This is a genomic window from Desulfovibrio sp. An276, assembly GCF_002159665.1.
GTDB classification, from domain to species: Bacteria; Desulfobacterota; Desulfovibrionia; order Desulfovibrionales; family Desulfovibrionaceae; genus Desulfovibrio; species Desulfovibrio faecigallinarum.
This window is the reverse complement of record NZ_NFJC01000001.1, coordinates 399,763-449,445: the sequence shown is the minus strand read 5'-3', so window position 1 is coordinate 449,445 and position 49,683 is coordinate 399,763. Positions and strand designations below refer to the sequence as shown.

Below are 49,683 nucleotides of genomic sequence, written 5' to 3'. Positions count from 1 at the left end.
GTGCCTCAGAGCCAAGAAAGCCTTGTTTAGTTGAACCGCCGTGATACGTGACCCGTACGTCCGGTGGTGTGGGAGGTTGGGGCGAGCGATCGCCCCCGCCTACCCGATTTCAAAGTTTGTTCAAAAGAGCTACTTTTCAGGAGTTGCCTGAGCAGATGGAGCAGAGGTTTCTGCCGGCTTTGCCGCCGCAGTCTCCTGTTTTTCCGTTTCCGCTGCCTTGACCTGAGGGACTGGTTTGGCTGCCACAGGCTTTTTCTGAGGCTTCTCGGGGAAGAGCGTTGTTCCATCTTCCTTCATAAGGCCAATGCATTGAGCCGGGCAGGCTTCCATACACGGAGTCATGGATTTTCCATTGAGCTTGCGCCAGTCTCGGCACAGATCGCAGCGCACCGCGACCTTGCGTGGTTGCAAAAGTTCATCGTCATCAGGATTGTCTTCCATCTTGACGACAGGCAGCGAAGTCACATCCATCTGGATGGCTCCGTAGGGACAGGCATCGGCGCACATTTCACAGGCTATGCACAGTTCCTCGTGCATGCGCACCTCGCCACTTTCAAGCTGTTCCAGAGCCCCTGTGGGGCAGATGTGGCAGCAGGGCGCGTTACGGCACTCATGACACCTTGTGGTCGTCTTGAAGCCTTCGCCCTTGATGACGCGTACGCGAGAGATGAACTCGGCCCTGCGTTTTGTGGCTTCCTTGATGTCCAGTCCGTGGTGAGCTGCGATGCAGGCGACTTCGCAGCGCCGGCAGGCTCTGCAGCGCTCGGAGATTAAGACAATACGTTCCAGCATGGCTCTGTCCTGTTATTTGCGTATATGGTGTCAGGTGTTCGAAGAGTTTGTGTTGTTTTCCACTTCCAGGCCGAGCAGGGTGAGACCGTGTCCACCGGTGAAGGATATGTTTTGGCTACCGCAATGAGGGCAGACAAATTTCCTATGCACAAGCTCGAAGTGGGTGTTGCATGAGCTGCACATGCAGGGTAATGGTTCCCGTTCTATGTCAAGACGGGCACCTTCGGCTGGCGTTCCTTCGGCAAGCAGTTCAAAACAGCCTGTGAAGGTGGTTATTTCCACGCAGGAAAGGAGTCCAAGCCCCAGTCTGAGGGAAGTGATGCGGCCAGCTCGTGTTTCAGGGTGCTCCTGATTGTATGCGGACACACTTTCAAGAGTCACCCTCAACAGTCCCTGGGCCAGGGATGCTTCGTGCATGTCCCTAGCGCTCCGTGCAGGAAACGCATGGATCAATTGTATTGGTTATGAGTGCCGCGTCGGCAACCTTGGCATCGCGCAGCATGACGCCGAGGGCTTCCCAGTTCATGTAGGAAGGAACTCTCCACTTGAGGCGTTCGGGAATTTCCGTGTGGTTGGTACGGATGTAGTAGATCACCTCACCGCGCGGAGCCTCGGATCTTGCAATCGCCTGAGAAGGGAAGATTCTGTTCATATGTGTGCGGACTTCCCCCTGGGGAATGTCGCGCATGACCTGGCGGATAATCTTGATGGATTCAATAACTTCATGCAGGCGCACGCAGGTGCGGGCATAAAGATCACAGCCATCACGCACGATAATGTCAAAATCGATTTTACCGTACGCTGCGTAGGGCGTTTCCTTGCGGACATCGATGGCAAGGCCCGAACCTCTTGCCACAGGTCCCACAACGCCAAGACGCAGGGCATCTTCCTTGGGCAGCAGTCCGATACCCTTTATGCGGGCACAGATGAGAGGATCCGTTTCGAAGATGTCCATGAGTTCCTTGTAGGCAGGCATGAACTTGTTGATGCTTTCATCCAAAAAATCAAAACATTCCTCGTCAAGATCGAACTTGGTACCACCAATGCAATTGAAAGCCAGATTCATGCGATTGCCGTAGAGACTTTCCTTCACATCCTGGAAAATTTCACGCAATTCCATGGTGTGCATGAAGAGGGATTCAAAACCGCACAGATGGGCCTGAATGGCCAGGTTGAACAAGTGAGAGGCAACACGCTTGATTTCTTCCGTAAGCGTTCTCAGATAGTGGGCACGCTCGGGTACCTCTATGCCAAGGGCATTTTCCACAACCATGGCGTAGGTAAAGGCATGGCTGTTGGAACACAGGGAACAGACACGCTCGGTGAGCGTCTGGTTCATGATGAGGTTGCGGTGCTGGGCAAGATTTTCCATACCTCTGTGCACATGACCGCTGTGCAGCGTTGCTCCGCGGATGATCTCACCATCCACCTGCAGGTCAAAGTAAACAGGTTCTTCCAGCGCTACATGAACAGGTCCCAGAGGGATGTTGAAGGTGGCAGGCGAATTTTTGGGTGCAGGCATTTAGTGACTCCCTTCCTTGCTGGACAGGATGCGCTCCCAGAGGTCCTTGGTGCAGGCGCCATTCATCATGACAGACAGAGGAACAAGCCTGCTCAGCATGCCCTGGTCAAGAGAAGCGTCAAGAAAGAGGCGGTTGGGGTTGGGCTGGTGCGCTACCGTGATGCCCACAAGTTCCATCATCTCGCGCTCATGCCAGTCAGCGTTGGCGAACCATGGAGTAATTGTGGGAACCTGAGGCTCCTTTTTGGTGATAATAGCCGTAATATTGTAGATCACGCTGTCGAGCACAAAGTTATAGCAGGCAGCAAAAGGCGCCTCTTCTGCGTCTGGCTGCGACGCTCTCGAATAGCCGGAAATCAGGCTGAGCCTTGCAGACATGTCTTTCAACGCGGCTGCGGCAGCAGTGAGGTGAGACGGAGAGCTGAGCTCAAACCAGTGCTGGGCATTGCCGTAATTGTCTGCCCCAAGCGTCACGCCGTCCTTTGTGCTCAAGGACGTGAGTGTATTGATGAGGGCTGTATTGCCCTTGATGACATCGAACATGTGTAATCCTTGGGTCTTATCCCTGATGATACATCAGCGGGAAACAGGGCATCTTTCTAGTCGCGCCCTTCCTGCAGGGCAGTATTGATGTCCGAGCGCAGGACACAGACGGTGCTGTTCTCTGCGTCGCGCATCTGTCGACAACTGCGGCACAGATGCCGAATTTCCTCCGGATCCACGTCCGCATCATCTGCATAGAGCTGTTTTGCCTTGTCCAGGGCCATGACACGCATGGGGGTCCCACAACGGGCACACGGCTCATAGCTGATGGTATGCTGCTCAATGCGCTTGAACTTGTCCTCTTCTGCATGGGCGCTGTGCCAATCCGGATCAATGGACATGGCACTCATGGGACAGTAGGTCACGCAGGAGCGACAAAGACAGCAGCTGTCCTGCCAGATGGTAATTGTCCAGCCCTTGCTGTCCTTTTGCAGGTGAATGGCGCCTGCCGCGCACACGTGACGGCACATGCCACACCCAAGGCAACGCTCGGGATCGACAAGGATGCGGCCACGAATGCGTTTTGGCGTGAATGTCTCCCCAAAGGGAAACGGATCCGTGGCTGGACCGGAGATGAGGTTTTGCAGAAGAACATTGAGGAACGATGGCATACGCTAACCCTCCAGTCCCAGCTTTTTGAGCCAGATGCTGCGCGCAAGCACAACTGCTTCCATAATGGCCTGGGGTCTGGGAGGACACCCGGGGACATTGACGTCCACGGGAACAAGCCTGCTCAGTGGGCCTGCAATGGAATAGCTGTCGCGGAAGACGCCCCCGGAAATGGGACAGATGCCAACGGCCACAGTCACCTTGGGTTCGGGGATTTCATTCCAGACGCGCAGCACATAATCGCGCATATGCACTGTCACAGGTCCAGTGACGAGGACAATATCTGCCTGGCGGGGAGATCCGGTATAATGGCAACCGAGACGTTCCACGTCGTAGCGCGGAATGAGCGCGGTCGTGGCCAGTTCGACGTCACAGCCGTTGCAGGAACCTGCATTGATGCGAAAAAGCCACGGAGAGCGGACAGACGTCTTTTTCAAAAGTGTGTCGAGCACGGCAAACTCCTTACACCACAATGACCAGCACGAGGCTGATAAAGGCCAGGACTGCGGGAATCTTGAAATAGAACATCATGGCCTGGTCGATGCGCAAGCGCCCTGTGACGGAACGCAGCAGCGAGATGGCAAAGAACATGAGGATAAAGCACTTGACCATGAACCACACAAGATTCACGAGCCAGAAATCACCGAGCTGGCCGGGGAAGAAGAGAACGACCCCGAGACTCAGGACAACAAAGATCTTCAGGGCATTGCCTATCTGGAACAGGGCAAGCAGAGGACCGCCATATTCGAGCATGGGGCCTTCCAGAATTTCCGTCTCGGATTCGGCAATGTCGAAGGGCGGAACACCCATGGTTCCCGGCAGGAACATGAGATAGGCAATGAAGGCCGGGATCATGATGGGGTTGAGGCCAAACTGCCCGTAGGTCGTCTGATACTGGACAATATTGAGCAGCGAGAAGTCTGCAGTTCCTATGCCGGTTGCCTTGCCTGTTATCATGGCCACTGTGAGCAGGATCATGAGCAGGGGAAGCTCGTAGCTCAACATGATGAGCATTTCGCGCGAAAAGCCTATGGCGCCAAAGGGCGAGCTTGATGCGGAACCACCGAGCATGATGGCAATCGCCGGAATGGGCAAGAGGTAGAAGAGAACGAGAAGGTCGCCCATCATGTACATGCCGTCAAAGACACCAGGCACAGGGATAAAGGCCGCGCAGGCAGCCATACCCGTCATGCCAATGACAGGGGCCATCAAAAACATGGATTTGCAGGCAGTCTTCGGGATAAGCGTCTCCTTGGTCAGGAGCTTGGCTATATCGAAGATGGGCTGGGCAAGTGGAGGTCCTACACGACGCTGCATGCGTGCAACAAGGCGTCTATCAAGTCCTTTCAGGAAGAGGGCGAATCCCAGGGCAAAAAGCCCTCCGGGGAAGATGCAAACGTGGAACAGGGCCCAAAGAACATCATTCATGGCTATTCCTCCTTGCCTGACGCGGAAGCGCTTGAGCGCAGGAAGGCAGGCAGGCCGCCGTAGATGCTCGAGGGACGCATGCGGTTTGTGGCGTCTTCAGGCTCGCGGCCGCAGTTGTGAACGTCAATTTCGCGCACATGGACAAAACGGTGGATAATCCAGCAGCCGAAGGCAAAGGGAACCAGCATGATGATGAACATCACACCCGGATTCCAGCCAGTTGCGCCGCTGCCTATGCTTGTCAGGGTGAAGGGGATGGCCTGCAGGTTGAAGTCCGCGACAATGCCACTGATGGGGGTGAGCATGATTCCCGGGAAGAGACCGGTAGCCACACAGCCAACGGCAAGCAGGAACATGGGAACCTTCATGATGAGCGGCGGATCATGCACATCCTGCAGGGACGGATTGGGCTGGCCAAGGAAGGCTGCGTGCATGAACTTGGCAATGTAGGCAAGGGTCAGCACCGAACCAAAGAGCGAGAGCAGGGCCAGAATGGGCTGATCCGACTGCATGAGAGCGTGGTAGATGATCCACTTGGAACTGAAGCCCGAGGTCGGGGGAATGCCAACAACAGAAAGGCCGGCAATGAAGAACATGGTCATGGTGAAGGGCATCTTGCGCCCAAGGCCACCCATGTCGCTGAGGTATTCTCTGTGTGTCATGTACATGAGTGCACCGCACACGAGGAAGAGCAGGTCCTTGAAGAAGACATGGTTTGCCAGATGCAGCAGGCTTCCCGAAAGGCCCAGCGCAGCGTTGCTCTGGGTAGCGAGGGCGTAGCCTGCCACTGCAATGGCAAGAACCATGTAGCCAATCTGGCTCACAGTTGAGTAGATGAAGACCAGCTTGACCTGGTTGGCTCTGATGGCCTGCAGGGCAGCTAGAACGATGGTGATACCGCCAATCCACATGATGAAGCTGGATTGCAGGACATTGTAGAGCGCCGGAGCTCCGGCACCAAGGAGAAAGAAGAGCTTGCAAAAACCGATGATGGAGCTCTTCAGCAGCATGGAGGAGATGTAGCCTGATACGGGAGTGGGAGCCACTGCAGGGTGCATCTGCCAGTCAATGCGTATGGGCAGCTGTGCAGCCTTCATGACAAAGCCGATGGCCAGCAGGGCAAGTCCCAGAGGCAAGTGCGCTTCATTGGTTGCAATCCAGGGAGTGTCCACGCCAAAGGCAATCATGGAGGCTCCTCCGCCAATGATGCAGACACCCACAAAGATGAAGCTTGCGCCAATCACATTGAAGAGGAAGTACTTTCCTGCCTCTCTGAGACTGATACGATCTCCCTCGTGAGCCAAGGCCATATACAGTGTCCAGGAACTCATGATTTCCCAGAACACGAAGAAGCTGAAGAGGTTCGAGCTTGAGGCCATGCCGATGAGGCCACCGCACATGGCTGTGAAGATGCAGTAGAAGCGCCACTGAGTGTGGCTGTGTTCCATGTAGCCTATGGCGTAGGCCATGTTCAGGGCGCCGAGAGCGGGAACTATGACGGCAAAGGCCTGGGACAGGGTATCGAGGTTGTCACCCTGGAAGATGGCAAGCAGGCTGGTGATACCAAGAACGAACACGCTGGCCCAGCCGCTCATGCGCCTGTTGTACCTGAAGAAGGCAGGAATGATGGCGCCAATGATGGGCAGAATCACGTACGACGGCCAGGAAACAAGCAGGGCTTCAGCAGGCAGGCTTTCACCTGCGCTGGCGCACATGGCAGCCGCAGAGGCAGCGAGATTGTAGGGGATGGTGGGGCAGAAGCCAAAGAGCAGGGTGGCAAAGGCCAGAGCCATGAGAGCATACTGCATGGACTTTGGCGCTTCATGCAACACAGGGGCGTCTGCCGGGCGCTTCTCGAAAATGATGGTGTTGAGAATGCGCGTATAGTAGAGAACACCAATAAGGGAACCAATGAGAATGGCAGCAGCGACTACGATGTGACCGGAAGCCACCGCAGCATTGATCATGGCAAACTTGCTGTAGAAGGCTGCAAAGGGCGGCAGGCCCATAATGGAAAGCAGGCCCATGAGCATGCAGGTACAGGTTATGGGCATCTGGCTGCAGGCTCCCTTGAAGTCAGAGAGCTTGCGCGAGCCTGCACGCAGGATGAGGGCACCTGCACAGAGGAAGAGCAGGTCCTTCATGACTGCATGGTTGAGGATGTGGTAGAAGGCTGCTGTTGTCCCCATGACAGTGGTGAGTCCGAGGACAATGGTTATTTCACCAATCTGGCCTATGGTTGAATAGGCCAGCATGCGCTTGATGTCTTCCTGGCGCAAAGCCCAGATTTCACCGACAAAGAGGGTAACCATGCCGATGAGCACCATGCCTGTGCTGTACCAGGAAAGTCCGAAGTAGCCGGGAATGCTGGAAAGGAAGGGCCCTGCCTGGCCGGCGACAATTGCCGCAATGCCGAAGAAGCCCATCTTGGTGATGACACCGGACAGAGGGGCCGAAACAGAGCTCGGCGCTGCCGGGTGGGCGTCAGGAAGCCAGAAGTGCAGGGGCACGACACCGGCCTTGGTGCCAAAGCCGGCGACGCAGAGAATGAGGGCAACCTGTCCCCAGGATGAGGTCAGGTTCTGCATGCCTGTCCAGGCCACTGGTGCAGCGTTGGACAGAGCGCGCAGCTGGCCTGCGTCCGAGGACAGCAGGATGATTCCAGGCAGCATGAAAAGCGCGCCGCCTATGCACATGACAAAATATTTGATGGCTGCGTTTCTGGCCGTTCTGTTGGCCTCGTGCGCCACCAGGATAAAGCTTGTGAACGTCATCATTTCCCAGAAGCCGTAGCCGTAGATATCGGCTACATTGTCCGAGGAAACGACGCCGGCAAGAGAGGAGAAGGTCAGGAGCAGGAAGAACCAGTACCAGGCCTTGCGCTTGTCATGTGAAACGTAGTCAACGGAGTAGACAGCTATAACAACGCCTGCGATGCCCACAAGCAAAAGGAACATCTGCGCAAGGGGCGTGGAAGGAAGCAGGATAATGGAGAGTAGACCCAGAACAGTGGCAGCAACAGCAATTCGGATTGCTGTGCGCTCCGCATAGAGCCAGAAGCAGATGGCCACGACAAAGGCGGCAATATAGAGGATGGAACTGGAAATGTGCGGTGCGCTGTGATGCATGCTGAAGCCGCACAGGGCACACATGAACGAGAGCAGGGATGACTTGAAGATGCCCATGAGTGCGGCAATCACGGCCAGCACAAGGGATGCCTTGCTCGGTGTGTCGTCTATGATGTAGGCATGCTGCGGCTTGTCGAAGAGAACACAACAGGCCACTCTAGCCATCAGCCAGACCTGGACGGTACTTGTGGCTGCCGTGAACAGCATGATGTAGAAAAATTGCGGGACTTCCGGAACCTGGGACACAGAGGCAGCTGCAATGAGAAAGCGCCCTTCAGGAACAAAGAAGATGGATCCGCCTACTGTGGCCAGCATGGCAAACGCGAAGAATTTGCCCATGATGGGAGCGCGCTGACCCACGCCACGCAGAGCCCAAAGGTCGCTTCCACTCGGTTCTGCGTCCTGGGCAGGTTTGAGTACGTCGAGCGAGGTCCATGCCAACGCCCTGACCACAAACTGGAAAGCCAGATACAGGAAAAAGCCTGCAGTACCCATGGTACCAGGACAGGCTAGTCCCAGACAGGCCACACCCAGGTCGTGGAGTCCGCCTCGCCAGATAAGGGGTCTGAACTTGTCATGACTCATGAAGCTCAGCACAGTACCTGCAATCAGCAGACAGAGGCTGAAGAAGAGCATGACTGAGGTGAAAGTATCCATGGACTTCCCCCGAAATGTCTCATTTGGATGTGAAGAAAAAGCCGCGACGTGCGGTATGAATGGCAGTAAAAAACGAGCGGCAGCTTCGCCGGTCTATTCCTGGCCGAGGCTGCGGCTCATGAGCTGTATGCTGGCTTCCCTGGCGGTCAGGGTGCCGTCAAGGATTGCGCAGACAGCACTGGTGATGGGAACAGAGACGCCAAGGCGCCTGGCAAGCTTGCTGACAGCAAAAGCCGTCTTGACTCCCTCGGTGACCATGCCAATCTCCCTTGTTGCCTCTTCCAGGGACTTGCCCTGACCGAGAGCCAGACCAAGGGTACGATTGCGCGAGAGATTCCCCGTTGCCGTGAGAACCAGATCGCCAAGGCCGGAAAGTCCCATGAAGGTTGCAGCCTTGGCGCCGAGTGCAACGCCAAGTCTTGTAATCTCGGCCAGGCCACGGGTCAGAAGAGCTGCTCGGCCGTTGGTTCCGATGTCAAGGCCGTCACAAAGCCCAGCAGCAATGGCAATGACGTTTTTTACGGCACCGCCAATCTCAACTCCAAGCACGTCCGTGCTTGTATAGCAGCGAAAGGACGCAGAAGAGAGAAGATGCTGGATACAGGCAGCCTGCGAGGCATTGTCAGAGGCGATTACTACGGCTGTAGGCTGACCTTCCAGAACCTCTTTGGCAAATGATGGACCGGAAAGAACCGTGTAGACAGGAGCAAGCTCGGCAAGAAGAGCAGGAAGAAACTGTGAGGCTGTCAGGCCACTGGCGTCCTCTATACCCTTGGCAGCGTTCACAAGAACAACACCACGGCAAAAAGCATTCTTGTTGGTAGTTACAAAGGAACGTTGCTGCTGACAGGGTACGGCGAGTACCACTATGGGCGCGCGCAAAACGCCTGGATCTGTGGAGGCAGTAAGCGACGGATGCAGGGGCAACCCCGGAAGGTAGTGCACGTTTTCGTGTGATTCGTTGATGGCGGCACACACATTTTTGTCACGCAGATACAGGGTGACTTCGTGACCATTTTGGCAGGCGAGGTGCGCAAGGGCAGTGCCCCAGCTGCCACCGCCGGCAACGCAGATTTTTTGTTTACCACCACCCAAGGCTGTGCCCTCCAACCATATTGCGATGTGCTGATACTGGAAATGTGAAAAATAGAACAGATTTTTTGAGGGCTGCAACGACTTGAAACAAATATGAAAAATCAAGGTTGAAGGTCAAAAAACAGGGAAGAGTTGTTGCGCTTGTTCTATTTTGCACAGTTAGTTGCTCTTATACACGTGTGACAATACTAGTCAAGTGTGGCAAGGCGTTTCTCAAGAGCCATCTTCTGCTTCATTTCGCGCGTACCCATTGGGCGCAAGTTATCAAAATCGTGATTTCTTTTTTGATGGCGGCAGAAAACGAGGAAGCTTGTATGGGCAATCATGCGGTCGTTCGGGCGCAATCTGTCTGCCAGGGGCTTCCAGTCACGCAAGAGCAGTTCCTGTACCTCAATGTGGTCAAAGGGGCCGCGCTCCAGACCCTTCAGCAGTTCACCGACCTGCATGACAGTGGGCAGAAGAAAACCGAAAACTGCACCTGGCCGCACAGCTTCAACAGCCTTGTCGAGATACTCCCAGGGAGTTCTTACATCAAGGAAGAGAGCATCTGCGTTCTTGACACAAAACCCTTCTGCCACATCTCGCACATTGATATCCACATTGTCGCCCACATGGGCCCAGTCGAGATTCCTGCGCGCAAGTTTGGCAAATTCCTCGCGCGCTTCGTGGCTCACGACACGTCCCGTAGGCCCACAAAACCAGGAGAGGGCCAGTGTCAGGCCTCCGGAACCACAGCCTGCCTCGCAGATGGTGCGCCCCGGGCCAGCTCCAAGTTTCATGCAGATATAGGCTATGTCCTTGGGATAAATGATCTGTGTCTGGCGTTTGATGCCCTTGAGAAGATCCTGCAGAGTCACGTCGAGCAGTTGTACAGGACGTCCCATGCTGGTCATGACCGTATCGCCAAAATCTGCGGCAGCAACAATCTCGGGTGTCAGGATGCCGTCATGGCTTTGCCAGTTTTCGCCTTCAACAAGGCGCTTGATAGTGCGTTTGCCCTTGGGCGTAACAATGAGAACAAGAGAACCGTAGGGAATCATGCCTTCCTCGCTGCACGTTGTGCGGCCGGGTATTGCTTGGGTGAAAGATGCGGGCCCATGCAGATTATGGCATGGGCCCGGGATAATGTAGCCATGGGGACCTAGAACATCTGGCGCATGAGCATTTCGCTGTCTTCGCCTGTGTCCATGGGCATGCCGGAGTCTTCGGCTCCGGGAACGGCCCCGTCCACAGCGGACAGACCGGGGCCGGTATTTTCAGTGAGATAGGGCAGCCCGTCAATCATGGTTATGCCTTCAGGCATGGTCATGTCCTGTGGGGCACTGGCGTACGCCTTGTCTGCCTTTTCCCTGTACGCCTTGAAAATCGGTGCTGCGGTTCTGCCGCCCTGTTCCCAGCTTCCAAGGGAGTCCATCTGGTCGTAGCCTACATAGACACCAGTGCACAGATAGGGCGTGTATCCCATGAACCAGCAGTCGCGGGTGTCGTTACTTGTTCCTGTTTTGCCGGAAATGTGCAGGCCATCTATAAAAGCTCTCCGCCCAGTGCCGTTTTCCACCACCCGTCGCAAAAGCGTGGTTACCTGGAATGCGTTTTGCGGGCTGACTGCCTGCCACTGTTCTACTTCCTGACGGTAGAGCTCGCGTCCCCTGGAATCCTTGATGGAGGTGATGATACGCGGGCGGGAGGCAATGCCTCCGTTGGCAAAGGCAGTGTAGGCCTGGGTGAGATTGAGCGGCGAAACGCCCACTGCGCCGAGACTTACGGAGAGCACCTGGGGAAAGTCGGGTTCCAGCCCCAGCATTTTGGCACGCTCAATGACCTTGTCTATGCCAACAGCCTGGGCAAGGCGGACTGTTGGCGTGTTGCGCGAAAGAGCCAGAGCCTGCCAAAGGGGCATTTCTCCCTTGTAGGAATTTTCAAAGTTGCTGGGACGCCAGATCTGCCCGGTTGCCGGATTCACGTACTCGATTGGTGCATCTAGTACGGATGAAGTCGGGGTAAAGCCATTGTCGAGGGCTGTAGAGTAGACAATGGGCTTGAAGCTTGATCCTGGCTGGCGCCTGGATTGAGTAGCCCGGTTGAAATGACTTTCGCCAAACTGGTAGCCGCCAATGAGGGCAACAACGTCTCCGCTTTGGGGTTCTATGGAGACGATGGCTCCCTGTACCAGCGGTTCCTGCTGCAGGAGAAGCTCCACGGCCACGCCTTTTACAGGGGTATTGTCGAGGCTCTCGGCTGGAACAGTTTTTTTGCTGCCTTTTTTGGGAGCAGCTTCTCTGCGGGGTGCAAGGCTCACCCATACGACATCACCCGGGCTTACAATGCCCTGCCTGCGAGCCTTGGGAGCAAGTTTCGATCGCTTGTTTGCCCACTTGAAGTTGTTTTGGCGGATGACCCCAGTGTAGCCCGAGCCCAGGTCAACATGAATTTCCCTGGGAGAGACAGATGTGACCAGAGCCTGAGTCCATTCGTTGTCTGCAAGCTCCCCGGGCTCGAAATTCTTCTTGTCCAGAAAAGCCTGCTGCTCGGCTTTTGAGACAAGCTGTCTGATGGCTCCGCGCCATCCCTGACGCTTGTCTATGGTTTCGAGGCCAGAGCGCAGTGCCTGCCCAGCCAGCTGTTGCTGCAGGGGATCCATTGCGGTCTGCACGGTAAGTCCTGCCTCATAAACGTAGTCAAGGCCAAAGCGGTTTGTTTCGACACCCAGAGCCTTGAGATTGCTCTCGGTAAAGAATTCGATGAGCAAGCGTCTGGCTTCCTCGAAATACCACTGACTGGCTCCGATTGTCTTGTCCGGCATGCTCCAGTAGACAAGTGGCTCGTTTGCCGCCTTCTGGTAGTCTTCTTCGCTTATCCACTCGAGGACGCGCAGGCGGTTGAGGACTTCCATCTGTCTTGCCTTGGCAGCCTCGGGATTGCGGAAAGGATTGTAGCGGCTCGGAGCTTGGGGCATGCCTGCAATGACACAGGCTTCGGCCAGGGTAATGTTGGCAGCGTGCTTGCCGAAATAGGTCCTGGCTGCCGCTTCTACGCCATAGCTTTGCTGGCCGAGAAAGATATAGTTGAGATAGAGGGAAAGAATCTGATCCTTGCTGAGTTCGCGCTCAAGCCTTGTTGCCAAGATTGCTTCCTTCATTTTGCGCACGTAGCTGCGTTCGGAAGAGAGCAGGAGTTGCTTGACTATTTGTTGCGTAATGGTGCTTCCACCCTGGCTTTTGGTACCTCTTTCGAAGTTCACCAGCATGGCGCGGAGTATGGCCAGGGGATTGATTCCCGGATGCTGGTAGAAAGCGCTGTCCTCGATGGCCAGAAAGGCCATGGGCAGATATTTGGGCATGTCGTCCAGGGTTATGACGTAGCGTTTTTCGTGGGAGAGAGTGCCCAGCACGGAGCCGTCCCTGGCAAGTATTGTCGTCGCCTGAGCGGCCTTGAAATCCAGGATTCTGTCCAGGTCGGGAAGATCCTGGCTTACCCAGTTGTAGAGGAAGAAGCCGGCTGCACAGCCTATGGCTCCGAGGCCAAGCATGATGCCAAAAAACCAGCGCACGACAGCGCCAAGGAAACTGCCTCTTTTCTTTTTTGGGGGCTCTTGCGGCTGCTGTTCGGGAGGTGTTTGCGCAGTTTGCTCTTCGGCAGCATTCTGTCTGGGTAGTTGCGTATTCCTGAAACTGTCGTCCGGACTGGTGTGATGAAGCTTCATCCCAAAATTGGCGCTCAAGTTCCCTGCGGACAAGCAGGAGAGGATGCGCCCCTCCCTTTTTTGTTTTCGTATCTGGTTTTTGCGGACTCGGGGAATGCGCAACAATGCTCATCCCAATAATTTTCCGTACGCGTTTAGCACAGGAGTGCCAGAAAAGCAAAAAGCCCCAGAAGGGGGCTTTTTGCATTGATATGACGGGGCAAAGCCCCGTCAAAAAATAAGGGCTGAATCCTACACACAGCCAGTGGGCTTGGGAAGGCCTGCCATTTTGCAGGCGCCCTTGCCGGGGCCGGAAGGAAAGAGCTCGTAAACTTCCTTCAGCTTGTAACCAGTATTCTTGGAGAGAATACGGACCATGGGTGCGATACCGTTCTTCTTGTAGTAATCCTGCAGGAAGTCGAGGATTTTCTGATGATCGGCGGTGATTTCTTTGATGCCTTCAGACTCTTTCACATATTCGAGCCATTCCGGGCACCAGTCCTCGAAGTGGAGAAGGAAGCCGTCCTCATCAACTTCGAATGTTTTGCCTTGGAATTGAACTTCAGCCATGCGTGTCCTCCTTGGACTTCATGAAAAGCAGGATCCTTGATCCTGGGTTGCACCAGTCGGAACGACTCCGACAAGCAATTGATTTCAGCTCTTAAAAAGTGCAAATTCTAAGGATTTGCACAAGCAGTTTGAGCATTACTGCCTTGAAACGGGGCATGTTGACAAGAACACAATACCCCGGAAATTTTCTTCAGCAGACATTGCCACAAAGGCAAGCGTATGGCAAGGGCAAAGAATGGAAAAGTTTTAGCCCTAGTCTGCCATCCCGGAACATATTGTCCATTCAAGCAGGTTTGTCTGTGTTTCCAAAGCTTCCTTCAGGGAAGCGCTGGCGGACTCGTCCTCAAAGGGACGCAGACGAATGAACACGTGGCGGTTGCCATTGGCAAGGTAGGCTGTCATGACCGAGACGATGCGCCCCTTGTTCTTGCGGACTATGTCAAAGACGCGGGCAAGGGAACCAGGTTCCTGGCTTGTCTCTACTGTAAGCTCTATGCCAGGATCGCGGGCGCCGCCAATGGTTACAAGTACCCTGAAGACATCCTGATCGGTAATGATGCCAAGCAGGTGATTGTCATCATCCACTACGGGCATGCCCCCAATCTTCTTGTCAAGCATAATGAGGGCGACCTTGGAGATGCTCTCGTTGCTTTTCACGCAGATGGGGTTGGACGTCATGATATCCTTGGCCTTCACTTCTGCAAGAAGGTACTGAATTTCGTGCACTTCAAGCGATGTTGCCTTGGAAGGGGAAGCACTTTTGACATCACGGTCGGAGATAATGCCAATAACACGATTGCTGTCATCGACTACAGGAAGACGACGGACGCCGTGCTCCTTCATGAGCTTCTGACATCTGGAAAGGGATGTGTCAGGCTGGACACTGATGGCTTCAGTGGTCATCCAGGGAGATATGAGCATTTGCTTCTCCTTCAAACAAGGTGTCTGCACAGCTCGCTTATCCATCTGGCTCCATGCACGTTTGAAGCAAACGCGCTGCGAGATGGAACAAGAGAGCAACAGCTTAAAATTGCTATAAATGTCAATCAAAAGTGCCCAAAGCAGGCTGTCGGTTTTTTGGAAAAACCTGTAGCGCACTGTTGAGGACACTGTTCGATTGAAGAGCAGTAAGCCGACCTGAACGTTCTGCCTGATCTCCATCCCCGGCCTTGTCAGGGAACACTGCCACGGATATTGATAAATTTTTCTGCAAATACAGATAACTAGGCAGAGCCTGATCGCAGCGACAAATTGTACGGTGTTTCAGGCAAGAATTGATATGAGCATACTTTTCCCGAAATGGCAATGCCCGAATCGAATTTGGGTTTGGAAAAAAGGCTTCACATCCGCTTCTGTGTACTGCGGCTTTCCAAAGGCCGGATGATGGAAAGTGTGATTTTTGCGCGTTCATCACGAGTTTTTCTTGCAATGCGGGCGCAAATTGCTCAGCATGAGAACCTGTCTGAAGAAGGGAGGGTTTCCATGGGCAAGAAGCGAATTCTCTACATTGATGCAAGATACGGCATCAATACGAAAATACTTGGCCAAGCGTTGAAACAGATGCTCGAGGACGCCTGCCGGATAGAGGATCTGGCAGGAGGAAAAAAGGATTTGGCTTTTGACGGGCCTGTTCTGCAAATGGTTTCGGCAATTACAAAACTTGCCGACAGCATGGGAATTCTCAAGGTGTACGAACGCGAACAGGCGCTCGGCCTTTTGCGCATCTGCAGGATTCTTTCCAGATTGGGAGTAACTTCCATTCTGACAGGAACACTTCCCCTGCCAATTCAGGAGGAGAATACCAGGGACGAGGCACTTGCCACAAAACGCGAGCTTCTTGCTGGTTTTTCCGGAACACCAAGCAGCACAACTGGTGTAAGCCTTGCCTGCGCACTGCTTTTCAAGGCCCTGTCAGTCCGTCAGTCCCGAGAAATTGGCGGTGAGCCCTTGCTGACAGCAAGCGTATCCGGCAGGGAGGGGCGCCCTTTGTCATTGATCTTGCTTGTCGAGGCAGAGGGCTGTTGGGAAAAGATTGTGCAAATGGAAAGCCATATCGACCATCTGACTGGAGAGGAAGCCGGCCTGGTCATAGAGACTCTTTCCAATGACAAGCGGGTTCTGGACGTCCTCTGGCTTTCGGGAATAGGAAAGAAAAACAGACCGATGGGGCTATTGCGCATTATGTGCCACATCAAAGACAGAACTGCCGTGCGCTCGCTCCTGTTGCGCCATACCCATACCCTGGGCTTTCGGGAACAGATTTTGCGCCGCTTGGTTGTGGACAGAAGGAGCGGCGAAGGACAGCTTGCAGATGGAACTCCCGTCAGAACCAAGGAGTATGTCATTGACGGGCAATGGTATTCCAGACCAGAGTGCGACGACATACGCGACAGGGCATGTGCTGCCGGTCTGGGGGCGCCAGCCTTTCGCTTTGCCAGGGTACGTATGGAAAAGGGATGATTTTTCCTTCACTCTGCACAAAAAAAGGGCGGCATGACTGCCGCCCCTAAAGGAAGGAAAAACTAGTCCTGGCACTTGGCCTTCAGGGCCTCGGCCATGCTCTTGCCAAGCTGGTGCGCCTTGACAAGATCGTCATGATTGGGGCGCCACTGGGCACGAACAGCCTCTGCAGGCATCTCGATACCCATATCCTGCAGGTACTGCTGCAGGATCTTCGGGGATTCGCCAGACCAGCCGTAGGAACCGAAGGCTCCGCCCACAAGGATTTTCGGACGCAAGCCCTTGATATAGGTCAGAGTGCTCATGACAAGAGGCAGAACGCCGTTGTTGTGTGTGGGAGAGCCCACAGCCAGGGCGCTTGCATCGGCCAGAGCGGTCATAACGGCGCTGTGGTGGTTTTTCTTCACGGAAAGAAGATTGACGGGGACACCGTTTTCCTCCAGACCACTGGCTACGGCATATGCCAGACGCTGGGTAGAGGACCACATGGTGTCATAAATGACCACAGCGCGCTTGCGGGGCTTTTGCTCTGCCATTTCCCTGTAGAGATTGACAGCCTCTTGGACCTTGTCTCCGCGCCAGAGCAATCCGTGGTCGGGAGCGATAATTTCGATGTCCAGCTGACCCAGGACGGGAAGGGCCTTGAGAACGTACTGGGAATAGGGAAGGACAATGTTGAAATAGTATTCCTTGACCCTGTGAACGAGATCACCGTGATCGATTTCGTCTGTGAATCTTTCGGAAGAGGCGATGTTCTGGCCAAAGGCGTCTTGGGAGAAGAGAATCTTGCTTTCGGGGCAGTAGGTAACCATGCTGTCGGGCCAGTGCAGCATGCGGGTTTCCTGGAAGACCAGGGTGTGCTTGCCCAGGCTGATGGTCTCTCCGCTCTTTACAGCCTGCACGGGCCAGTCCTTCATCTGGTTGCCGTAGTAGCCGGCCATGGACTTCAGTGCCATGGCAGAGCAGAAAATCTTTTCGGGCTTGCAGGCTGCAACGATTTCGGCCAGAGCACCTTCATGATCCAGTTCCATGTGGTTGCAGACAATGTAGTCAACCTTCTGGGGCTCGAGCACATGAGACATGCGGCAGAGCAGGGTTTTGTCCATGCCTGCCGGCACTGTATCAATCAGGCAGTTCTTTTCGTCTTTGATGAGGTAGGCGTTGTAGGTTGTGCCTTCAGGACTGCGGGAATAGCCGTGAAAATCGTGGTGATCGTAGTCGACGACGCCGACCCAGTAGGTATCCTTTGCAATTTCGAGTGCGTTCATAAAGATTTTTGGGCGCCTTTTCCTGAAATAGGGAATGTGTCCCTGTGCCGGGGCAATACCTGGCGCTAACCTCCCTGAGAGAAATTTTTTAAGAATGCAACCTATATACAGAATCTGAAGCTGTGATCAGCTATTGTCTTCTGTATGCAGTACAATGAATTGGCTGTTGGGTGTTTTACACAAGCCGTAACTTTTGCCAGAAAACACAAACACCAAGAAGGTGTCTTCTCCAGAATTTGGAGAATTCTCATACGATGACTCTGGATGAAGAGTCGAAAGAAAAAGCCCACCAAAGAGGACTTTGGCGGGCGTGTATCAAACAAGTCTAGTCCTGCTTGGAGAAGGAATCCTTGCCTACGCCACAGATGGGGCAGACCCAATCATCGGGAAGATCTTCGAAGGCAACACCGTCGTGTTCGGCGGGATCATAGACGTATCCGCAGACATCGCATTCGTATTTGTTCATGTCATCTACTCCTGAATTTGCCTGTGAACAGGCGTGCATCTGTTTGTTGCAGAGAAGGCTGTTTCGGCAGGTTTGAGGGTTGAGCAGAAAGGGAGAGAAGGAAACTGTCTCCTTCCCGGGACATGTATCGGCCAAGGGTGTCCGGCCTAGTTTTCGGCCTTCCAGTGTCCGTGCAGATTGCAGTATGCGCGGGCAACAACCTTTTCGGCGTCAGTCTTGAAGACGGCTTCAGGTGTGTCACCGGGCTTGAGGAAATGAGTCAGGCTTTCGTTGCCTGCCACAAGTTCAATCCACTGGATGTAGTGGTTTTCAAGCATGGGATGGGCTACAGAGCCAACGACGACCTTGTAGCCGCCGTCCACCTTGGAGATCACGGGGACGTGCTTTTCCAGTGCGCCGTCCGTAGATCCTTCCTTCATGTGGGTCATGGCAGAGCCACAACAGGAGGGAGCACAGGTGCCGGGCTCCATCACTTCCACAATTGTGCCGCATTTCTCGCATTTGTAGATATCCAGTTTGGCTGGCATGTTCGCTCCGTCTTATGGTTGGCTAAAGGGTTGAAAGTCCCGGCCAGGGGGACCGGCTGGGGGGCATGTACTGTCAGGCAATGCCTGCAGGAAAGAATATGAGATTATTTCTTATTAAGGCAAGAGGTAAAAATTTCATTTTCGCTGCCGATCAGCGCTAACTTCATGCCCCCTGTCAGCAAAAACTGGAGAATGTGTTTTTGCAATATACTGAAAACAAAGAAAAAAAAGCATATATCCAATTGTGGACAACCGGGATGAAATTTGCAGAAATTTTTTGTCCAATCTACGGGAAACGGGATAGACCGTTCAGGTTGTCCCTGGCATTCTCTCTGGCAATGGGTTTCGCTCCTATGACATTTGGCAAAAGCACTGTTCTGTTCCCCGAGACAAGGAAATCTACGGCATTGCGTCCCTGATGTTCCCTTTCAAGCTTTTGCGAGCGGACAAGAAGTCCGGCCTGTCCTCCTCCCTCCACATACATCACAGTACGAATATCCAGGGGAAGGTGCAGGAGATGCTGGGCGAAACTGTAAGCTTCCACGGGTTCTCTGCTGTGCAGGAAGAGGATATTCCCAGTGCCGTCTGTTGCAACTGCTGAGATGGAGTACAATGGTCCACCTGGTGACCAGAGGATGCGACGTCCGGAACTGATGATGCGGTAGTTTTGAATGACAACGCTATAGTGGGAGAGCAACTCGCGCCAGATGTCCGTGTCACGCTCCAGAATTGTGGCTCTGGGAAGATCCGGATCATCGGGCTGGGCGGCAAAAAAGGCCCCAAAGCGCTGCACAATGCGCTTGTTGTTGATGTAGTCGCCGCTGCGCATGTATCCGGTGCTGGTTAGTCCATCTGGCAGGTACATGCTGGCATTGATGACAACGGACAGGTTGTATTTTTCACTCCACTCACGCAGGGTGCGAGCACCTTCTTTGTCCCTGCCAGCCGAGCAGAGCACAAAATCAAAGTATTCAGGATTGATGCGCACAGCTACCAGGGAGAATCCGGGTGTGACCAGCTCTGCGTAGTCGAGCCCCTTTTCCAGCTCAAGCCAGGCAACCGCTTCGTTTTCTTTCACAGCCTGTCCTTCGGAAGACGACAGGGAAGGTGGGATCACATCCAGCGATTGCGCAGTTGTCTGTTCCGTACCTGCAGCAAGCGGGACGGGACAGTGGAAGAAAAGCAGCAGCAGGACCACAGCCAGCGTGCGAATTATGACAAATACCGCGCTCATGGATTTGCAGACTAGAGGTAATATTCTGCTTTTGCAAGGTTTTCCCAAAGGGTGTGAAGGGGCAAAAGGGGGGACAATTTTTTGCTTGCCTATCCGACCTCTACCGGGGCATTCTCAACCTGCAATGAAGTCTGGCGGGTCTCGTGGCTGTATGCCCTGCCGCCAGCGCCTCCTCGGGGACTGTCCTGACGTGTGCAGGAAAAGCCCCGGAGAGTTTTTGTGAAGGAGAACATTGAATGCGCATCATCGAGCTTTTGAAGAACAACAAAAGACCCTTTGTTTCCTTGGAATTTTTCCCGCCTGCAAATGATGAGGCAATGAAGGATTTTTATCATGCAGTAGACAGGCTGCAGGAAATCAATCCGCTCTTTGCTTCAGTGACCTATGGAGCAGGTGGCGGCAAGCAGGACAAGACGCTCGCCATAGTGCGTCAGCTTGCTTCCATGAATCTATGCGTCATGAGTCATTTGACTTGTGTGAATGCAAAGGTACAGGGGCTTGCCAAGTATCTTGACCAACTTCAGAATGCAGGTGTTTGCAATATTCTTGCCTTGCGCGGAGATCCGCCCAAGGATACTCCCTGGAGCTGGACCGGACCCTTTCAGCACGCAGCGGACCTTGTGCGCTATGTTCGACTCCAGGCTCCCCAGATGGGAATAGGCGTGGCAGGCTATCCCTGCCCGCATCCGGAATCATCCACCTACAGCGACGACCGTGGCTACACCTTGCGCAAGATAGAGTGTGGAGCAGACTTTGTTCTAACCCAGCTTTTCTTTGATGTGCGCGAATATTTTGAACTTGTTGACTGGCTGCGCCAGCACGGGTGCAACTGTCCTGTCATTCCCGGTGTCATGCCCATACAAAGCTTTGCCTCGCTCAAGCGTGTGCTTTCCCTGTGTGGGGCATCTATCCCGGGGAGACTCTTTCTTGAGCTTGAAGAGGCAGACAGGAACAGCAATGGTGACGTAGCTCGCATATGCATGGATTTCACAGTGGATCTCATCTCGCGTCTGCTCATAGGTGGTGCGCCTGGTATCCATCTCTATACGCTGAACAAGGCTGACCTTTGTCTTGACATAGTTCGTGAATGCGGACTCGGAAAGAAGTAGGGGAACAGGTGAAAACTTCCTGCAATGCACAGCCGCAGCCCCCATGCAAGGAAGCAGGGGAAGACGAGATGGATGGAACAACCGCGCAGTTGTCCAATGACAGGCTCAAACGTCTGGAGACATTGGTGGAACAGCTTCGCAGGGGTGAGTACAGTCCCGATTTTGATGCTTTGGCAAGGGCTCTGCTTGAAAAGGAACCGGAACTTTTCGGATTGCCCGCTCGGGGAAAGGACGCTTTCAAAAGGCAGGGCTAGGGAAAGTGCAGGAAGGGCAAAAGAAAAGCCCCCGTGGCGGGGGCTTTTCTTTTGCAAGAGCTGAAGAGAATCTACAGGCCCATGTTTTTCTTGGCCTTGGCAAACTTTTTTTTCACCTTTTGAGCAGCCTGATCGAACAGAGAGTCCGGTTTTTGGGAAAGCTCCTCGAATTCGCGCAAGAGTTCAATCTGTCTCTCGGTGAGCTTTGTGGGGGTGATGACCTTTACGTCCACAAGCAGGCTTCCCTTTTGAGAGCGGCCAATATAGGGAAGGCCTTCGTTTGCGATGCGCAGGATTGTCCCGCTCTGAATCCCCTTGGGAATTTCAAGGGGCAGTTCGCCATTGAGTCCTGGAACCTCTATGCGGCACCCGAGAGCTGCCTGGGTAAAGGATATTTCGGTTGTATATATGAGATCCTGTCCCTGACGCTCGTAGACCTTGCTCGGTTCGACGCGGACGATAACGTAGAGATCTCCTGGAGGCCCTCCGTATTGCCCCGGCTCACCTTCGCCGTGTACGCGCAATCTTGTACCCGAGTCCACGCCAGCCGGGACACGTACGTAAAGTTCCTTTGTTTTCTTGACCAGACCTTCACCATGGCAGGTGGGGCAGGGTCTGGGAATATGCTGACCTGTACCATGACAGTAGGGGCATGGTGTCGCCAGCGAAAAGAATCCCTGGGATCTGTGGATGTGGCCAGTGCCCTTGCAGCGCGGGCATGTTTCCACCTTGGTGCCGGGCGCAGCGCCTGAACCATGGCAGGTCCCACAGGTTTCGTGACGGGGGAGGACGAGTTTCGCCTCGTCGCCGCGAGCTGCCTGCTCAAAGGTTATGGTCAGCTCGTAGCGTAAATCCGCACCCTGCATGGCTGCAGTGCCAGAGCCGCCAAAACCAAAGAAATCGCCAAAGAGATCGCCGAACTGCGAGAAGATATCGCTTGTGCTGGCAAAGCCCTGTCCCTGGTCAACACCATCAAAACCAAACTGGTCGTAACGGGCGCGCTTGTTTTCGTCGCGCAGAACATTATAGGCTTCTGCAGCTTCCTTGAACTTCTCCTCTGCTTCCTTGTTCCCGGGATTGCGGTCGGGATGATACTGGAAGGTCAGCTTGCGATAGGCCTTCTTCAGTTCCTCCTGGGTTGCATTCCTGGGAACCCCGAGGACTTCATAGTAATCTCTCTTGCTGTCCATATGGTTGTTGTCTCTGGCAAAGTCTTGGGAGTGACCAAATAGTGGTTGCAGTCAGGGAAAGGCTCTGGACGTTGGGCGTACTTCCCGGGCTGAAAAATGTGTCTGCTACTTTGGATTGTCCAATTCGGGGCACTTGACCTTGCCTGCGGCAATTTCGCGCAGGGCAGTCACGATTTCCTTGTTGTCCGTCTTGATGAGGGGATCATATCCATCGCGGTACTGACGAACTCTCTTGATAGCCATCTGAACAAGCAGAAAACGGTTCTGAACGACTTTCTGGCAGTCTTCGACGGTAATACGGGCCATATAACCTCCATTGCAGACATGCTGAAAAAAAAGTAATGCCAGCTTCTGCACTGTCAAGGGCGCTGTATGAACCAGTTGCCCTGTGGCAACCACGATCCTGGTGCCAGAGGGCTGATTCATTTGAAATTTGTCTTTTTATTTGAGCGTACTCTTGCCTGTCAAGATCAAAATTTGCCAGTTGCCGGTCAAAAATCTTCAATTTGCCGAAAAATCAGATAAATATGCGAGGGCATTTCTTTTGCCTTCCCTGACGCAGCAAATGCTTGCAAAAAGGGATGCCAAGGAAGCCGCAAACCATGACAAGGAAGGAATCATGAGGGAAAAACGCAGTTTTGCCCAGGAAACGTGTATCAGGAGCATGGGCAAGGCCATGCAACAGACAGGTATGCTTTACCCCGGATGCCGGGTAGGGGTAGCTGTGTCTGGTGGGGTAGACAGCTTTGTCATGCTCAAGTGCCTGCGTCTTCGCCAGGGGATAGTTCCCTTTCCCTTCGAGATTTTTGCCATTCACCTAAATCCTGGCTTTGATCCTGCCAATCACGAGCCTCTTGTCACCTGGCTTGCCCAAAACGGAATACCCGGCCATGTGGAAATTACGGATTATGGCCTGCAGGGACACAGCGAGGCAAATCAGCGCAACAGTGCATGTTTTCGTTGCGCGTGGCTCAGAAGAAGAAGACTGTTCGAACTGTGTCGCGAGTACCATCTCACCCACCTTGCCATAGGCCATAATGCCGAGGATCTGGTCTCGACGTTCTTTCTCAATCTTTGCCGCAACGGCAGGGTGGAGGGGATGTCGATGAGCGAGCCCTTCTTTGGCGGCTCCCTGCAGGTTATCCGACCTCTCATGCTGGTAGAGAAGCGGACCATAAGGGCAGCAGCCCGCAAGTGGGAACTCCCTGTCTGGTCCAATCCGTGTCCTTCGGCAGGACACACATCCCGTTCATCCATGGAAGAGACACTGCACACTCTTTACGGGGTTACGGACAATGCCAGACGCTGTATTTTTAACGGTCTGACACGTTGGCAGCTGGACAAGGACAGGATTAGGGCGCAAGAGGACGCAAAGATTGGGCCAGAACAGGCAAATTAACAGGCAAAAAATACCTCTTAGGAGGTATTTGGACTTGAAAAGAGGGCCATTTCGTAGCATTGTGCCGCCAACGAGTCCGGCCCGGCCCCAGTGCCCGAACAAGCTGCAAGGTGCCGTGCTCTATTTCGAAAATGCTGGAGATTTCGATGGAATTCAACTTTTTTAGCATGATTGCCAACGCCAGTCTGGTGGCCAAGGCCGTACTGCTTATCCTTTTTCTCATGTCAGTGGGAAGCTGGGGGCTGATGATTCAGAAGGCACTGCTTCTGGGGGCAGCCAAGCGCAAGGCCATTGCCGGTATCAGAAATTTCGAGGACGCGGCAAATTTGCGCGACGCAGTGCAGTTTCTTGGTGCCGATCCCAATTCTCCGCTGTATGCCGTTGCCCAGAAGGGCGTTATGGAATTCAACAGATCCAAGGAGCTTGGCAACTCCTCGGATGTCATAGTCGATAACGTGCGCAGGGCTCTCAGGCAGGGTGTGGGATCTGAGCTTTCTCGGATGCAGGCCTCCTTCTCGCTTCTGGCAACCTGCTCCAACACAGCTCCCTTTATAGGACTTTTCGGTACAGTCTGGGGCATCATGCACTCCTTCCATTCCATCGGCATGTCCAAGTCAGCATCGCTCGCCACTGTAGCCCCCGGCATTTCCGAAGCTCTGGTTGCAACAGCCATAGGTCTGGCAGTGGCAGTCCCTGCCACGATTGGATTCAACTTTTTCCTCGGTCGCCTTGCCCAGATAGACACCCTGCTGGTCAATTTCGCAGGCATCTTCCTCAACCGCGTACAACGCGAACTCAATGCCCATCGCAAGGTGTCAAAGACCGGAGCTACGGAGTTCTAGACCATGCAAGCTTCTCAACCTGGACGTTTTGTCTCAGAAATCAACGTGACGCCCTTCGTAGACGTCATGCTGGTCATGTTGATTATCTTCATGGTGGCGACACCAATGATGAGTGAAGGACTTGATGTCGATCTGCCCCAGACGAAACAGGTAGAAGTGCTGCCAACAGAGAGCGAGCACATGACGCTTACAGTACGGCGGGATGGTGCCATTTTTCTGGACGAATACCGGGTAGATGATATTGAACAGCTTGAGGGATTCCTGCAGAGTCTGGTCAAGGAAAAGAACAAGTCTCTCTTTCTCCAGGCGGACAAGGAAGTGCCCTACGGGGTTGTTGTAGATGTCATGGGGCGCATCAAGGCAGTAGGAATTGAAAAGCTCGGCGTCATTGCCGAAAATGTCGAGATGGCCGCAGCTGCAGCCAAACAGGCTTCGCGTTCAAGATAGGGGATTGGTTTCTCATGCCCTTGGCAACATATATATTGTCGCTGTGCCTGCACATAGCGGTCATCCTGCTCATCTGGCTCTGGCCAGTGGGCTCTCCGCTCATTGACATGACAAAGCCTGTGCAGATCAGCCTTGTGGAAGGAGATCCGGGCGGCAACAAGACTCCTTCCCCCATTCTGGGGCCCATGGGTGAAAAGGGAGAAGGTGAGCCTGCTCCTTCTGCACCAGCAGAAAAGGCTGAAGTGGCCGCCCACGAAAGGGAAGAGGTCAAAGCTGCTCCAGATCCGGCCAAGGCCTTGCCTATTCCTCAGGAAGAACCCAAGAAGGCCGAGCCCAAGCCAAAGCCCAAACCCGAACCAAAACCTGAACCCAAACCGGAGCCGAAGCCCGAACCCAAGAAGGAAGTAGCCAAGAAACCGGAACCGAAGAAGGAACAACCAAAAAAGGAACAACCCAAGAAGGAGCAGCCGAAGAAGGAACAGCCCAAAAAGGACAAGCGCGAGCAGGAAGAGGATCCCATCAAGGCTGCCCTCAACCAGGCCAAGCGCAAGGCAACTTCACGGGCAGAGTCCGGTGACAGGGGGTCCTCGGTAGAGCGTGCGCTTGCAGAAGCCCGCAAGAAATCCAGCGGAAACCGCGGTGGTGGCGGTGGCGAAGGCAGCGGGCCTGGCGGAGGTGGTCTGCATTCTGTCTATATAGGGCAGGTCATGCTGGCAGTGCGTCCCAACTGGGGATATGCCTCGGCTACCAGACAGAATCTGCAATGCACTATTGTTATTGATGTCAGCGCCCAGGGTGAAGTTCAGGATTGCGTGGTTGTCCGTTCGTCCGGAAATGTTCAGTACGATTCGTCCTGTGTGAATGCCATCATGCGTACAAGCAGGGCCGGAGACTTTCCGCCTCCCCCAAGTCCCGAATATCAGAGTCTGGAAATGGTGTTTACGCTCAATGAACTGAGACGAGGCTAGGGCCTCTGCACTATACGCATCCTGCCTGTGCGCACACTATGAGGAGGTTGCCCCTTGAAACATACTCGTGCATGGACGCTCTTTCTTCTTGTCTTGACGCCTGGCCTTGCATACCCGGATATGGCTTGGGCTGCCCAGCGTATCTTCATCGCGGGCGGTTTGAGCGGCGAGAACTATGCGGCAGGAGTATTCGGGCGCATTGGCGAGGTGTGGGATCCTCCTCAGGGGCTTTATGGCGAATACAGGACAGAGATAGAGCTCCTTATTGACAGCTCGGGCATGTTGCAGGATTGCGTTGTAAAACATTCCTCTGGACATGACACCTTTGATACATCGGCATGCGGTGCAGCTCACAAGGTGGGCAGATTTGCGCCACCTCCGGATGGTCAGGCAGTACGCCTTGCGTGTACCCTGCAGATCCGGAAGCCTTCAGAAACGCCAGTAGACCCTGATGAAGAGCTCAAGCGACAGGTTCGCGAGAGAGCGCAGCGTGATCGGGAGTACAGGGTACGCGAAGCCGGGTATGCCGAAGAAGATGCCCGCGCCAGGGCCGAAGCTGTTGCACGGGAACGGGGTGAAAGTTTCGCAGGATACGAGTTTGCCCCCGGGCAACATATTCCGGGAGCAAGGGAATTGAGGGAACGCACCCCCGTCAAGCCTTTGCCAGAGCCCAAGTCAAGGTCACTGGAGGAAAAAAGGGAACCGTCCCAAGTGGTTGTTCCCGGACCAGTCATTAGCAGGTATCCCCCAAAACCCGGGCTGACAGATTTGGTGATTGAATCTCGCGATATCCGGAATAACGACGTGCATGTCCAGACCGTTCCTGCCGGTAAAGTCGATGGCCAGGAAAAGAAAAACTCTCTGCAAAAGGAAGAGGCGCCAGGGACCAATTTTTCAGGGCAGAGCGAACAGGAAAAGCTGAAGGCAGAAGAAAGCAAAATCTCTGCTCCAGGTGTAGTCGGCAAGACTGCGCAGGAGAGTTCTGCTGCAGCAAAGCATGAGACAACTTCCGCACAGGGGCCGGGAGCAAGGCAGGACTGGGTTGTTCCGCAGCCACCACTGCCATCTGCACAGGTGAAGGGCAGGGTGATAGATCCCAAGGCACCAGCTACGCCACTACCCCTTTCCGACGAACGCAAGGCCGAGATAGCCGCTGAAGCCGAGGCAGCCAGAAGCTTGCGCAGGGAAGAATCCTCGGGACAATCGTCTGCCAAGGCAGTTCCTGCTCCAAGTGTTACCGACAAGGCGACACGGAAGAGTCCTGCAGCAAAGCATGAGGCAACTTCCACACAGGGACAGGAAGCAAAGGTAGACTGGGTTGTTCCACAGCCACCGCCGCCATCTGCACAGGTGAAGGGCAGGGTGATAGATCCCAAGGCATCAGCTACGCAACTACCCCTTTCCGACGAACGCAAGGCTGAGATAGCCGCTGAAGCCGAGGCAGCCAGAAGCTTGCGCAGGGAAGGAGCCTCGGGACAATCGTCTGCCAAGGCAGTTCCTGCTCCAAGTGTTACCGACAAGGCGACACGGAAGAGTCCTGCAGCAAAGCATGAGCCAGATTCCGCACAGGGACAGGGAGCAAAGGTGGACTGGGTTGTTCCGCAGCCACCACTGCCTTCTACGAAAGTGCAGGGCAAGGTGATAGATCCCAAGGCACCTGTCACGCCATTTCCCCTGTCTGATGAACGCAAGGCGGAGATTGCCGCTGAAGTGGAGGCAGCCAGGGCAGCCAGAGCCTTGCGCAGGGAAGAAGCCGCAGGACGCTCGTCTGCCCCTACTGCCTCCGAAGGGATTGCTTCGAAAAAAGAGGATACTCAGCCTTCTTACTTTGAACAGCCGAACAACAGTCCCGGGGCTGCAAGGTAGTGTCTTTTCGGATTGCCACGTCCAAACAAGGCAGCAGGAAAGGCAGCCGCAACAAGAATGTCGCGCCTTCGTCCCTGAACATCCTTGACGAAAAATTTTCGCTTGGGCACATTTGCAGCCACACATTTTTCACACAGAAGCAAATCAACAATCGTCCTCTGTTTTCAGAGAGCATTTCAACAAATCATGCTGGAGAAATATGATGCTTCGTAAATTTCTCGCCATTGCCCTGACCGTGTTTTTCTGTACTGCCGGTCAGACCCTAGCCGCGCCACGCGTGGACATCTATGGGCCTGGGCAGAATGTGGTCAATCTGGGGCTTGCCGCACCCATCACCGGACCCAATACGGAAGCTCGACAAATGGGGGCACAGCTGCAGAAACTTGTCAATGAAAACCTGAGTTTTCTGCCCTTCATGCGTCTGACAGATCCCAAAACCGTCCTTGGAGGAACAGTTCTTGCCGGTGTTGAGCCGCCACAGGCTGACTTCAAGCGTTTTCAGCTGGCTGGCAGTGATATAGTTGTTACAACTCTTTGGCCCAACGGTGACAGAGGGACCACCAGGGTACAGATGAGAGCCTATGAGACAAGCGGTGGGGCTCGTCTTTTCGGCAAGGAGTATCCCAGCGTTTCAAGCAGGGATCTGCCCGAAGTGGCAGACAGGTTTTGTGCGGATCTGCTTGAGGCCCTGACTGGCAACGGAGCTTTCTTCCGCTCTACCCTTGCCTTTGTCGTGAAGAGGGGCAAGCTCAGCGCCCAAGTTTGCCTTGCCAAGCCAACAGGCCGTGATTTCAGGCAGATCACGAATATTCGCGGCGAAGCAATGTCTCCCACCTGGTCCCCTGACGGTCGCTTTATTGTCTTCACCCAGATTGATGAGCGTTCGCATTCCCTTGGCGTGTGGGATGCCCGCAGCCGCAGAGTTCAGAGAGTCCGTTTCCCCGGCGACGTTGTCATCGGACCTTCCTTCCTGCCCAACAACAAGGTTGCCGTGGCTCTTTCCAATGGCAAGTATCCTGTCATCTACCAGCTGAACCATGTCTTCAAGAAGGAAAGGGTGTTGGAGCAGGACAATTCCATCAATGTGTCTCCTACCTTTGATAAGACAGGCACCAAGATGGCCTTCACTTCCTCCCGTCTCGGCGGCCCCCAGATCTTCATGAAGGATCTGAATACAGGAGCCGTGACACGTGTGAGCCAGCAGGGTTCCTACAATACGGAAGCCAACCTCTCTCCCGACGGCACGCTCGTTGTCTTCAGCCGCCTGACTGCCTACGGACAGAGAATTTTTGTCCAGGACCTTGTGACAGGGGCCGAAACTCAGGTTTCCTTTGGGCCTGGTTCTGACGAACAGCCCTCGTTCTGCGCGGACAGCTACTTCATAGCATTTTCTTCTTCCCGCGGTGGCAAGCGGTCGATTTATCTGACAACCCGTCATGGTGGGGATGCCAAGAGGGTGCCTGTCAATGGCAATGCCTATTTCCCCCGCTGGGGAATTCCTGCCCAGGGACGCTAAAGTCAGAAATTCTGGAAATTCTTGAAAAAGGGGGTACAAGATGTTGTACCCCTTTTTTTTCTTGTAAAAAAGAGCAGGCAATCCGGGTTGATTTCAAGGACTTTTCTTGCCAATCCATGGCAAGGTTGATACAATTATTTACACCTTTTGTCGGAAAGCCAGTTTTTCCGTATGGGGAACTGTGAATCCGCGCAGCTTCCTGCGTCACGCGTGAGGAAGGGAGTGGATGAATAGCAGTACGGCTGAAGGGGTTCGGATAGGATTGGCTGCAAGGCTGCTCGCCCCGAAGAAAGGCATAACAACCAGTGGCTGTTTGCAGGCTGGCAAGCGCAGATCGCGAAACGCCCCACAGGTTGTGGCTTTCATGAACTCTCGAACACAAGTGCGAGATGGGCATGGCTCGATTTGGCTTGTAAAACGGCTTGGATCGAGACTCTTTCGGGGAAAAAGACACCTGTATGTCTTGACAAAATCACAAGTGAAGATACCATTCATTGCAGTTGAGAGGGAATTTTATATCCCGCTTTTCTCAACGTGATAGTATGGAAATTTCCATTTCTAGAAGCTGTTCAGGAGGCTTATAATGAAACGTTTCGCTCTCGTTCTTGCGCTGGTGGTGGCTCTTGCTGCCGGTTTTGGTTGCGCCAAGAAGTCTGCAGAACCTGGCTATGCTGACACTGGCATTTCCCCTGAAATGCAGGCTGCCATTCAGCAGATCACCGATGGTCGCGTGCTGTTTGCATTTGATCAGTACACCATTCAGCCCCAGTATCAGGAAGTCCTGAAGGCCAAGGCTGAGCTGATGAAGCGCTACAACACCATCCGCGTGCGCATCGAAGGCAACTGCGACGAACGTGGCACCCAGGAATACAACCTTGCTCTTGGCGAACGCCGTGCACGTGCTGCCTATGACTACATGGTGACCTTGGGCGTTTCCCCCAGCCAGCTCGAGATGATTTCCTACGGCAAGGAAAAACCCGCCGTTCAGGGTCATGACGAGGCTGCCTGGTCCCAGAACCGTCGCGACGACTTCCGCGTGATCGCCCACTAGTTCTTGTACCAGCAATAAATTTTGATAGAGGGGAAGCTGTTCCAGATGGAATGGCTTCCCTTGTTTCATGTAGGACTCCATTTTTGTGGGGTCTTTTTTTGTGTTCGCGCAAAGAGGTACTTGCATATGGACGCTGGCAAAAATATACTTTGAGAACACAAAAAAGGATAGTTTTGCGGGATGTGTTCTTTTCCATTGTTGCACTGTCTGCCCAATTCCTCTGTTTTCCCGCGTTGTACGGAATCCCAGGAGAAATACGCCAACAGCTCCCCAGGGGCATAAAACAGCAAGACCCGTCTTTGCGATGAAGATCACAATTTTGGATGGCGGGATCATCAATCCCGGCGATTTGCAATGGCAGCCAATAACCGATCTTGGCGAGACAAATATTTACCCCAGTACCCAGCCGTCTGAAATTGCCAAACGAACAGCAGAAAGCGATGTCGTATTGGTGAACAGAATGCCACTGGATGCCGAGGACGTTGCCTTGCTTGGCCCCAATGTGAGGCTGGTTGCCATCATGTCTACCAGTACCGATCTGGTTGACATTCAGGCCCTTGAGAAGCGGGGCATTGCTGCATGCAATGTACAGGATTACAGTTCTGCGGATGCGGCAGAACATACGCTGGCTCTCATGCTCAATCTCTTGCGAAGGGTGAGCGTCCATTCTCAAAGTGTTCATGAGGGTGAATGGACGAGACTCAGGGTCTGGTCCTTCTGGACAGATCCCCCAGTCTGCCTGGACAAGAAGATCCTTGGTCTTGTCGGTTTTGGTGCCGTAGGGCGCAGAGTAGGGCGCCTGGCCAATGCCTTTGGCATGGAGGTTTTGGCCACCTGCAGAACGCCCAGGAATCCCCCCTCGTTTGCGCCCTTTTCCTTTGTCGGTCTTGACACCCTGCTGCAGAAAGCTGATGTGGTTTCCCTGCATTGTCCCCTGACACGGGAGACAAAAGAGCTCATCTGCAAGAAAACAATCGAACGCATGAAGGATGGAGCCTTTCTTGTCAATGTGTCGCATGGTGGCCTTGTAAACGAGAAGGACTGCGCGAAAGCTCTTGTCGATGGCAAGCTGGCCGGCTTCGGTGCCGATGTGCTTGCGCATGAACCGCCAAGAAGGGACAATCCCCTTCTCCATGCACCCAATACGATTATCACGCCTCATATGGCATGGACTTCAAGAACTGCCAGACAAAGACTGCTCAGCCTAAGCGGTGAAATAGTGCGGCGCTGGATGCAGGGAACGCCTGTCAATCTGCTGAACAGGGTAAAGGCTGCTCCCCGTGAGATCTAGGATTTGCATGGAAAGACAGGCAATAGCAACTTTTGAGCGGAAAAAGCTTTCTTGAGACATATATCATGAGAATCGACATACATACCCATGCCTGGCTTTCTCATGGTGCAAAAAGAGCTGTCCAGGCTCTTTCTCGGGGATTTGGGCTGCAATGCGAGGCAAGTGGTGTTCTTGATGATCTTGTGAACGAAGAGCGCAAGGCAGACATGGACAGGGCCTGCGTTCTTTGTTGTGCCGCAAGGGGAGAGCATGTTCACGCTGTCAATCGCTTTGCCATCTCGCTCCTTGCCAAAGACAGCCTGCTTCTCCCCTTTGGAACAGTGCACCCCGAGTTGCCCTCCTGGGAGGAGGAGCTGGATTTTCTTGCCAGTGCAGGCATTGGCGGCATCAAATTGCACCCGGACTATCAGGGGTTCAGGCTGGATGACAAGGCCATGTTCCCGCTTTACGAGGCAATGAGCGGACGCTTTTGTCTCCTTGTCCATGTTGGCAGCCGCCAGAAACAAGGGGGCTGCAAAACGTTGTTTTCCACTCCCAGACAGCTTGAAAGGATTGCCGGGAGCTTTCCTTCTCTGCACATCATCGGGGCGCACATGGGGGGATGGTGCATGTGGGATGATGTGGAAGAGATTTTTGCGCATGGCTGCCCCGAAAATCTCTGGTTCGATACGTCCAATACGTCGTTTCATGCAGACAGTTCACGTCTTGGACGACTGCTGCGCATTCTGCCTTGTGACAGGTTGGTGTTTGGCTCGGACTGGCCCTTTTTCAGGGTAGAGGGGGAGCTTGCAAGGTTGCAGGCAGTGGGTTTGTCCGGCAGGCAAATGGACGATTTGACGCGCAATGGAGAAAGGCTTCTAAAGCTGTATTATCCCTGTCTCGGCCAATAATCCGAAAAAGAGAAAGGGCAGAACCATGATATGGTTCCGCCCTTGATATCCGTCAGGAAGTCTGTTTGCTTCCTGTGCTGAATGCCTAGTAAATGCCGGGCACCCGGCAACCTCTGTTACCGCTGCTTCCTTTCGGACCTGACGGGGTTGGCAGCGCTACCGCCACCCGGCAGATGCAAGGTAGTCACAAGCGATTTCCTTGTCAAGGATTACTTGCAGCGATCTTCGAGAGCAGCCACAGCAGGCAGCTTCTTGCCCTCGAAAAGTTCGAGGAATGCGCCACCGCCTGTGGAAATGTAGTCCATCTTGTCAGCCAGGCCATAACCTTCGACTGCAGAAATGCTGTCTCCGCCGCCCACAACCACAAAGGCCTCGGAATCGGCCATGCTCTGTGCAATGGCCTTTGTTCCTTCGCCAAAGGGATTGATTTCAAATACGCCCACAGGACCGTTCCACACTATTGTCCTGGCTTCCTTGAGGACCTTGTCGTAGAGCTCCCTTGTCTTGGGTCCCACGTCGAGGATCATTTTGTCCTCGGGGACCTCGTTTGCCATGCACACAGTGGCTGTGGCGCCTTCCTTCAGCTCGTCTGCCACCACTACATCGATGACAAGGGGAATTTCCTTGCCGAGCCTTTCTGCCTTGGCCAGAATCTCCTTGGAAGCTTCAACAAGATCCGGTTCATAGAGGGATTTGCCAACACTGTTCCCCTTGGCTGCAAGCATGGTGTTGGATATGCCGCCGCCAACAATGAGCTTGTCCACCTTGTCGAGCAGATTGTTCAGAAGTTCAAGCTTGGTGGAAACCTTGGAACCTCCAATGACAGCCACAAGCGGGTGCTGGGGATTGTCGAGAACCTTGGCGAAGGCTTCGAGTTCGGCAGTGAGCAGAAGGCCCGCGCAGGCCTCCTTTGCGGCGCGGATGGCACCTTCGGTGGACGCCTGGGCGCGGTGGGCAGTGGCAAAGGCGTCCATGACGTAGACGTCGCCGAGATCGGCAAGCTTTTTGGCGAGAACAGGATCATTGGCCTTTTCGCCCTTGAGGCAGCGTACGTTTTCAAAGACCACTACGCCGCCGGGGCGGACTTTTCTTGCCACTTCAAAGTCGTCTGTGAGCAGGGCGTCGCGGCCAAGGCATTCGCCAAGGCGGCTTGCCACTGGTGCCAGGGAGAACTGCGGATCAAACTCACCTTCCTTGGGGCGTCCAAGATGGGACAGGACAATGACGCCTGCGCCCTTGTCAAGAGCATACTGTATGGTGGGCAGGGCAGCGCGGATACGCTTGTCGTTGGTAATTTTGCCGTTGTTGACGGGCACATTGAGATCTTCGCGAATGACAACAGTTTTGCCGCGAAGATCCAGATCCGTCATCTTGGGAATAGGCATTGGTTTCCTCCACCGGTTGGACCGGTACAGACAAAAGTGTGCGTAGCCCTGACTGCGGTCAGGGGCAGAAAATCTGCAATATTGGCGTCTAGGCCTTCCCGAGCAGGGCAAGAGCTCTTGCCACCACATTGTCGGCAGTAAAGCCGAAATGCTTTGCAAGTTCACCGCCGGGAGCAGATGCGCCAAAGTGATCCAGGCCCAGTACATCGCCGTCAAGGCCTACATAGCGGTACCAATAGCCGGACCATGAAGCTTCCACAGCCAGACGGGCACGCACGTCTTCGGGAAGGACGCTCATTTTGTACTCTTCATCCTGGGCGTCGAAGACTTCGCAGGATGGCATGGAAACAACGCGCACCCTGACACCCTGGCCGTCCAGAATACTGGCCGCCTCCACACAGAGAGAAACTTCGGAACCAGTGGCAAGAAGAATGAGTTCAGGTTTGCCCTGGCAGTCGCGTACAATGTATCCGCCCCTGGACATGGCGGGATTCTTGCCCTTGTCGATGTAGGGCAGGCTCTGGCGGGAAAGTGACAGACAGGTTGGGCCCTGTGCTGCAAGAGCCGCCTGCCATGCAATGGCGCACTCTTCTGCGTCGCAGGGGCGCCAGACAGTGCAACCGGGTATGGAGCGCAGCATGTTCAGCTGTTCTATGGGTTGATGAGTGGGGCCATCCTCGCCAACCGCATAGCTGTCGTGGGTCAACACCCAGCAGACGCGCAATTTCATGAGGGCTGCAAGACGGATAGCGTGTTTCGCGTAGTCGGAAAAAACCATGAAGGTTCCGGCATAGGGGATGAAGCCGCCATGAACGGCAAGTCCATTCATGATGCAGCCCATGGCAAATTCACGCACACCGTAGCAAAGATAGTTGCCGTCATAGGTGTCGGGATTCATGATAACGGACGAGGCCGTTTTGGTCCCGACAGAACCCGAAAGATCCGCAGAGCCGCCAACAAGTTCGGGAATGGCAGGAACAAGTTCGCTCAAGACGTTTTTCGAGGACACTCTGGTGGCGAGTTTTTCCCTTGCTTCACGGGCTTTGCGCACAATATTGTCCACAACAGTGTCGGTGCCTACAGGGAGAGTGCCGCTGATGCGGCGAACAAATTCCTTGGCAAGACCAGGGTGATCCTTTTTGTAGCCTTCAAGCAGGGTTTGCCACTCCTCTTCCCATGCCTGGCCCTGTTTTGTGGCGTCCCAAGCAGCAAGAATTTCTGCCGGGATGGAGAAGGGCTCGGCAGGAAGGCCGAGGTCGATCTTTGCCTTGCTTGCGTTGTCTGTTCCGAGAGGAGAGCCATGGCATTTTTCGCTGTCGGCTAGGACAGAACCAAAACCGATGTGGGTGCGGCAGATAATGATGGAAGGACGTGTTGTGTCGCTTCTGGCCTCGGCGAGAGCCTTGTCCAGGGCCTCGGCATCATGTCCGTCGATGGGGCCAACGACCTGCCAGCCGTAGGCCTCAAAGCGCTTTGCCACATCTTCCGTGAACCATCCGCTGACCTTGCCGTCAATGGAAATACCGTTGTCGTCATAGAGGGCAACAAGCTTGCCGAGTTTCCATGTGCCTGCAAGCGAGCAGGCCTCGTGGCTGACGCCTTCCATAAGGCAACCGTCACCCATGAAAACATAGGTCATGTGGTCGACGATATTGTAGCCGGGCTTGTTGTATTTTTCTGCAAGCATGCGCTCTGCCAGGGCCATGCCGACAGCAGATGCAATGCCGGAGCCGAGGGGCCCGGTGGTAATGTCAACGCCTGGGGTATGTCCATGCTCAGGGTGTCCCGGAGTGAGCGAATCCCACTGGCGGAAATTCCTGATGTCCTCCAAGCCGAGCTTGTAGCCTGTGAGATAAAGCAGGCTGTACATGAGCATGGAGGCATGTCCATTGGAGAGCACAAAGCGATCGCGGTTGAACCAGTCTGGGTTGGCAGGATTGTGTTTGAGGCAGTGGCGCCAGAGTGCTTCGGCCATGTCGGCCATGCCCAGTGGGGCCCCGGGGTGGCCGGATTTGGCTTTTTCTATGGCATCTATGGCAAGAGCCCTGATGGCATTGGCACACTGCGAACGGGTCACGGTCATGAAACTCTCCTTGAAGCTCGCTACGCCTGGCGAGGTTTCCATTTTGAACAGACTTGTGCTGCCAAACGCAGCTCGCCCTGAGCGGCTGCCTTCTGGAATTGGGCGAGGCGCTCGTCGTAGGGCGGAAATTTGAAGAAGGCGGATCCGGACACAAAAACATCGGCACCACACTGAACCAGCCTGCCGATGTTTTCTGGACAAACCCCTCCGTCTACCTGAATGGGAATATGGCTGCCATTGTTGGCATCCAGAAGCTCGCGCACTGCCTGAATTTTTGCTTCTACTACAGGCAGGAATTTCTGGCCGGAAAAACCGGGGTTCACGCTCATGAGCAGAACAAGATCCAAATCCGCAGTCAGCCAGCGAAGCTGCCCGATATCCGTGGAAGGATTGAGCGCTACACCGGCAAGACAGCCCAGTTCACGTATTTTGGCAAGGCAGCGCTGCAGATGGGTTTCGGCTTCGGAGTGGACAACAATGAGGTCCGCACCAGCCCTGGCAAAGTCCTCCACATAACGGGAGGGGGCGTTCACCATGAGATGGGCGTCAAAAAAGAGGCTGCACTGCTTTCTCAAGGAAGCAATGACCGGGATGCCAAAAGTAATGTTTGGTGCAAAGCTTCCGTCAATGACATCAAGGTGCAGCCAAGGCACGCCGGCCTTTTCAAGATCCCGGCATTCCTCTGCGAGTTTGCCAAAGTTTGCAGAGAGTAGTGAGGGGGAAAGTATCATGCGCGGGCTTCCTCCTGTTCGAGTTCCTGCTTCAATTGCTTCAGATCCTGGAGAATGGAGCGCAGAAAGACATTGTCGCTGCCCTTGCGCATGGCAGAGCGGGCGCGGCGTTTTTCTGCCTGTTCTCTGTGTCTTTCTGCAAGTTTTCTGTTACGGGTTTCAATTTCTTCTGCAGACATGGTTGCAGGTGCGCGTCTGAGAAGATGCTGGCGTGCCCCTTCAATGGTCATGCCCCTGGTATAGAGCAATTCCCGTATGCGCTGCAGCATGCGCAGATCCTGTTCCGTATAGGCCCTGTGGCCACTTGGCAGGCGTATGGGCGCAAGGACAGGAAACTCCTGCTCCCAGAAACGGAGAACAGATGTTCTGACACCGAGTATGGTGGCAATCTGCCCTATACGATAGGTTCTTCCCAAATCTCCCATGCAGTCGGAATCCCCCGAGGAATCGCAAGCAAAAGATCCTTTTTCCGCACGCATACTGACACTTTTTTTTTCTGCCGTCCATATGAGGGCAAGTCTTGGACAAAGGAACACAACACTTCTGCAGCCTGCTTGCCTGTTGCTTCAACCTGAAGAGGCGGGCATTGGGGACAAAAAAGGCACGCAAGCCTTCAGGACTTGCGTGCCAAAAGATTGTGTGACGCTTTGCCGATGTCAGATGACAGAAAGAGCGCTAGATGCGGACGCCGAGGTCCTTTTCCAGGGCGTGCACAATGCGATCCCTTTCCTTGTCCGCTTCCGCATCCTTGAGCGTTTTCTTCGGAGAACGCATGGTCAGACGGAAGGTGAGGTTGCGGCTTGAGCCGTCCTTGGGAACAAAGAGGTCGATCATGGAGACGTCTTCAAGCAGGAAGGATCCGGATGAGATGATGGCATCCATGATGGTCTTTGCCTTCATGCCAGGATCCGCGATGACCGTGATATCCCGGCGAACAGCGGGATAGGTTGCGAGCTCCCTGAAGCCTGTCGTTGCTGCGTCGTGCAGCCTGCGCAGAACTTCAAGGTTGAATTCTGCCACCCATACAGGCCAGCGAGCCTCATAGCGGTCGGCAATGGCAGGCTGGACACGGCCCATGGTGCCTACGCATTCCTCACCCACATACACGTCTACTGCAGGCAAGAGATAGGGATGCTCGCTTTTCAGGCTGACAGTCGGAGCGGGCAGATGCAGGAAACGCATGAGGTTTTCGGCTATGCCCTTGAGGTCAAGGTAGTCCAGTTCGCCGACTTTCTGTGGCCAGAGCTCGTCGTAGCGGCGGCCTGTGAGCAAAAAGCCCATCATGCCGGTCTCGCGTGTTCCTGTGTAGACTGTGTCGTCCTTCACGAAGACGTTGGCGAGCTCAAAGATGCGCACTGAGCTTGCATTCTGGCGCATGTTGGTATTCAGGGTGTGCAAAAGTCCGGGAGCAAGGGCGGTCCTGAGCACATCCTGGTCGGCAGAGAGGGGATTCATTATCTCGATGCGTCCTTCCTTAGGAAGATTGAGCAAATCGAGATCCCTTGTGCCCACAAAGCTGTAGTTGATGCATTCGTTGAGGCCAAGGCCGCTGGCCCAGCAGCGCAGACGATCCATGAATGCATAGGTGGTTTCGGGCAGGGAAGCGTCCTCAAGCTTGCGCTCGACACTGGGCAGGACAGGCTTGACCTTGTCCATGCCGTAGAAGCGGGCGACTTCCTCTATAAGATCCGCCTCGCGAGTGACATCGGGACGCCAGCTGGGCTGCTTCACGCTCCATTCGTCACTGTTTGTAGCATCCACCTCGCAGCCAAGGCCTGTCAGCACATTCTTGCTGAAGTCGAGACCGGGCTCCTCGCCAAGAAGTTTTGTGCAGCGGGCGGGGCGGTACTTGATTTGCGCAGGTACGAAGGGCGCAGGCTCGCTCTTGCAAAGTCTGTCGGAAACAATGCCACCGGCAAGACTCTGGATCATGGCACAAGCCCTGTCGAGGCACCACTGGGTTCTTTGCTGGTCCACGCCGCGTTCGAAGCGGAAGGATGCTTCGGAGTGCAGGCCAAGGCGCCTGGCCGTGGCGCGGATGGATGCAGGCCTGAAAATGGCGGATTCAAGGAAGACTCCCTTGCTTTCGGCAGTCATTTCGCTTTCGAGTCCGCCCATGACACCGGCAAGACCCACAGGGCCCTCTGCGTCGCGAATGGTGAGATCGCGGGCTGTGAGAATCCTGTCCTGTCCGTCCAGGGTCGTGAAGTGCTCCCCCTCTTCGGCATGGCGCACTATGACCTTGCCACCGCGCACCTTGTCAAGAGCAAAGGAGTGCAGGGGCTGGCCTGTCTCCATGAGGATGTAGTTGGTAACGTCAACAACATTGGAGATGGCGCGAACGCCCACGGCATGCAGACGGTAGCGCATGCGAATGGGGCTTGGGGCAAGCGTGGTACCAGTGATAACGCGACCCATGTAGCAGGGGCAGAACGCGGGATCCTCAATGACAATCTCCGGGTGGGGATAGTCGGAGGCCGAAAATTCGGGAAGCTTTTCCGTGACCTGCATGGGAAGATTGAAGGCTAGGGCCACTTCGCGGGCAAGTCCCAAGACACTCAGGCAGTCGGCCCTGTTGGGCGTAATATCTATATCGAGAACTTCCTTGTCGAGGTTCAGGGCATCAACAAGGGGAACACCTATGGGGAGGCTGTCATCAAGAACAAGGATGCCAGTGTGATCCTCGCTCAGGCCCATTTCCCTTTCGGAGCAGATCATGCCGAAAGAGGGTTCGCCACGCAATTTGGCCTTCTTGATCTGCATGCCTCCGGGCATGACAGTGCCGACCGTGGCCACGGCTACGGTCTGGCCTGCGGCCACATTGGGAGCGCCACAGACGATGGGCAGAAGTTCGCCACTGCCGACGTCCACCTTGCAGACGTGCATGTGATCGGAGTTGGGATGGGGAGCACACTCCACAACCTTGCCAACCACAATGGAAGAGATGTCTGCAAAGGGATGGACGATGTCATCCACTTCCAGACCAAGCATGGTCAGGCGGTCGGCAAGTTCCGAGGCGCTTCCTTCATAAGGAACAAATTCGCGTAACCAGGAGAGTGAAAGCAGCATAAGTCACCTTGGGCATGAAAGGGGCGTTGCAGATGTGTTTTGTCCTTCAACGCCGCATGAAAAAATATGTTTTACCAAAGAGGACGTTCGTCCATCGGGTTCGGAAGAGGGCGTTCCTTTTGTCTCTTGCCCCCGTATGCACCATTGCGCAGCCTCTCTTTTCGCGGCTTTTCCTGTATGTCAGGCGTTATGGGGTTGCCGTAGGCATCCCCAAAGGCTTCAATGGTGGGAATTTTCCGGCCCTTGAGCGGCGTGTCTGGAGACTCGAGTCCGGTTCTGGGAGGAGCCGAAGTTGAGTAGCTGGCAGCAGAGGCCATTTGCGGGCAAAAGCCTGCCAAAAGACAGGCACAGAACAGGGGCAACAGGGGAACACGCATCTTTGAACAAACCGTCTGAACAAGGCGCTTAGACAAACTGGCGCAGGAAACGAGCGTCGTTTTCAAAGAACATGCGCAGATCGCCAAGGCCATACGTAAGCATGGCAATGCGTTCTACGCCCATGCCAAAGGCAAAACCGGTAATGTCTTCCGGGTACCCCACGCAGGAAAAGACCGCGGGATCAACCATGCCGCAGCCAAGGATTTCAAGCCAGCCAGTGGTCTTGCAAACTCGGCAGGGTGTGCCGTTCACATGTCCCTTGCCGTGGCACAGGCAGCAGGAAATATCCACTTCTGCGGAAGGCTCCGTGAAGGGGAAGAAACTGGGGCGGAAGCGAACCTTGGTCTCCTTGCCAAACATGGCCTGACTGAAGGCAGTCAGAACTCCGCGCAGATGGGCCAGGGTCACATTGTCGCCTACCATGAGGCCTTCGACCTGATGGAACATGGGAGTGTGCGTGATGTCGGAATCGCGGCGGTAGACCTTGCCGGGAGAAACAACGGCCAGAGGGGGCCTGCGCCTCTCCATGGTGTGGACCTGGACTGCAGAGGTCTGGGTACGCAGAACAATGTTGTCCGTAATATAGAGCGTATCCTGCATGTCGCGGGCCGGGTGCTCGGGAGGCAGGTTCAGCGCTTCGAAATTGTAGTAGTCTGTTTCGACTTCGGGGCCGCTTTCGATATCAAAGCCCAGCTTTTCGAAAACAGAACAGATTTTTTCCATGGTAAGGGTGATGGGGTGTCTTGTACCTTCCCATGGATGGCGGCCCGGCAGAGTGGGATCGAAACTTTCGATAAAGGCCTGCTCGGCGAGGTCCTCGAGGGTTTTCTTGCGTGCTTCAAACAGGGTGGTGAGCTCTTCCTTGACCCTGTTTGCAACCTTGCCTGCCTCGGGGCGCTTTTCCGGAGCAAGCGAGGGCAATTCGCTCATGATGGAGGCAAGCTCACCCTTGCGGCCAAGGAATTTCACGCGCAGACTTTCCAGTTCATCGGCTGTAGAGGCTTTTTCGAGGCCTTTTTCCAGTTCCGGTGCAAGGCCTTCCAGAGCAGAAATGATATCCATGTCTAGTTCCGTGACCCGACCCCGGAAGCCGGGACGGGCTTGATGCAAAAAAAAGAAAAAGGAGACAAGGGCATAGCCTTGTCTCCTCGTTTCAAAGCAACTGTCCTTAGAGGGATGCTTTAGCCTTTTCCACCAGGGCAGCGAAATCATCCTTGTGGAAAACGGCAAGGTCGGCAAGAATCTTGCGGTCCAGAACGATGCCTGCAGCCTTCAGACCATGCATGAAGCGGCTGTAGGAAAGTCCGCTCAAGCGAGCACCAGCATTGATGCGCAGGATCCACAGCTGACGGAAGTCGCGCTTGCGGTGCTTGCGGCCGACAAAGGAATTTTGCATCGAGCGCTCAACGGCTTCCCTGGCGGTACGGTACAGACGATGGCGTGCACCGCGGAAACCCTTGGCAGCGTCAAGATATTTTTTGTGCCTGCGATGTGCGGCAAGACCTCTCTTTACACGCATTGGTGTGTCCTCCTCAAACCCGGACAAGGCGTAGGTCGGAAAGCCCGCCGGGACAGTACAATATGGGATCTTCCCCTTGGGGGACGATCAGCAAAAATCGGATGTAAAACCTATCCGTTGGGCAGAAGCCTGCGGACGGCCTTCAGATTGGCAGAATCCACCACGGTGGGCTGCCCAAGACGCATCTTGCGGCCAGGCGCTTTCTTGGTCAGGATGTGACGCAGGTTCTGACGGCGACGACGGTACTTGCCGGTGCTCGTCAGTTCGAAGCGCTTGGCGGCAGAACGCCGCGTTTTGATCTTCGGCATTTGTTTGGACCTCACAAAATGAAACTTTCCCTCTAGGGGAGGGTGAGCTTGCCTGAAAAACGTGCCCCTTGCAAGCTCTATTTTTTGGGCACAAGCAGCATCTGCAGGGTGCGGCCTTCGGCGCGTGGCTCCTGGTCAACCCTTGCGACATCCTCGAGATCCTTCACGAAGCGATCGAGTATGTCCATGCCGCGATCTTTGTGGACAATTTCGCGCCCACGAAAGAAGACTGTGACCTTGCAGCGGTCGCCATCTTCAAGGAATCGGCGAACATGCCGCACCTTGGTTTCGTAGTCATGGTCGTCCGTCTTGGGACGAACCTTGATTTCCTTGACCTGGACAACAGCCTGCCTTTTCTTGGCGTCCTGACGCTTTTTCTGCTGCTCGTACTTGAACTTGCCATAGTCCATAATGCGGCAGACAGGCGGTTCGGAATTGGAAGAGACCTCGACCAGATCACAACCTTCATCACGTGCCGCAGCAATGGCGTCATTGCGGGACATTATGCCCAGCTGTTCTCCGTCCATGCCGATAACACGCACTTCGCGCGCATGTATCAGCTCGTTACGGCGGACCCCGTCATCGGGCATGCGCCTGCGGGGTTTCATGTTAGGCGAAGCTATAGCTCATTCCTCCTTTCGTGAACGGTTCTGCCGCCGCGGCCCTGATCAGTTCAATCGTTTCCTCGACGGTCTTCATGCCCAGATTTTCTCCTGTGCGCAAACGAACGCTCACAGTTCCGCTCTGTGCTTCCTTTTCTCCCACCACAAGCATGTAGGGGATTTTGTTCACCTGAGCCTCGCGCACCTTGAAGCCAAGCTTTTCGTTGCGATCGTCGAGGCTGACGCGGATGCCGTTTGCGGCAAAGGTCTTTTCCATGTCCCTGGCTGCATCAATGGCAGCATCGGTAACAGTGAGCAACCTGGCCTGTTCGGGCGCAAGCCAGACAGGCAGGGCTCCTGCGTACTGCTCGATAAGCACGCCAATGAAGCGCTCCACGGAACCCATGATGGCCCTGTGCACCATAACGGGACGATGACGTTCGCCGTCCTGACCCACATAGGTCAGGTTAAAACGCTCGGGCAGGGTAAAGTCCACCTGAATTGTGGAGCACTGCCATTCGCGACCAATGCAGTCAAGCAGCTTGACATCTATCTTTGGTCCGTAAAAGGCGCCGTCACCCTCATTGATGCTGTAGGGGAGACCTTCCTTCCTGACGGCTTCGATAAGGGCGTTCGTAGCAAGCTCCCATGCCTCGTCCGTACCGATGCTGTCTTCGGGTCTGGTGGAAATTTCAATCTTGTACTTGAAGTCGAACAAGGTCATCAGATCCTGAATGAGGCGGATGACATTGATGATTTCGCTTTCAAGCTGCTCGGGTGTGCAGAGAATGTGCGCATCGTCCTGTGTGAACTGACGAACGCGCAAAAGTCCGTGCAGCACTCCGCTTTTTTCATGACGGTGTACAAGGCCAAGCTCGAAAAAGCGCTCGGGCATGTCACGGTAGGAGTGGACCGAATTGCCGTAGATAAGCATGTGCCCAATGCAGTTCATGGGCTTGATGCCATACATCTCTTCATCGATTTCGGTGAAGTACATGTTCTGGCGATAGTGGTCGTAATGTCCGGACTGCTTCCAGGTTTCCTGGCGCAGAAGTTGCGGGCCCTGCACAATGGAATAGCCACGTTTCAAATGCTCGCGCTTCCAGAAGTCTTCCAGGATGGTGCGCATGAGCATGCCCTTGGGCAGCCAGAAGACCATGCCGGGAGCAACGTGCTCGAAAAAGGTAAAGAAGCCTAGTTCCCGACCGAGCTTTCTGTGATCGCGGCGCTTGGCCTCCTCCATTTGGTGGAGATAGTCTTTCAGGGCTTTTTCATCCGCAAAGGCAGTGCCGTAGATGCGGGAAAGCATGCGGTTCTTCTCATTGCCGCGCCAGTAGGCTCCGGCAACGGCAGTCAGGCGAACATGGTCGCAAAAGCCCGAATTCGGCACGTGAGGACCACGACACAGGTCCACAAAATCGCCAAGCTGATAGAGAGAGACATTGGCCTCACCGAGGTCGTCGATGATTTCGACCTTGTATTTCTCGCCCATGGACCCGAATTTTGTCTTAGCCTCGTCACTGGACATTTCCGAGCGAACGAAGGGAATTCTTGCCGCAGCAATACGGTGCATTTCCGCTTCTATCTGTTCGAGATCACCTTGAGTGAAGGGCTTTTCCACATCAAAGTCATAGTAGAAGCCGTTCTCGATGGCGGGCCCAATGGTCACAAGTGCATTGGGGAAGAGCTTTTTCACGGCAAGGGCCATGACGTGGGCAGTGGAATGCCGGATCATTTCCAGTCCTTCGGGACTGCTGGCAACAATGGGGGTTATCTCGGTGCAGCCAGCGGGCAGGGGAGAGGAAAGATCATATGTCTTGCCGTCTATGGAAGCAGCCACGATACTCTTGAACTTTTTGCCGCTCATGGCAGACTTGAGCACGGACGCAATGTCCGCGTTTTCTGCCACGGCAATTGTTTGTCCTTCTACACGGACATCCATGGGAAAGAATTCCTCCGTACTATGTGCAGTGTCGCAAGCACATAAAAAAGAAGGGGAGGCCAATGACCTCCCCTCCGGCGTATATTTTTAACAAGGGCGGTTGGCGTACAACGCCTTTCGCCGCCGGGAGATGCACTCCCGATTGCTTGAGTGTGGTAGGAACGAGCAGACTTGAACTGCTGACCTCTTCCGTGTCAAGGAAGCGCTCTAGCCACCTGAGCTACGCTCCTGTTCTTAAAGGCAGGAGTCTGTTTATAGTTTCTCAGCCTTCTCGTCAAGCATTTTTTTCGCAATTGTAAAAATTTTCTGACTACAGGGCATTTTGGGCCTGCCAGGCTTCGAAATCTGCTCTGGCTCTTTGTGCGTACCATTCCTTGCGCTCCTTTTTGGGAATGCGAAAGTCCGGTTCGGGCATGAGGCCAAAATGGGCGTTGCTTGGCTGAAATTTCTTCTGCTCCGTTCTGAGATGTCCGAGCAGGGCGCCAAGGGCAGTGGTCAGCGGGGGTGAGGTGAGCTCTCTTCCCGTGATGCGTGCATGGAGTATCTGGGCAATCCAGTGTCCGTGCGCTGCAGATTCCACATAGCCTTCCACTCCTGAGAGCTGGCCTGCGACAAAAACGTTGGGTCTTGCGAGCAGCGAGCTGTCTGGGGCAAGCACTTTTGGTGCGTTGACGTAGGTATTGCGGTGCATGCTGCCAAAACGTATGAATTCGGCTTTCTCCATGCCTGGTATCAGACGAAAGACGCGGGCCTGTTCGGCATAGGTGAGCTTGGTCTGGCAGCCAACAAGGTTGTAGGCTGCGGCGTTGAGACTTTCTGCCCTGAGCTGCAAAAGGGCCCAGGGGCGTCTGCCTGTTCTCGGATCCGTAAAGCCGACAGGCTTCATGGGACCGAAGACCAGGGTCTTGGGGCCGCGTTCAGCCAGAGCCTCGATGGGCATGCAGCCCTCGAAGTGCTTTTCGAAATCCCTGGCGTGCACCTTTTCCGCAGCGCAAAGGGCCTCGTAGAAGACATTGTATTCGTCCCTGGTCATGGGACAGTTGAGATAGTCTCCCTCGTCAGCCCCTTCTCCCTGTTCGTCGCCGTAGCGGGATCCTCTGAAGACAATGCCATAGTCGAGACTGTGCCCCCAGACGATGGGCGCAATGGCGTCGTAGAAATAGCAGTGCTCCATGCCAATGGCGCTGGCAAGGCTTTGCGAGAGGCTCTCGGTGGCAAGGGGACCGGCTGCCAGGACAATGAATCTGAACGGCGCAAGACGTGCCTCTTCCAGCGAGGAAATAGTTTCCTGCACAAGGTTGATGCGGGGATTTTGCACCACGTCCCGGGTTATGCGCGAGGAGAAGAGCTCCCTGTCTACGGCAAGCGCCTTGCCTGCCGGAACGCGGCAGGCATCAGCATCGGCCATGAAGGGACTGTGCAGATCGCGCAATTCCTGCTTGAGAAGGCCAATACCGCTTGCCAGTGCGTCAGAGCGCAGGGAATTGGAACAGACAAGCTCGCTCAGATTGTCGGAGACGTGAGCCTTTGAGCGTTCCTTTGGTTTGCATTCGAAAAGAGTGACGTCCACTCCCCTGGCGGCAAGGACTCTGGCGCATTCGCAGCCGGCAAGACCGGCACCAACTATAGCTATTTCGGACATGAATGGTTCCTGGAATGATTCCTGTAGGTTGTGTCGCAGGCAAGCACCCGGAAAACAAGGGTTGGATGCTTGCGGCGCAGCCCCTACATGCCACAGAGATGCGCAAAAGTCATGAACAGGGGAAGCCCCCTGACAGACTGGAGGCATGGCAATCGAAAGGCATGGGAAAAGAGGCAGGTATTTTGCCTGCAAAAATCAGATCTTGCAGGACAATGGCAAGTCGAGTAAATTTTTCGTCCCCTTTGGAAGGGAGTGTTTTGATTTGCGGGAGCAAGTTTGAGAATTATGACAGCTTTCGATCAGCAAACATCGGAACAGGTTAGGGAACCTGTTTTGGAGGTGGGGATCGCCTTCACCAGCGACGAGGCAAAAGCCTTGTACAGGGAGGGCCTCTGTGCGGCGACCAGCCGCTCTGCTGGCACGGATCTGCGTGCTGTGCTTGCAGGGGAGGCCTTGGAGATTGCCCCTGGCGAACGCGCGACTATCCCTACCGGTGTGCGGGTACAGCCCCGGACCCCCGGGTATGCCGGCTTTCTCTATTCGCGCAGTGGGCTAGGCGCCAGGGATGGCCTGACCGTGGCTCAGGGTGTGGGCGTCATTGATCCGGACTACACGGGAGAAATACTGGTGGTTTTGCTGAACACTTCGAAGGACGTGCGACGAATCAGCCGAGGCGAGCGCATAGCGCAGCTGATATTCCAGCCATACGCAAGGCCCTGCTATGCCCTGGTCGATGATCTGCAGGCTACGGAACGTGGTGCAGGCGGATTTGGACACAGTGGACGATAGGGGCTGATTGCAACAGACACACGCAGGGCTCTTTTGCCGATAGCAGCGCTTGCCCGAAAAAGGCGAAGGGCAAGCAAGAGAGTACTTCGAGGAGAAATCATCATGACCTATGAAGAAATTGTCAAAGACGACCATAAATACATCATGCAGACCTACGGGCGCTATCCCGTGGCTTTTGCCAGGGGGGAAGGAGCGCACCTGTGGGATGTGAACGGCAAGAAATATGTGGATTTGCTTGCCGGCATAGCCGTAACAAGCCTTGGGCACTGCAATCCGGAGCTTGTTGACGTTCTCAACGAGCAGACAAGGGCGTTGTGGCACGTGAGCAATCTTGCCTACAGCCAGCCCCAGGTCGCGCTTGCCAGAAAGCTTGTGGGCACAACAGAGCACCTGAGCCGCTGCTTTTTCTGCAATTCCGGCGCCGAGGCCAATGAAACGCTGATCAAGCTTGCACGCAGATACATGACCAGAGTCAGGGGCAGGGAAGAGGCCGTAGACATTATCACTCTTTCCGGATGCTTCCACGGCAGGACATTTGGTGCCCTTGCTGCAACTGGCAGGGACGCTCTGGCGGACGGCTTCAAGCCTCTGCCAGCAGGCTTCAAGCAGGTCGAGGCAGGAAATATCGAGGCCATGGCCCAGGCGATTGACGACAAAACCTGCGCTGTCCTTCTCGAGGCAGTGCAGGGCGAGGGTGGCGTTATTGTCCTGGATAATGACTATGTCCGCGCTGTGGAACAACTCTGCAGGGAAAGGGACGTGCTCTTTTGCTGCGACGAGGTGCAGGCAGGCATGTGCCGCTCGGGACGCTTTTGGGCCTATCAGACATGTGGCGTCAAGCCGGACATCATCAGCATGGCCAAGGCCCTTGCCAATGGTCTGCCCATGGGCGGAGTCATGGCAACGGAAGAGGTGAGCAAGGGCTTTGTCGCTGGCTCCCATGGCACAACCTTTGGTGCGGGGCTGCTGACCTCGGCTGTGGCAAGCAAGGTGGTCGAGATCATGCAGCGCGACCACCTTGCCGAGAGAGCCGAAAGGCTTGGCAATCGCATCATGGACAGGGCAAGAGCTTTCATGAACAGTCATCCCGGTTCCATCAAGGAGGTGCGCGGAAAGGGCCTTTTCATAGGCATAGAGCTTCCGCACAGCGCACGTGATGTCTGGGCCTCACTGCTTGAGGCAGGCTATTTGTGCAATCTCTGCCATGACACAACCCTGCGTCTTTTGCCGCCCCTTGTCATCAGCGAGGAAGATGTGGACGCATTCATGGACGCCCTGGAGACAAGGCTGCTCAAAGACTAACACCTGTTTTTTGGGTGTTTGCGGACGGAATCCCGGGCTGTTTTCCTGAAAGAAAGGGGGAGGAAGGTTTTGCCTTCCTCCCCCTTCGAATATGGTGCGTTCCCCTTGTTTGCAAAAAGGGTCTATGCAGGCCAGATCATGTGCAGAACCTTGTAGGAAATAGCTCCCACAATGCCAGCGCAGGGCAGAGTCAATACCCAGGCAATGACGAGTTGGCCGGCAACGCCCCAGCGCACAGCGCTCAAGCGCTTGCTAGATCCTACGCCGAAAATGGCAGATGAAACCGTATGGGTCGTGCTGACAGGAGCGCCGATCATGCTTGCGCAGGTGATGACGCAGCCTGTGGCAGTTTCGGCAGCAAATCCGTGTACGGGCTCAAGCTTGAAGATTCTGTGCCCCATGGTCTTGACGATTTTCCAGCCGCCTATGGCTGTTCCCATGCACATGGCCAGGGCGCAGACGAGCTTGACCCAGAGGGGAATTTCCACTGTATCCAGGTAACCAAAGAGAAGCAGGGCCAGGGTAATGACGCCCATGGTCTTCTGAGCGTCATTGAGGCCGTGCGAGAGGGCCATAAAGCCTGCCGAGACAAGCTGCATGCGTCGAAACCAGGCGTTGATGCGAGCCCTTCTGAAGCGTGCGCACACCCAGTAGATGATAAACATGGCCAGAAAGCCTGCGCAAAAACCTGCAAGAGGCGAGCCAATGAAGGGCAGGACAACCTTGGTGACAACACCCGAGAAGTTGATGGCCTCAAAGCCGGCATGGGCCCAGGCGGAGCCAAGCAGGCCGCCGATAAGTGCGTGGGAGGAAGAGGAGGGGATACCAAGGTACCAGGTAAGCAGATTCCAGACTATGGCGCCAACAAGAGCTGCGAAGACAAGGATTTGCGAGCCTTCAACCATGGCAGGATAGACAAGACCTCCTCCCAGTGTCTTGGCTACTTCGGTTCCGAGGAAGGCTCCAAGCAGGTTCAGGAGTGCGGCCATGGTGACAGCCATGCGGGGTGTGGCGACCTTGGTGGAAACGACTGTGGCAATGGCGTTGGCGCAGTCGTGGGCGCCATTGGTGAAATCGAAAATGAGGGCTGTGATGACAATGAGGACGAGAAGAAGGGGTACCTCAAACA

General features: G+C 54.7%; 46 protein-coding genes, 1 tRNA gene and 1 other RNA gene (2 of these 48 cut by a window edge). 14 read left to right on the top strand and 34 right to left on the bottom strand.

The window, feature by feature from the left end; translation table 11 throughout:
- Window positions 1-129: 129 nt before the first annotated feature.
- The 13 genes from B5F76_RS02010 to B5F76_RS01950 all read right to left on the bottom strand — a co-directional run bounded on the left by B5F76_RS02010 (window position 130) and on the right by B5F76_RS01950 (window position 14,947).
- Window positions 130-792, bottom strand: coding sequence for a 4Fe-4S binding protein (locus tag B5F76_RS02010; protein WP_087350166.1), 663 nt, complete (start codon window positions 790-792; stop codon window positions 130-132).
- Window positions 793-822: 30 nt separating this feature from the next.
- Window positions 823-1,209, bottom strand: a complete 387-nt coding sequence (locus tag B5F76_RS02005) for a hydrogenase maturation nickel metallochaperone HypA/HybF (RefSeq protein ID WP_087350163.1) — start codon at window positions 1,207-1,209, stop codon at window positions 823-825.
- Window positions 1,210-1,213: 4 nt separating this feature from the next.
- Window positions 1,214-2,314, bottom strand: coding sequence for a hydrogenase large subunit (locus tag B5F76_RS02000; protein WP_087350160.1), 1,101 nt, complete (start codon window positions 2,312-2,314; stop codon window positions 1,214-1,216).
- Window positions 2,315-2,857: an NADH-quinone oxidoreductase subunit C gene (locus B5F76_RS01995; protein ID WP_087350157.1), complete on the bottom strand. Its 543-nt coding sequence runs from the start codon at window positions 2,855-2,857 to the stop codon at window positions 2,315-2,317.
- Between the two features lie 56 nt (window positions 2,858-2,913).
- Entirely contained in the window at window positions 2,914-3,468 is a 555-nt protein-coding gene (locus B5F76_RS01990; RefSeq protein WP_087350155.1) for a 4Fe-4S binding protein, read from the bottom strand.
- Window positions 3,469-3,471: 3 nt separating this feature from the next.
- A complete protein-coding gene (locus B5F76_RS01985; protein ID WP_087350152.1) occupies window positions 3,472-3,918 on the bottom strand; it encodes an NADH-quinone oxidoreductase subunit B family protein in 447 nt (148 codons plus the stop codon).
- A gap of 10 nt (window positions 3,919-3,928) precedes the next feature.
- Window positions 3,929-4,894: a respiratory chain complex I subunit 1 family protein gene (locus tag B5F76_RS01980; protein WP_087350149.1), complete on the bottom strand. Its 966-nt coding sequence runs from the start codon at window positions 4,892-4,894 to the stop codon at window positions 3,929-3,931.
- A gap of 2 nt (window positions 4,895-4,896) precedes the next feature.
- Entirely contained in the window at window positions 4,897-8,679 is a 3,783-nt protein-coding gene (locus B5F76_RS01975) for a complex I subunit 5 family protein (RefSeq protein WP_239406918.1), read from the bottom strand.
- Between the two features lie 93 nt (window positions 8,680-8,772).
- On the bottom strand, window positions 8,773-9,774 hold the full coding sequence (locus B5F76_RS01970; RefSeq protein WP_087350145.1) for an NAD(P)H-dependent glycerol-3-phosphate dehydrogenase: 1,002 nt from the start codon (window positions 9,772-9,774) through the stop codon (window positions 8,773-8,775).
- 188 nt (window positions 9,775-9,962) lie between these two features.
- Window positions 9,963-10,814 carry a tRNA (adenine-N1)-methyltransferase gene (locus tag B5F76_RS01965; RefSeq protein ID WP_087350142.1) on the bottom strand — a complete coding sequence of 284 codons (852 nt, stop codon included), beginning with the start codon at window positions 10,812-10,814 and terminating at the stop codon, window positions 9,963-9,965.
- Between the two features lie 101 nt (window positions 10,815-10,915).
- Window positions 10,916-13,477 carry a penicillin-binding protein 1A gene (locus B5F76_RS01960; protein WP_239406917.1) on the bottom strand — a complete coding sequence of 854 codons (2,562 nt, stop codon included), beginning with the start codon at window positions 13,475-13,477 and terminating at the stop codon, window positions 10,916-10,918.
- 231 nt (window positions 13,478-13,708) lie between these two features.
- Window positions 13,709-14,026, bottom strand: coding sequence for a TusE/DsrC/DsvC family sulfur relay protein (locus tag B5F76_RS01955; protein WP_087350139.1), 318 nt, complete (start codon window positions 14,024-14,026; stop codon window positions 13,709-13,711).
- 252 nt (window positions 14,027-14,278) lie between these two features.
- Entirely contained in the window at window positions 14,279-14,947 is a 669-nt protein-coding gene (locus B5F76_RS01950) for a CBS and ACT domain-containing protein (protein ID WP_087350136.1), read from the bottom strand.
- 561 nt (window positions 14,948-15,508) lie between these two features.
- Between B5F76_RS01950 and larC the strand changes: the two genes are divergently transcribed.
- Window positions 15,509-16,486, top strand: coding sequence for a nickel insertion protein (gene larC / locus B5F76_RS01945; protein ID WP_162608624.1), 978 nt, complete (start codon window positions 15,509-15,511; stop codon window positions 16,484-16,486).
- Window positions 16,487-16,548: 62 nt separating this feature from the next.
- On the opposite strand, the gene B5F76_RS01940 is transcribed toward larC, so the two are convergent.
- The 4 genes from B5F76_RS01940 to B5F76_RS01925 form a co-directional block, all read right to left on the bottom strand.
- Window positions 16,549-17,754: an FprA family A-type flavoprotein gene (locus B5F76_RS01940; protein WP_087350130.1), complete on the bottom strand. Its 1,206-nt coding sequence runs from the start codon at window positions 17,752-17,754 to the stop codon at window positions 16,549-16,551.
- A 325-nt stretch (window positions 17,755-18,079) separates the two neighbouring features.
- Window positions 18,080-18,220, bottom strand: coding sequence for a rubredoxin (locus B5F76_RS01935; protein WP_087350127.1), 141 nt, complete (start codon window positions 18,218-18,220; stop codon window positions 18,080-18,082).
- A 146-nt stretch (window positions 18,221-18,366) separates the two neighbouring features.
- Complete coding sequence (locus tag B5F76_RS01930; protein ID WP_087350124.1) at window positions 18,367-18,747, bottom strand: desulfoferrodoxin; 381 nt, start codon at window positions 18,745-18,747, stop codon at window positions 18,367-18,369.
- 286 nt (window positions 18,748-19,033) lie between these two features.
- Window positions 19,034-19,825, bottom strand: a complete 792-nt coding sequence (locus B5F76_RS01925; protein ID WP_239406916.1) for a phosphodiester glycosidase family protein — start codon at window positions 19,823-19,825, stop codon at window positions 19,034-19,036.
- Between the two features lie 392 nt (window positions 19,826-20,217).
- On the opposite strand from B5F76_RS01925, the gene B5F76_RS01920 reads away from it, so the two are divergent.
- Window positions 20,218-21,090, top strand: a complete 873-nt coding sequence (locus B5F76_RS01920) for a methylenetetrahydrofolate reductase (protein ID WP_087350118.1) — start codon at window positions 20,218-20,220, stop codon at window positions 21,088-21,090.
- A gap of 68 nt (window positions 21,091-21,158) precedes the next feature.
- Window positions 21,159-21,344: a hypothetical protein gene (locus B5F76_RS01915; protein WP_144268361.1), complete on the top strand. Its 186-nt coding sequence runs from the start codon at window positions 21,159-21,161 to the stop codon at window positions 21,342-21,344.
- Window positions 21,345-21,415: 71 nt separating this feature from the next.
- Here B5F76_RS01915 and dnaJ read toward each other — a convergent pair whose 3' ends face one another.
- Both dnaJ and rpoZ read right to left on the bottom strand, forming a co-directional pair.
- Window positions 21,416-22,534 (bottom strand): molecular chaperone DnaJ, encoded by a 1,119-nt coding sequence (gene dnaJ, locus B5F76_RS01910; protein WP_087350112.1) that lies wholly within the window; start codon window positions 22,532-22,534, stop codon window positions 21,416-21,418.
- A 105-nt stretch (window positions 22,535-22,639) separates the two neighbouring features.
- Window positions 22,640-22,840: a DNA-directed RNA polymerase subunit omega gene (gene rpoZ, locus B5F76_RS01905; protein WP_087350109.1), complete on the bottom strand. Its 201-nt coding sequence runs from the start codon at window positions 22,838-22,840 to the stop codon at window positions 22,640-22,642.
- Window positions 22,841-23,150: 310 nt separating this feature from the next.
- On the opposite strand from rpoZ, the gene B5F76_RS01900 reads away from it, so the two are divergent.
- From B5F76_RS01900 to B5F76_RS01860, 9 genes are all read left to right on the top strand, one after another.
- Entirely contained in the window at window positions 23,151-23,933 is a 783-nt protein-coding gene (locus B5F76_RS01900) for a tRNA lysidine(34) synthetase (RefSeq protein WP_087350285.1), read from the top strand.
- 146 nt (window positions 23,934-24,079) lie between these two features.
- The gene (locus tag B5F76_RS01895; RefSeq protein ID WP_087350106.1) at window positions 24,080-24,775 is read left to right on the top strand and encodes a MotA/TolQ/ExbB proton channel family protein; all 696 of its coding nucleotides are present in this window, start codon (window positions 24,080-24,082) and stop codon (window positions 24,773-24,775) included.
- A gap of 3 nt (window positions 24,776-24,778) precedes the next feature.
- Window positions 24,779-25,222 (top strand): ExbD/TolR family protein, encoded by a 444-nt coding sequence (locus tag B5F76_RS01890; RefSeq protein WP_087350102.1) that lies wholly within the window; start codon window positions 24,779-24,781, stop codon window positions 25,220-25,222.
- Between the two features lie 14 nt (window positions 25,223-25,236).
- Window positions 25,237-26,190: a cell envelope integrity protein TolA gene (locus B5F76_RS01885; RefSeq protein ID WP_087350099.1), complete on the top strand. Its 954-nt coding sequence runs from the start codon at window positions 25,237-25,239 to the stop codon at window positions 26,188-26,190.
- Between the two features lie 54 nt (window positions 26,191-26,244).
- A complete protein-coding gene (locus B5F76_RS01880) occupies window positions 26,245-28,056 on the top strand; it encodes a TonB family protein (RefSeq protein ID WP_087350096.1) in 1,812 nt (603 codons plus the stop codon).
- 202 nt (window positions 28,057-28,258) lie between these two features.
- On the top strand, window positions 28,259-29,572 hold the full coding sequence (locus tag B5F76_RS01875; protein WP_087350093.1) for a PD40 domain-containing protein: 1,314 nt from the start codon (window positions 28,259-28,261) through the stop codon (window positions 29,570-29,572).
- A gap of 583 nt (window positions 29,573-30,155) precedes the next feature.
- The gene (gene pal / locus B5F76_RS01870) at window positions 30,156-30,623 is read left to right on the top strand and encodes a peptidoglycan-associated lipoprotein Pal (RefSeq protein ID WP_087350090.1); all 468 of its coding nucleotides are present in this window, start codon (window positions 30,156-30,158) and stop codon (window positions 30,621-30,623) included.
- A gap of 304 nt (window positions 30,624-30,927) precedes the next feature.
- Entirely contained in the window at window positions 30,928-31,914 is a 987-nt protein-coding gene (locus tag B5F76_RS01865) for a D-2-hydroxyacid dehydrogenase (protein WP_087350087.1), read from the top strand.
- A gap of 65 nt (window positions 31,915-31,979) precedes the next feature.
- The gene (locus tag B5F76_RS01860; RefSeq protein ID WP_144268360.1) at window positions 31,980-32,804 is read left to right on the top strand and encodes an amidohydrolase family protein; all 825 of its coding nucleotides are present in this window, start codon (window positions 31,980-31,982) and stop codon (window positions 32,802-32,804) included.
- 88 nt (window positions 32,805-32,892) lie between these two features.
- Here B5F76_RS01860 and ffs read toward each other — a convergent pair.
- The 13 genes from ffs to trmFO form a co-directional block, all read right to left on the bottom strand.
- Window positions 32,893-32,978, bottom strand: an RNA gene (gene ffs, locus B5F76_RS01855) — signal recognition particle sRNA small type.
- A gap of 35 nt (window positions 32,979-33,013) precedes the next feature.
- Window positions 33,014-34,189, bottom strand: a complete 1,176-nt coding sequence (locus B5F76_RS01850) for a phosphoglycerate kinase (protein WP_087350081.1) — start codon at window positions 34,187-34,189, stop codon at window positions 33,014-33,016.
- 88 nt (window positions 34,190-34,277) lie between these two features.
- Window positions 34,278-36,272, bottom strand: coding sequence for a transketolase (gene tkt / locus B5F76_RS01845; protein WP_087350078.1), 1,995 nt, complete (start codon window positions 36,270-36,272; stop codon window positions 34,278-34,280).
- Between the two features lie 20 nt (window positions 36,273-36,292).
- Window positions 36,293-37,003 carry a ribulose-phosphate 3-epimerase gene (gene rpe, locus B5F76_RS01840; protein ID WP_087350075.1) on the bottom strand — a complete coding sequence of 237 codons (711 nt, stop codon included), beginning with the start codon at window positions 37,001-37,003 and terminating at the stop codon, window positions 36,293-36,295.
- Window positions 37,000-37,428, bottom strand: a complete 429-nt coding sequence (locus B5F76_RS01835) for a MerR family transcriptional regulator (RefSeq protein ID WP_087350283.1) — start codon at window positions 37,426-37,428, stop codon at window positions 37,000-37,002. The genes rpe and B5F76_RS01835 overlap by 4 nt, the downstream gene beginning before the upstream one ends.
- Window positions 37,429-37,678: 250 nt before the next feature.
- On the bottom strand, window positions 37,679-40,072 hold the full coding sequence (pheT, locus tag B5F76_RS01830; protein WP_087350072.1) for a phenylalanine--tRNA ligase subunit beta: 2,394 nt from the start codon (window positions 40,070-40,072) through the stop codon (window positions 37,679-37,681).
- Between the two features lie 405 nt (window positions 40,073-40,477).
- Window positions 40,478-41,512 carry a phenylalanine--tRNA ligase subunit alpha gene (pheS, locus tag B5F76_RS01820; RefSeq protein ID WP_087350066.1) on the bottom strand — a complete coding sequence of 345 codons (1,035 nt, stop codon included), beginning with the start codon at window positions 41,510-41,512 and terminating at the stop codon, window positions 40,478-40,480.
- Window positions 41,513-41,618: 106 nt separating this feature from the next.
- Complete coding sequence (rplT, locus tag B5F76_RS01815) at window positions 41,619-41,969, bottom strand: 50S ribosomal protein L20 (protein WP_087350063.1); 351 nt, start codon at window positions 41,967-41,969, stop codon at window positions 41,619-41,621.
- Between the two features lie 110 nt (window positions 41,970-42,079).
- Window positions 42,080-42,277: a 50S ribosomal protein L35 gene (rpmI, locus tag B5F76_RS01810; RefSeq protein WP_087350060.1), complete on the bottom strand. Its 198-nt coding sequence runs from the start codon at window positions 42,275-42,277 to the stop codon at window positions 42,080-42,082.
- Between the two features lie 77 nt (window positions 42,278-42,354).
- Window positions 42,355-42,885 (bottom strand): translation initiation factor IF-3, encoded by a 531-nt coding sequence (infC, locus tag B5F76_RS01805; RefSeq protein ID WP_087350057.1) that lies wholly within the window; start codon window positions 42,883-42,885, stop codon window positions 42,355-42,357.
- A 1-nt stretch (window position 42,886) separates the two neighbouring features.
- Window positions 42,887-44,821: a threonine--tRNA ligase gene (gene thrS, locus B5F76_RS01800; RefSeq protein ID WP_087350054.1), complete on the bottom strand. Its 1,935-nt coding sequence runs from the start codon at window positions 44,819-44,821 to the stop codon at window positions 42,887-42,889.
- 153 nt (window positions 44,822-44,974) lie between these two features.
- Window positions 44,975-45,051 (bottom strand) — tRNA-Val (locus B5F76_RS01795).
- Window positions 45,052-45,131: 80 nt separating this feature from the next.
- Window positions 45,132-46,463 (bottom strand): methylenetetrahydrofolate--tRNA-(uracil(54)-C(5))-methyltransferase (FADH(2)-oxidizing) TrmFO, encoded by a 1,332-nt coding sequence (gene trmFO, locus B5F76_RS01790; protein ID WP_087350051.1) that lies wholly within the window; start codon window positions 46,461-46,463, stop codon window positions 45,132-45,134.
- Between the two features lie 285 nt (window positions 46,464-46,748).
- Between trmFO and dut the strand changes: the two genes are divergently transcribed.
- Window positions 46,749-47,252 (top strand): dUTP diphosphatase, encoded by a 504-nt coding sequence (gene dut / locus B5F76_RS01785; protein ID WP_087350280.1) that lies wholly within the window; start codon window positions 46,749-46,751, stop codon window positions 47,250-47,252.
- A gap of 102 nt (window positions 47,253-47,354) precedes the next feature.
- A complete protein-coding gene (locus B5F76_RS01780; protein WP_087350048.1) occupies window positions 47,355-48,554 on the top strand; it encodes an aspartate aminotransferase family protein in 1,200 nt (399 codons plus the stop codon).
- Between the two features lie 122 nt (window positions 48,555-48,676).
- Here B5F76_RS01780 and B5F76_RS01775 read toward each other — a convergent pair whose 3' ends face one another.
- Window positions 48,677-49,683 carry the 3' portion of an inorganic phosphate transporter gene (locus tag B5F76_RS01775; protein ID WP_087350046.1) on the bottom strand. It continues 1 nt past the right edge of the window, so only the last 1,007 of its 1,008 coding nucleotides appear in the window; only part of the start codon is in view: it crosses the right edge, with 2 bases visible at window positions 49,682-49,683; it ends in the stop codon at window positions 48,677-48,679.
- Window positions 49,677-49,683, bottom strand: partial view of a DUF47 domain-containing protein gene (locus B5F76_RS01770; protein WP_239406915.1) — the end only. 578 nt of this gene lie beyond the right edge of the window; 7 of the gene's 585 nt are visible here — the last part of the coding sequence; its start codon lies off the right edge, out of view — the gene reads right to left on this strand; it ends in the stop codon at window positions 49,677-49,679. Before B5F76_RS01770 ends, B5F76_RS01775 begins: the two co-directional genes overlap by 8 nt.

What these genes read in the sequence shown, in the direction of transcription:
- B5F76_RS01915 (WP_144268361.1), top strand. Translation starts at nt 21,159, where the DNA reads ATGGATGGAACAACCGCGCAGTTGTCCAATGACAGGCTCAAACGTCTG.
- B5F76_RS01995 (WP_087350157.1), bottom strand. Translation starts at nt 2,857, where the DNA reads ATGTTCGATGTCATCAAGGGCAATACAGCCCTCATCAATACACTCACG.
- larC (WP_162608624.1), top strand. Translation starts at nt 15,509, where the DNA reads ATGGGCAAGAAGCGAATTCTCTACATTGATGCAAGATACGGCATCAAT.
- B5F76_RS01885 (WP_087350099.1), top strand. Translation starts at nt 25,237, where the DNA reads ATGCCCTTGGCAACATATATATTGTCGCTGTGCCTGCACATAGCGGTC.
- B5F76_RS02000 (WP_087350160.1), bottom strand. Translation starts at nt 2,314, where the DNA reads ATGCCTGCACCCAAAAATTCGCCTGCCACCTTCAACATCCCTCTGGGA.
- infC (WP_087350057.1), bottom strand. Translation starts at nt 42,885, where the DNA reads ATGAAACCCCGCAGGCGCATGCCCGATGACGGGGTCCGCCGTAACGAG.
- pheS (WP_087350066.1), bottom strand. Translation starts at nt 41,512, where the DNA reads ATGGATATCATTTCTGCTCTGGAAGGCCTTGCACCGGAACTGGAAAAA.
- B5F76_RS01780 (WP_087350048.1), top strand. Translation starts at nt 47,355, where the DNA reads ATGACCTATGAAGAAATTGTCAAAGACGACCATAAATACATCATGCAG.
- B5F76_RS01890 (WP_087350102.1), top strand. Translation starts at nt 24,779, where the DNA reads ATGCAAGCTTCTCAACCTGGACGTTTTGTCTCAGAAATCAACGTGACG.
- B5F76_RS01940 (WP_087350130.1), bottom strand. Translation starts at nt 17,754, where the DNA reads ATGAACGCACTCGAAATTGCAAAGGATACCTACTGGGTCGGCGTCGTC.
- B5F76_RS01960 (WP_239406917.1), bottom strand. Translation starts at nt 13,477, where the DNA reads ATGAAGCTTCATCACACCAGTCCGGACGACAGTTTCAGGAATACGCAA.
- B5F76_RS01850 (WP_087350081.1), bottom strand. Translation starts at nt 34,189, where the DNA reads ATGCCTATTCCCAAGATGACGGATCTGGATCTTCGCGGCAAAACTGTT.
- B5F76_RS01990 (WP_087350155.1), bottom strand. Translation starts at nt 3,468, where the DNA reads ATGCCATCGTTCCTCAATGTTCTTCTGCAAAACCTCATCTCCGGTCCA.
- B5F76_RS01920 (WP_087350118.1), top strand. Translation starts at nt 20,218, where the DNA reads ATGCGCATCATCGAGCTTTTGAAGAACAACAAAAGACCCTTTGTTTCC.
- B5F76_RS01865 (WP_087350087.1), top strand. Translation starts at nt 30,928, where the DNA reads ATGAAGATCACAATTTTGGATGGCGGGATCATCAATCCCGGCGATTTG.
- B5F76_RS01950 (WP_087350136.1), bottom strand. Translation starts at nt 14,947, where the DNA reads ATGCTCATATCTCCCTGGATGACCACTGAAGCCATCAGTGTCCAGCCT.
- B5F76_RS01875 (WP_087350093.1), top strand. Translation starts at nt 28,259, where the DNA reads ATGCTTCGTAAATTTCTCGCCATTGCCCTGACCGTGTTTTTCTGTACT.
- rplT (WP_087350063.1), bottom strand. Translation starts at nt 41,969, where the DNA reads ATGCGTGTAAAGAGAGGTCTTGCCGCACATCGCAGGCACAAAAAATAT.
- pheT (WP_087350072.1), bottom strand. Translation starts at nt 40,072, where the DNA reads ATGCTGCTTTCACTCTCCTGGTTACGCGAATTTGTTCCTTATGAAGGA.
- B5F76_RS01835 (WP_087350283.1), bottom strand. Translation starts at nt 37,428, where the DNA reads ATGGGAGATTTGGGAAGAACCTATCGTATAGGGCAGATTGCCACCATA.
- rpmI (WP_087350060.1), bottom strand. Translation starts at nt 42,277, where the DNA reads ATGCCGAAGATCAAAACGCGGCGTTCTGCCGCCAAGCGCTTCGAACTG.
- B5F76_RS01955 (WP_087350139.1), bottom strand. Translation starts at nt 14,026, where the DNA reads ATGGCTGAAGTTCAATTCCAAGGCAAAACATTCGAAGTTGATGAGGAC.
- pal (WP_087350090.1), top strand. Translation starts at nt 30,156, where the DNA reads ATGAAACGTTTCGCTCTCGTTCTTGCGCTGGTGGTGGCTCTTGCTGCC.
- B5F76_RS01935 (WP_087350127.1), bottom strand. Translation starts at nt 18,220, where the DNA reads ATGAACAAATACGAATGCGATGTCTGCGGATACGTCTATGATCCCGCC.
- B5F76_RS01895 (WP_087350106.1), top strand. Translation starts at nt 24,080, where the DNA reads ATGGAATTCAACTTTTTTAGCATGATTGCCAACGCCAGTCTGGTGGCC.
- B5F76_RS01980 (WP_087350149.1), bottom strand. Translation starts at nt 4,894, where the DNA reads ATGAATGATGTTCTTTGGGCCCTGTTCCACGTTTGCATCTTCCCCGGA.
- thrS (WP_087350054.1), bottom strand. Translation starts at nt 44,821, where the DNA reads ATGGATGTCCGTGTAGAAGGACAAACAATTGCCGTGGCAGAAAACGCG.
- B5F76_RS02005 (WP_087350163.1), bottom strand. Translation starts at nt 1,209, where the DNA reads ATGCACGAAGCATCCCTGGCCCAGGGACTGTTGAGGGTGACTCTTGAA.
- B5F76_RS01860 (WP_144268360.1), top strand. Translation starts at nt 31,980, where the DNA reads ATGAGAATCGACATACATACCCATGCCTGGCTTTCTCATGGTGCAAAA.
- B5F76_RS02010 (WP_087350166.1), bottom strand. Translation starts at nt 792, where the DNA reads ATGCTGGAACGTATTGTCTTAATCTCCGAGCGCTGCAGAGCCTGCCGG.
- rpoZ (WP_087350109.1), bottom strand. Translation starts at nt 22,840, where the DNA reads ATGGCCCGTATTACCGTCGAAGACTGCCAGAAAGTCGTTCAGAACCGT.
- dnaJ (WP_087350112.1), bottom strand. Translation starts at nt 22,534, where the DNA reads ATGGACAGCAAGAGAGATTACTATGAAGTCCTCGGGGTTCCCAGGAAT.
- rpe (WP_087350075.1), bottom strand. Translation starts at nt 37,003, where the DNA reads ATGATACTTTCCCCCTCACTACTCTCTGCAAACTTTGGCAAACTCGCA.
- dut (WP_087350280.1), top strand. Translation starts at nt 46,749, where the DNA reads ATGACAGCTTTCGATCAGCAAACATCGGAACAGGTTAGGGAACCTGTT.
- trmFO (WP_087350051.1), bottom strand. Translation starts at nt 46,463, where the DNA reads ATGTCCGAAATAGCTATAGTTGGTGCCGGTCTTGCCGGCTGCGAATGC.
- tkt (WP_087350078.1), bottom strand. Translation starts at nt 36,272, where the DNA reads ATGACCGTGACCCGTTCGCAGTGTGCCAATGCCATCAGGGCTCTTGCC.
- B5F76_RS01975 (WP_239406918.1), bottom strand. Translation starts at nt 8,679, where the DNA reads ATGGATACTTTCACCTCAGTCATGCTCTTCTTCAGCCTCTGTCTGCTG.
- B5F76_RS01965 (WP_087350142.1), bottom strand. Translation starts at nt 10,814, where the DNA reads ATGATTCCCTACGGTTCTCTTGTTCTCATTGTTACGCCCAAGGGCAAA.
- B5F76_RS01930 (WP_087350124.1), bottom strand. Translation starts at nt 18,747, where the DNA reads ATGCCAGCCAAACTGGATATCTACAAATGCGAGAAATGCGGCACAATT.